Genomic DNA, 56,131 nt, shown 5'->3' with positions numbered 1-56,131 from the left:
CCATCGGGGTTGCGGTTTTTGGTGAAAGCCGGAAGGTCAGATGCGGGGGCAGTGTGTTGGATCGCCGCCCCCGCGATTCCCCACGCAAAACAAAGGAAAACGCGGGAAATGAGTGGTAGTCTCGAAACGCGATTGGCTGAGATTGAGAACAATATTGCGGCTTTAGAAGGAGCCGAACCGACCTCGCGTCCGATTGGCGAAGCACCGATTACGCTGCTGCAAGTGAAGCGTGAAACCGACCTTCTTTGGCAAAGCGTCAGAGGGATTCAGGAGGACATCGGCGAAATCAAATCCGCGCTGGCCAAGCTGCAGCGTTGATCAGGTTGCGAGCTTTGGATCTCGCCAGCGATCCAAAGCCTTCTCCTCGGCGAGCTGCTCACGTTCAGCCTGTTCGCGCGCAGCGTTTTCAGCGCAGATCCTAGCGCCCTCGATATGCCGCTCCATACCGCGAGAAACAGCCAGAGCCGTGATCAGGCGCTGATAGCTGAGCTTTTGCTCAGGTGTTGTGGTCAGGGAGAAGCGATGCCAGCACAGGTCGATGTTCGGGCTACCAAGGCCGCCGCCCAATCCTGCCTGAGACTGAGCAAAGCGCTCTGCTTCCGCGACTGAAAGCGGTGCAGCGATTTCAGGAATGGTGTCAGGGCTGTCATACATCATCCGGACGCACATGCGCATCGCGAGCGTATCGGTCTCGCAAGACGCACGTGGCGGTGCTGCAGCGTGATTGCTATGGTCCGTATCCGCCATGGTGCGGGGCCTCCATCGGGGTTTCGATGGAGGGATAATTGTTTGTCATTTGGCAATCGTCAAGCTATAAAATTGCCAAATGACAAATTCCCTGCGATGGTTCGGCGACGAATCACGGGATGTTAACTAAGCTTTGCCGGGATCACGCCCCATTCGCGACCACCGGAGCGCGAAGCATTTGCCTATTTTCAGGATGGGTGGAGAAGAAATGAGGGAACGCATTGCACAGAAAATACTCCGGCTATCTCCGGGTAAATTCGAGCGACTGAGGCAGACCCTCAGTCGTGTGGCTTCGGCTGGGCCGTCGCAAGAAGACCGTCTATGTACGCTTCAAGCTTGCCTAGAAGAACTGGATCTAGATCCTGAACGCGAGCAATGACTTGTGCCCTGTGATCAAGATCATCACGCTCGCCACCTTCTAAGAGAAAGCGTGGCGACACATTAAAATAGGCGCTGATTTTTACGATGTCGTCGCTTCTGGGCTTAGACTTGGGCCGCCGAAACCACGGATAAATCCTGTGGTAGGGAGTATGTGTTGCCTCGGCCAGAGCGCGCAAATCAATGCCCCGCTCCTCCATAAGCACCTTCAGTCTTTGCGCAAATGGGCTGAGTTCCATGTCTCGCAATCTACAATTTTGCGTTGCCGTTTGGCAAATTGCCATTTGCCACTTGACAACTGTTTGTCATTTGGCAAATCCATAGAGCATGGACCCGCACGATTTCATCGCCAAGATCGACGCTTACTGTAGCGAAACCGGGCTGCAGCCGTCGACGGTTTGCTCTCGGGCGGTTGGCAATCCTCGGCTTTACGACCGCATCAAAGCGCGTCTCGTAAAGTTGGGCGAGGAAGACCAGCTGCTTAGCGCGTGGATCGAGCAGAACCCGCCAAAGAGGCCAGCTCCGCTCACTATGTCCCAACCCAAGGATCCCGCCCATGACAACGCCTGACTTTGTCCCGCTGCTTGGAGCCCGTTGCGTCAAGGTTTCAGAGCCTGATCGGGGCCTTAAAGAGCAGCTGACTGGCGGTGATGGGATTGAAGTTCGGCCGGTTGATGATCGATTTATCGCCTTAACTCCCGTTTTCCGTAGTATTCGAGGGTCAAAATCATGACCAGTGTTCGCCGCCTGGCAGCGGTTCCGCAAGCTCACCCTGCCCCACGCGTCAGTCAAATGTCCCATACCAATGGATTTGACCGGCGCCGCGGTTGCAATCGGGGGCGCAGCCTGGAAGCGCGGCGGCGCAATCAGGTGCCGCCGGTGATCGCCTTCACCCGTCACGATATGGCGGTGTTCTGGGCGGGGCTGATGGCGCGGCAATGCGGCACCCGCGAACGCTGCGCGGTGATGTTCGATGTCACCTTTCAGACCGCCTGCAACTGGTTTGATGGGTTCTCTTGCCCGACCGGCGACAAGGTCATGCAGGCGATGCGCTGGTGGCCGGAGGAATTCGATCATGAGTAATGCACTTCACCTCGACCGTGCTTTGAAGCTGGAAGCCCGTGCTATGGCGCTTCTCTCGCACGCGCGGCGGCTGTTCCTGCTGGCGGTTGCCCTCCTCTGCCTCGCTTTCGCCAGCCTTATAGCCGTCACCATCGGCCTCTGATCCATCCCCGGCCTGCCAGCCGTGATCCGCCCGCCCCGTGGCGCGCCCGCAAGGGTGAAGGCGTTCGCGCCACGGGGAAACTTGCACCCGCCATGGAGGCTCAAATGGATTTGAATAATCTTTCCCGCGAAGAACTACATCGCCTTCAGGGTGAATTGCGGACCCTGCAGAGCGAGCTCGGAACCGTCGCCACGGCGGCGGAAGTATTGGCAGAAGGCGATTTCGAGCCAGAGATCAGCCTCGGAACTGAGGGGACCATCATTCGCACCCGGCCCGTCGCCGGACTGAACTGCGACCTGCTCCTGATCGATCAGGACAAGGGCGCTGATGTTGAGATTGAGCCTGAAGCCGTGCTGCCTGTCGCGGCCGAGGTCTTCTCTGCGCCGGCACCGCTGGCAAAAGCGCAACCGAATGCATCTGCTGCACCTTTGCCGCCCGTTACCTTGCGCATAGGGTCACTGGATGACGCTGAGCGTCGCGAAATCCTGCGCCTGCATGGTCTGGGCGAGAGCAACAGCCTTATCGCAATGAAGCTTTCGCGTCGGGTCCAGACGGTTGGCCTGTTCCTGGAATCGATCAAGCGCAAGGCGGCCAAGGCGCCGCAGGAAACGAAACAACCGGGCCAGCCCGCGCCGTCTGAGGGACAGGGCGCACAGGACCCCGGCGAGGCTGCGACCGATGAAGTCGCGCCCGCCCCATCTGCGCTGGTGGCTGGCGGTGCAGATATCGAGATCCTGGGCGGAGATCAGGGAGGACTGCAGCGGGATCGTCTCGCGGAGCATGATCCTGTGCAGGCGGAAGGGGGTGGGCGGCTGGGGAGCGCATCCCTCCCTTCCGCCGAAGCGCCGCCCGGGCTTAACGAGTTGGGGCGGCAGATCTGGGTCTTTCTTTCGCGGCTCAGTTTTCCGCGTGGTTGGGATATCGAGCTGGATCTCGATATGATCGAAGCATTCGGCAGGGGTGAAAAGTCCCCTGAGATTGCACTGGATCTGGGCGTTGATACCAAGGCTGTGGTCGATCGCCATCGCCAACTGACCGCCATGATCCGGGATGATCGCGGGCAGATCCAGATCGACGGGATGGCGACCTTTGTCAGGGTTCTGCGCGAATTCGTCAAATTTAAGCGCAAGGGCGGTGCTGGCTGATGACCCTGCCTGCCATTGCACGGGCCGCGCTTTCGGTCGGCCGGATCGACTGGGGCGCGGTGATGATGCCCAAGGGCCGCTGGTCCGCATTGGTCGAAACCGACACGGCGCCCGCCCGGGTGGCGCAATATGCGTCTGGCCAGATCTATCTTGCTGCGCCTTATCCTCTGGCCGTGCGCGGGCGGCAGGCTGAATGGAAACCGGCGCTTTCTGAGCGCATCGCTTTGCTGGCCGCCCGCGAGATCCTTCGCCTGATGCAGTTGGGCGTCTCGGCCGTCTGTCCGGTTCAGATGCGGGCGGGGATGTGCATTGCCTCGCCACTGGTCGATGAGCCGCCCCCTGCCCTCGATCCGCACGTCTGGCAGGATTGGGCCATCCCCATGCTGGCGGTCAGCCGCATGGTGGTTGTGCCGGATATTCCCGGCTGGTCGGTCTGCCCCGAGGTCTGGGCCACCGCCGTCTGGGCGCTGAACCGCAACATTCCGCTTCATATCTATGCGGGTGAGCCATGACCCGTGATCGTGATGACCGGCTGGCCGAAGCCAAGGCCAAAGACATTGGCGATATTGCGCAACAGCTGGAGATCTGCGGCTTGCTGCCCTGGCCGCCGCGCCACGGCATGGAATCCGTCGGCCCCTGCCCGAAATGCGGCGGGCGTGATCGCTTTTCGATCAATCAGCGCGATGGCGTGTTCAACTGCCGGCGGTGTGAGGGCCGGGGCGATGTGATCAGCCTTGTCAGGTTCGTGCGCGATTGCAGCATGCCTGCAGCCATTGACTGGCTGATCGGCCCTGAGGCGGAAATTTCAGAGATTGAGCGCAATGCGCGCCGCAAGGCCAGCGATGAGAACCGCCGGCGGAATGAGGATCGTGCCGATCGGGAACGCCAGCGAGAGATAAAGGCCGCCGGCGCTTTGTGGCGCGAGGTCGCAAAAAATGACCATTCCGCCCTGCGCGGCTACCTTGATGCCCGTGGGATCACCGCAGATCTTCTGCCCGAAATCCCTGCGGTGCTGCGCTATCACCCCGCCCTGCCCTATATGGTGCGCGCAGAGCGAGGCTTTCGGGAAGTGCATCGGGGCCCGGCAATGCTTGCGGTTGTCCAGCAGCCCAGTGGGCGGGGCATCGGCTGCCATCGCACCTGGTTCGACCCCGCCTCGCCTCAGGGGAAGATTGCGCTGCGCGACCCGGAAACAGACGCTGATCTGCCGCGCAAGAAAATGCGTGGATCCAAGCGCGGCGCCGCGATCCGCCTGCATACGCCTGACCATGACTGGCACCAGCTGGTGATGGGCGAAGGGATCGAGACCACGCTAACCGCGATGTGCGCCGGCATGTGGCCGGAAGCTGCTTTCTGGGCCGGGATCGACCTCGGCAACATTTCCGGTCGGCGGCAGAGCGGCAAAGGCCTGAAATATGCGGGCCTGCCGGATCTCGCAGATGCTGAAGCGTTCATTCCGCCGCCCTGGGTGCGTGAGCTGATCCTGATCGAGGATGGCGACAGCGATCCGCGCGATACCCGCGCCAAGCTTCAGGCTGGTGCCAGGCGCGCCATGGCGAAGATCCCCGGATTGCGGGCCTGCATCGTCGCCTGCCCGCCTGGGCGGGATCTTAATGATTTGCTCCAGGAAGGAGGCATCGATCATGTCGAGTGATATCACGCCCCCCCCCACGCCCGAGGGCGACTATCACCACGATGCACTGCATCTAACCATCGAGGAGGCTCATCACGTCGCACGTAATCTCATCTCTTGCTTCGCTTCTGATGACGCGCCCGAGGGCGACCTGATCAGCAGGACGCGCGATGCGGTGCAAGCCGGATACGACGCCTGGGCAGAAAAGCCGCACAACGCAAAGTGGGTGCGAAAGATCGACGGAACCCCGATCCCGAATGACCTTGTGGTGTGCATTCAGTCTGCGGTGTGCGCCTCTCTCCCCGCCCCTCAGGCACAGGGGGAGGAAGGGGCGGTGACCGCGCCGGAACTCTGGGCTGCATGCGAGACCTGCCGGCAGTCTGGTGAGGAGGAATGCCTTCACCGCACCGAAGATCTGGCCTTTGACGGCGAGGCTTGGGTTTGCCGGGAATGCTGGAATCCCGACGACGAAGATGGCTTTGACCGTGCTCCGCTGATGAAGGTCGGCCATCCCGCCACCCCCGCGCCGGTCAAAGCCGGGGTGGATCTTGAATCTCTGTCTCGCGATGCTGCGCGTTATCGGTGGTTGCGCGACCGTGATCTGGCCACGATCAGCAATGGTGGCGTTTTCGCAGGGATGACGCCTGACAATGTGGTTCTTTCGGGCGAGGATCTCGATTCCGCCATTGATGTCGTCCGCCTTTGGAACCGTCTCACCCCACCGCCTGCGTCGGCTGACGGGGAGGTTTCCTGACATGGCGAAGCGGAAGACGAAAGTAGATTACAACCCCGACGACTGGGCGAAGCTGCTTGAAAGGAACAGGGTGAACCGCGCCCGGGACCCGGAAAGATTGAAGCGGCAAAATGAAGTGAGGCGGATAAGGGCATTTCATCTGCGAGAAGCGGTGCGGTCAAATCCCGAGAAGCTGGAGAGGTTGAGGCAATATCACCGGCAATACTACCACAAGAGAATTTCCACCGAAGCAGGGCTGATAAAGGTGATCGCTGCCCGGCGTAAGGCTGAGGAAAAGCGGAAGACCGCACGGGCCAGCATCGCCAGATATCAAGTCAGGTCGCCGCAGATTCCGCAAAATCTTGCGCTTCGTAATACCCTCTATAAGCAGATCTGGGCGCTGATACCCGCCAACGACAGCCGCGATGATATTGCCAGCGAGGCGATGATTGCCCTCCTGACCGGAGAGGCCGCCACCCCTGCCGAAGCGGTCAAGATTGGGCGCAAAGCCCATTACCGGGTGTTTTCGCAATTCGGTACGGTTTCCATGGATGCGGTCATGCCTTCCGGCTTCACCCTTCACGATGTCCTGTCTGTCGAGAGCATAGCCTGCTGACAGCATGCTCGGGAAAACCACCGTCAGCATCGATCGCGCCGCCGGCACGGCAACCATGTGCACGGGCGGCTGGGATCAAACGTTCAAGGGCGACGATTTGGTCAAAAAGCTCCGATTTTACCGCCGCCTTTGGTCCCGAAAGCCGAACGGCAGAGGCGGCAGTACCTACGATGAGAAAACTCCCGGCCCTTGGGCCGGGCACTACGAGGATAGTATCCGCGCCCTTGAAAGCGCGGTCAGGGAGTGGATGGCATGAGCCAGGAGCTTAAACCGGGTCTCGCGCGGGTTCGCGAAGTGATGAGCCAAGCCGAGGATGTCGACATGCCCGAGGGGTTGGAAGTGCCCTCTGAGCATGATCATGATGCCCCGATCGGCGATGAAGATCTCGGCTATGATGATCGGGCAACAGATCCCCCGCACCCCCCTGATGATGAATCTGCCCCGCCGCCAGAAAAGGAATGCGCCGAACTGCCGCTCAATGACCATGGCAACGGCCAGCGGTTCGTTCGGTATTTTGGCGACATGGTGCGGTGGGTTCCGACATTGGGCTGGCATGTCTGGAGCGGGACGCATTTTCAGCTCGATCAGCACAATATCAGGGTCCGCTATCTTGCACAGCAGCTGGGCGAAAGGATCGCGAAAGAGATCCCATGGCTGACGCTCGAGGATTGGCAAATGGAAGCAATCGGACGGGAGCGGGATCTGCGCGAGGAACTGAAGGCGCTTTCCGAGACCCTGGACGATGATGGCAAGCCTTCCGAAGAGACCCGCTCAAAGATGGCCGATATCGATAAGAAACTGGGCGCTATCAACAGCATCAAGAAAGTGCTGGGCGACAAGCGCAAGGCTCATCGAAACTTCGCCCGCACGGCCGGCAATACCAGCCGCATCGATGCGGCCCTGAAAGAGGCGGCGCCGCACATCTCGTTGACCCATACCGAACTGGATTCGGACGCTATGGCAGTGAACTGTCTTTCTGGGACGCTCCGGTTTGAGATCGTTTCCGATCCGGATGCAGGTATGTCGAAAGTCGCGACTGTGCGGCTCGATCCTCATAGCCAGGATGACAAGATCTCGAAGGTGATCATGGCGAGCTATAATCCAGAGCGGCCTTTCAGCCCTAGAACGGATTGCCCAAAATTCATGGCATTCCTTAATCGGGTTCAGCCGGCCGCAGAAATGCGTGGCTATCTCCAGCGCTGGCTTGGTCTCTCGATCAGCGGACTTTCCGTCCAAGCGCTCATGTTCTGGTATGGTGCCGGCGCAAATGGGAAATCTGTCCTGATCGAGCTGATCGCCAAAATCATGGGCGAGTATGCCGCAGAGATCCGCATCGAAACCCTGACGGGCAAAAACAGTCAGTCTGGCGCACAGGCCACGCCCGATCTTGTCTATCTGGTCGGGGCCCGGCTTGCCCGGGCTGGCGAGCCGCGTGAGGGAGAACCGCTGCAAGACAGCCTGGTCAAGTCGATCACGTCAGGTGAACCCATCATGGTGCGGCCGAACTACGGGGCGTTCTTCCGTCTTTACCCGTATTTCAAGCTGACGATGTCAGGGAACCATAAGCCAGACATTCGATCGACAGATGACGGGATCTGGCGGCGGATCAAGCTGGTGCCGTGGGAAGTGCAGATCCCCGAGCGTGAGCGTGATGATACGCTTCTCGACAAGCTCTGGGAAGAGCGCGACGGAATCCTGAAATGGCTGGTCCAGGGCTTGCTTGATTACCTCGAGGGCGGCCTTCAGGAACCTGACGCGGTGCGCAATGCGACCGAAGAATACCGGGATGACAGCGACCCGGTGGGTTCGTTCCTGAGCAGCTGCTGCTTCTGCACAGGTGACGACAAAAACCGCATTCCCTCACGCGAGCTGACCATGGCGTTTCACTACTGGATGGCGCGTCGGGGCGAAACCAAATGGGGCGATAAGCGCGTCCAGATGCGATTGCGGGAGAAGGTCGACCGCAAGTGGAAGAGCCCAAGAGATGGCCTCGGCTTCGGCGTGGTGAAGTCCTCGGGCGTGCCGACATATGTCGGGATCCGCTTCGATGACGATTTCGGGCCGCGCTTCAAGGACTGTCCGAAGGATACGGAGGGCCGCCCTGTAGGCGCTGGCCAGGACTATTGACCCTTTTCCCCGCACCCCATTTCGGCAGCATCAGGGGCGATAGGGAAGATAACGACCCTGTCAGGGAGCAACGTTCCAAAGACGGGGTGCGGGGGATTTCCAACGAAAGCAGACGGTTGGCGAGTTCTTAGGGAGGTCAGGGAGGATAGGGAGCAGTTTCCGCGCTGCGTATATGCGAGGCCATAAACTGCGGGGTCTGGGGTGATGAAGATGGGTGTGAAGTTAGGTGTGTTGGGTATCTGCTCCCTGTCCTCCCTCACCTCCCTGCCCTTCCATCAACTCACTGATTTCTAATCATAATGCTGAATTTAGGCATGGTTCCACTTCCTCCCTGACAATCTCACTTTCTCCCTGTCCTCCCTGATCAACTCAACGAAAAACTAGGTTTAGAAAAAATGGGAAATGAGGCACTAAATATGGATATCGGTTTAGAGATGGCCGTTGATGGGCTGGTGAAAGAAGGTCTGGCGCGGCAGGCCAGTGCGCTGCAAAGCGTGGCGGCAATGCTTCGGATCGCCCTGCCCGGCTCGACCGAAATCGCCCGCCTGAGGGCGCTGCGCTCCCGTGCGGTTCCTCCGGCCAGTTGTGGTGAGGATATGCCGGTCGCGCCAGCTCGCGGCCCGGTGGTGGCGTTCCAGCCTAAGCAGCCCGTTCTCATGGATGACGGGCGCCATGAGGTGCACGCCGGATGGCTCGGGCGGGATGCGGGCCGCGCCTCGGATGCCTTCGACCGGATGGCAGACCAGTCGCGTCGCGCCGGCGGTGTTGACCCATTCCTGCCCTTCCACAAGCTGACGGCCCGCACCTATGCTGCGCTGGTCGAGCGTCACTCCTGCGTCGGCCTCAAGGGGCGCTCCTTTGAGACGATGATGGGCGGCCGGTCAGGCGGTGGCGGCGATGGTGTGATGGATCTGATCCTTGATGAAGGCGCAACCATCGACGCGATGCGCCGCGCTGCTGGCGACGGATGGGCGCTGGAGGTACGCAGGCAGGGCAAGCGCCGCCGCGTTCCGCTCACGGTGCTGGATCTGGTTGATCGCGTCTGCCTGCAAGACAAGACCATTGGCGAGGTGCTGAGGGCCTGCGGGTGGTCAGAGAAGGGTGAGACGCGAGCATGGGCGCAGGACGCCCTCTGCGGCGCGCTGGAAAGAATGTCGAAGCGGGTGCAATTAGAGGCTTGACCTCTTAAGTCCGCCGGATGTAGCTTCAGCGCCATGATCTACAAGAGCGCCCGGAGGCCACCGCCTCTCGGGCGTTTCTTATTGTCAAGGTTTTCTCTTCACACTGACTGACAGGCTGATTTCAACCAGCGTGCCAATGATGCAAGCGGCGAGGATAAGACTAACTCCCGCGCCCGCATTCCATACCTTCTCAAGCAACGCGCCGGGCTGAGCGAGGGAATACCCGGTAAAGAGAACGCCGATCAAAAGTGAGATGGCAGCAAAAAAACCTGCGATGTGGGTGAAAAACAATTCGGTTCTCCTGAGTTTATAATGACGAGACTATCGCATCGCTCTGGATTTTATCTCAAGGGGGGGCGCAGGAGATTATGGATTTCCGTCTCGAGCGCGGGTCGGTCGATGATCTGATCCGCAACCTGTCCGGTGTCGGACAGAAGCAAGTCCCGTTCGCCGCTGCGGTGGCGGTGAACAAGACGGCCCGCGAGGTGATCTCGCATATCAAAGAGCGGATGGAGGTGGTCTTTGACCGCCCGACGCCGTTCACGAAGAACGCCTTCGAGCTTCGGCCCGCCGCGACAAAGACCAATGCCGAGGCGACCGTTGCCGAGAAGTCGATGCAGGGCCGCAGGCATTATCTGAAAGTCCAGGAGGCCGGCGGGCCTCGGGAACAAACCGGGCTGGAAAAGTTGCTGTCGCTCAAGGCGGCATGGTCTGGTGTGATCCAGTCGGTGATCCCGGCGACAGGCTCGCCCTTCGAGGCGGCACGGCTTGACCGATACGGGAACTGGTCTAGCGGTGAGCGCAACCAGCTGCTGTCCGGTCTGGGTGCGCAGCGCGAAGCATCCACCAATACGACCGACAAGTCGCGGAAGCGGTCAAAGACCCGGGCGACGTACTTCGTGCCGAAGCATGGCCTTGCTCCGGGTGTGTATCGCCGCAAGGCCAAGGGTGACATTCCGGTTCGGGTGCTGAAGTTCTCGGACAAGGTGCCGCAGTATCAGAAGCGTCTCGGGTTCAAAGAGGGCGTAGAGGCGATCTTCGCGCAGCGGATCGGGGTCAACTTCGCCGATGCGCTGGCAAAGGCCCTCTCGACCGCCCGGTGATCGGGGCGGGTCCTTCCGGGGCAAGATCCTCACGCGGGTAATTCGCACCCCGATCTTCGCGGATTTTTTTATCTTTCCTGTTCGTGAGAATGGGTTGTTGTTGGGGTTTGCCATGGAAAGGAACGACATAGATGTCGCGCTGATCCCGGTGGATCTGAGCGACGAATTGCGCGAGATGCTTGACCGGTTTCCGCTGCCTACCGGGGTGGCGGATGCCGATATGAACCAGGAGGAACTGGCCTCCGCTCTGAGCCAGTCCGTCAACACCATCGCCAAGTGGATCCGGGAAGATATGCCAGTGGCGCGCCCGGGGCGAAACGGCCAGCCCTACATCCTCCGCCTTTCGCATTGCTATGCCTGGATGCGCTGGCGCGATGCTCTACGCGATGAGCGGACGGCGCATAACAAGGCACAGGCGGCAGCGATGCAGGCTGAGTTGCTCGGCCTGAAGCTTGACGATCCCAATGCGCAGATGTCACCCAAGCAGCGCCGGGAAATGGCCGAGGCCGATCTGGTCTGGAACAAGGCGCAGCGCGAACGCCGCCAGCTGGCACCGATCGATGATGTGCGCGAGCTGATGGAGGGCATGCTGTCGATCATCCGCGATGGCATCGAGGCCATGCCGGATCGCTTGGAGCGGGAATTGCAGCTGCGCCCCGAGCAGGTGACAGCAGCCATCCGGGTCGGGCGCGATGTCCTCGACGCCTTGGCGGTTCGTATCGCGGCTGAACATCTGCCTGACCTCGATGCCGGTGAGGTGCTTGGCGCCGAGGTTGCAACCAGCTGAGGTCCTGAAATGTCGATCATGGATCACGGCTTCGAGCCGTTGCCGCCTTATGCCGATCCCCGGGAAGCATTGCGCCAGGCATTGCCTGCGCTGCGCCCGGCTGAGGAGATTACGGTCACCGCTGCGGCTGAGAAATACATGCGGGTCAACGTGGCAGGGCAATGGCTGCCGTTTCGCCGCGATGTGACGCCCTACATGGTCGAGCCGACCGATATGATCGCCTCGCGCGAGTATCGCAGCCTCGCCTTCTGTGGGCCGTCGCAGTCGGGCAAAACACAGATGCTCCAATCGGCCTCGGCCTATGCGATTGCGGCAAACCCGGGTCGGGTGGCGCTGTTCCAGATGACGCGGGATTCGGCGGCGCTGTTCGAGCGCGAGAAGCTCGCACCGATGATCAACAATTCTCCCGCCTTGCGCGACAGGGTCGCCAAGGGGCGTGGCTCGGATACCATCTTTCAGAAGCTGTTTGTCGGCGGCACCCACCTGACGCTGGACTGGCCCACGGTCACAAAGCTCAGCTCTGCCACCATCCGCCTGGTGCTGGGCACGGATTATGATCACTTCCCAAAGTCTATTGGCGGTGAAGGTGACGCGCATTCGATGATGCGCGCGCGGACGCGAACCTTCATGTCGCGCGGCATGGTGGTGGTCGAGAGCAGCCCGGGCGCGCCGCTGACGGATGAGAACTGGCGCCCGGAAACACCGCATGCCGCGCCGCCGGTCGAATACGGGGTGCTGGCGCTCTATCCGCAAGGGACGCGCGGGCGCTGGTACTGGTCCTGCCCACATTGCGCGGATGAGTTTGAGCCGACCTTTGCCCGGCTGGATTATCCCAAGGGCCTCGATCCCGCCGAAGCGGCTGCCAAAGCGCGGATGCAATGCCCGCATTGCGGCGCTTTGATCGGGCATGAGCATAAGGCGGCGCTGAACGCAGCCGGGCGCTGGCTTCACGAAAGCAGCGAGCTGGATCCAGAAACCGGCCAGCCTCTGCTGGTACCGATCGACAGCGGCAGGGTGCGCCGCACGGATATGCTGAGCTACTGGCTTGATGGGGCGGCAGCGGCGTTTTCGACGTGGTCAGAGCTGGTCGAGCAGTATGAGAACGCCATTCGCGCCTTTGAGGCGACCGGCGATGAGGAAAAGCTGAAAACGGCGATGAATACCGGTCAGGCGCAGCCCTATAAGCCGCGCTCGGCGAATGATGCGGTGATGCTGACCCTGCAGGGCCTGAAGGACAAGGCGCAGGGCAACACGACGCCGAAGGGGATCGCGCCGGACTGGACGCGCTACATCACGGTGCAGGTCGATGTGCAGTCAACTCGCTTCCCGGTTGGTGTCGTCGCCTGGGGCAAGGACGGGCGGCACGCACTGATTGATCGCTTCGATCTCTTCACCCCGCCGGGTGAAGATGATCGGGCTTTGCGCCCCTTTGAGGTCGCGGGCGATTGGGCGGTTCTGGAAGCTCTGTCCACTCGATCCTGGCCGGTTCTCGGCACGGGCGGCGAGATGCGGGCGCTTGCCATTGCGGTCGATATGCATGGCGGTGGCTCGACCACGGAAAACGCCTATCGCTTCTATCGCGGGCGCCGCAATGCCGGTGAGGGCCACCTGTGGTTTCTGACCCGTGGCGAGGGTGGGCTGACCGGGCAGAAGGCGACAGACCGGGTTTGGCTGAAAGCCCCGGAGCGGGTGAGCCAAGGGGCAAAGCGCCGCCGCGCGGCCAAAGATATCGAGATCCTGCACATGGCGACGGATCGCCTGAAGGACGCGGTTTCCGCCTCGCTGCACAATACCGAGGGCGGGGTGAACCTTTGCGAGCTCGCAGAATGGATCCCGGATGACGTGCTCATCGAGCTGACTGCCGAGATCCGGGGGCTCGGGGGCTGGGAAAAGCGGGCCGGCATGGTCCGCAATGAGGCTCTCGATCACCTTGTTCAGGCCCGCGCGCTGCACATCATCAAGGGGTGCGAGCGGATCAATTGGGACGTCGCGCCCTATTGGGCCATCTGGGGCGAGAAAAACCCCCATGTCATTTTACCGAAGGCTTCGTCGCGGTCAGAGGCTGAACCTGTCGAGAGACCCGATCCGCCATCTGGCAGGCGGGTTGACCCCATCCGCAGTGCGCCCGGTCGGGGCGGCTGGATCCCAAACCGGAGTAAATGGCTTTGAGCAAATACACCGCTGCTGATCTGGCCCATATCAAAGGGATGATCGCGAAGGGCGTCACCTCGGTCGAAGTGGCGGGCGAGAAATACAACTTCCGCAGCCTCGATGAGATGCAGCGCACCGCCGCCATGATCGAGGAGGAGGTCAATCCCTCCTCCCGCCGCCGCTCGGGCTTCTACCTGCCCACTTTTTCCAGGGGCTGAACCTTGAACATTCTGGATCGTGTGATCGAGGCGTTCTCGCCTCGGATGGCGGCTGCGCGCGAGCGTGACCGCACGGTGGCGATGCATTACCGGGCCTCGCGCCTCGGGCATCGTAATGAGGGCATCCGCGCCAGCGGGGCAGACGCGGACCTCGCCTCGCGCGACCGGCGCAAGATTTCGTTCTATGCGCGCGACATGATCCGTAACACCCCGATGGCCTCGCGGATTCAGGATGTGATTGCGGGCCATGTGGTGGGTGACGGCATCCTGCCGAAGCTTCACCTTTCCAGCGCCGTGCCTGCCACGGTCGCCAAACGCCTGAAGGCGCGCTCGCTGGAGGTGATCGAGCAGCATTGCGACAGCGTCGATATCGACCGCAACGGCCTTCTGAACCTCTATGGCCTGCAGGCGCTCGCCATGAACACGATTGTCGATTCCGGCGAGGTTCTGATCCGCCGCCACCGCCGCCTCGACAAAGCCCAGACCATCCCCCTCGAGATCGAGATCCTCGAGCCGGACTATATCGACGAAAGCCGCTACGGCGTCACGCCCGACGGCAATGAGGTGCGCGAAGGCATCGAATACGACAGCAACGGGGATCGGGTCGCCTATTGGCTCTATATGCAGCACCCGGGCGGCGAGTGGCGGCCGGGCCGCAACCCGATGCAGACCGAGCGGGTCGATGCTGCCGATATTCTGCACGTCTTTCGCCTCGACCGCCCCGGCCAGACGCGTGGTATCAGCTGGCTGACCAAGATCGCAGAGAAGCTGCTGAACGCTGACGATGCGGAAAATGCGCATCTGATGCGCCAGAAGATCGCGGCCTGTTTCGTCGCCTTCCACCACATGGATATGAACGGGAAAGAGCGCCCTGAGCTCGGCGGCACGATGCAGCCTGGGGCGATCATGCAGGTGGGCGTGGGCGAAGAGATCACGATTGCTGACCCGCCTCAGGTCGGGGACTGGTCAGAATTCCAAAAGAGCGTTTATCGCGCTGCCGCCATGGGGGTGGGGCTGACCTATGAGGCGCTGACCGGCGATCTTTCCGGGGTGAACTTCAGTTCTGCCCGCATCGGCCGCCTGGAGATGTCGCGCAATATCTCGCGCTGGCAGTGGCTCATGCTGGTGCCGCAAATGCTCAACCCGCTCGGGCGCTGGATCATTGAGGCCTGGGCAGAGGCCGAGGTGCCGGAGTTCTTTGAAATCCCGGGTGCCGCCCGGTTCATTTGGGTTCCGCCGCATCAGGTCATCGTCGATCCTGCACGCGAGTTTCAGGCGCTGCGCGAGGCGGTGCGTTCGGGCTTCATGTCGCGGCAAGGTGTCATCCGCACGCTTGGCGTGGATCCGGAGCGCCTGATCGAAGAGCAGCTGCAGGACAAGGAAATCGCTGACCGCCTCGGCCTGCCATTCGACAGCGACCCGCGCGCCGATGTCTCGCGCCAGAGCTCGAGCTTCACCGAAACCGACAAGGAATATCGCAATGAATGAAATCTTCCTCACCGGCACGGTGGGGCAGTCCTTCTGGGATGAGGAATGCTTTACCATCAAATCCGTCCGGGAGGCCCTTATGGGGCTGTCAGGGCCCCTGACGGTCCACCTGAATTCCGGCGGCGGCATCGCGCATGAAGGCCAGGCGATCCACAATGCCCTGAAGAATTACGACGGCGAGGTCACCATCATCATCGATGGTATCGCCGCTTCGGCCGCATCGCTGATCGCGATGGCCGGCGACCGGATCGTCATGCCGCTTGGCGCTATCATGATGATCCACGATCCGGCCCGCTGCTTTGTCGAGGGGCGCGGCACCGAAGAGGATCACCTTCAGGAAGCAAAGGCGCTCGGCGTGATCGCCACCGCCTATGCAGCGGTCTACGCCGCCCGCGCCGGGATCAGCGTCGAGGACGCCCGCGCGATCATGAAGGCCGAGACCTATTATGACGGCGCGGCGGCGGTCGAGGCCGGGTTCGCGACAGAGGCTGATGACGCGACAGAGGCCGTCGCGGCGGCGCTGTTCGACTACCGCCTCTATCCCAAAGCCTCCGCAGGCCTGCGCGCCATCGGCGGGATGCTGAAGAAGAAGCCGAAGAGGGAAGCTGTTCTGGCCGCCCTCTCCGGGGAGAGAGCCTCTAAATCCAACCCGAAAGGAACAATCATGCCCGGCAAGACCCGCATGGAAGATCAGGACGACGAAACCACGGCGGACCTGGATGAAGACCTGACCTCAGAAGAAGAGGAGGAAACCACCTCGACCGAGGATGATGAGACCACCGGCAGCGAGGATGACGACGATACGACCGCCGAAGGGGGGGAAGGCTCGGAAGAGGATGAGGACAACCCGAACGCCTCGGCCATCTTCCGTTTCGCGGCATCGCGCAAGGTCGGCGCCGATATCGCCATGTCCTGGGTCAAGCGCGGGCTGACTGTGGCGCAGGCGACCAAAGAGTTCAAAGCCAAATATGGGGATACCACGATGACGAAGCCCCGCCAGGGTCTCAGCCGCGCGCGCATTTTGCGCGATGAACGCGACACGCGCCGTAAGATGATATCCGAGGCGATCTCGGGCCAGATCACCCGCGCACCGCAGGTCTCAGCCGGCGCGCGCCAGTTCATGGATATGTCGCTGGTCGAGATTGCGGCGATGTCGATCGGCTATAATGGCCGGATCCGCAATACTGGCGACAAGATGCAGGTGTTCATGGACGCCTCGCATTCGACATCCGACTTTCCGGCCATCTTCCAGAACGCGCTGAACAAGGTGCTGCTCGACCGCTACAGCGATTACGAGCCCACCTATCGGCTGATCTCGAAGAAGAAGAACTTCCGCGACTTCCGGCCGATGCCGCTGATCCGCGCCGGTGATTTCCCGACCCTGCTGCCTGTCGGCGAAACAGGCGAGATCAAATGGGGGACCTTCGGCGAGGGGTCAGAGGTTGCACTGCTGGGCAGCTATGCTCGTGGTCTGACCATCAGCCGTCAGATGCTGGTCAACGATGAACTCGGCGCCATCGATGAGGTGCTGTCGAGCTATGGTGAGAGCATCGTCCATTTCGAAGAGCGGACCTTCTACAAATTCGCCCTTCGCGCAGAACTCTCGGATGGCGCGCCGATCTTTGATGCAACCCATGGCAACCTTGCGGCAGCCGGTGCCGCGATCAATACCACGTCGCTCTCCGCTGGCCGCGCGGCGATGCGCAAGCAGAAGTCGATCGACAAACAGACCCTGAACCTGTCGCCGTCGATCCTGCTGGTCGGCCCGGATCAGGAAACGGCGGCCGAGATGATCCTCGCCCAGATCACTCCGACCGCAGCGGATGCAGTGAACCCGTTCTCGGGCCGCATGAAGCCCGTCGTTGCCTCCGAGATCACGGGCAAGGAATGGTATCTGCTGTCTGAGCGGGCGCCTTGCTGGGTCCATGGCTTCCTGGAGGGTGCCGAAGCGCCGCGCGTCCGCACGGAAGAGCCGTTCGGCACCCAGGGCTTCTCGATGACCGTCGAACACGACTTCGGCCTCGGCGCGGCTGATTTCCGGGGAGGCTACAAGAACCCCGGCGAGTAACGCCATCCGTCCAATCCTTTGATCAAAGCCGTCCTCCCGGGCGGCTTTGGACTTTTTTCTTATCCATCAACGGAGATCTCCGATGAAAAGCTTCCTTCAAAAGGGCACGTCCCTTTCTCTTGTCGCTCTCGCTGCGGTGGCGAGCGGCGGCCTCGTGGTCCAAGGCGTGATCGCCGGAGTGGCCGGGACCGATGCCCTCGATGGCGATGATGTCGAGGTGCATGTCGTGGGCTGCTACAGCCTGCCCAAGGTTGCGGCGCAGGCATGGTCGGCGGGTGATGCGATCTACGTCGACCCCGACGATTTGGTTTGCTCCAATGCGCCCGAGGACGGCTTCATCCTGATCGGCGCGGCCATTGCTTCCGCCTCCAATCCCTCGGGCTTTGGCGAAGTTCGCCTCAACGGATCCTTCCCGGCGGCTCCTTACGAGGCCTGATGCGGTATGACCCGCATCTTTGACGGCCTTGCCGGCATGGCGTCCTCGATCATGGGGGCGCCAGTCAGGTTTCTGCCAGTCGGGCGCGACGCGATCGACACCATCACCATATTCCGGCGCAGCCCGGTCGAGGTGCTGGGCGATGACGGCCGGGCGATCCTGCTCGATACGCCCTGGTGGCGGGTCAATAAGGCAGAACTCGACCCGATGCCGAAAACCGGTGACCGGATCGAGCCGGGTGACGGGCACATCTATGAGATCACCAGTCGACATTCCAGCGGCTCGCCCGCGCGCGACGCTTTCGTGATCTATGCGCTGGAAAGGGTGCTGTGATGACGCATTACCGGTCTCGCTACCGCGCAGTCATTCAGGCCGCGCTCACGGCATCGCCAAGGTTTGCGGATTTCACGGTCCGGTCGGCCTGGGCGCAGAACATCTCGGCCGAGGATCTTCCGGTTTTTGGCATCGCAACGCCAGTTGAAAGCAAGAACCGCGACAGCCTCGACACCTCAGAGCGTGAGACAACCGTCCATATCGTGTTCAAGCGGCTCGGCCTCGATGACATCGAGGATATCCTCGACGAAGACAGCGCGGCTGCTGAGACCGCGATCCTTGATGCCCTGCAGGCATCGGGAATTCAGGGCGACCTCGCCCAGACAGAGATCCGCCTTGATGGTGCTGGCGAGCAGCGGGCCGGGTCTCTGACGATGACATTCCGGCTCATGGCCTTTCTGGTCGAGCCGCTCACCCCCTGAACAGGAGAGACAGAAATGGCCGCATCCAGTGGCGTTACGCTCGGCTATGGCACCCGCGTCCGGATTGGTCGCGGCACAACGCCGGTTGAATGGACTATCATCAAGGGCGCCGAGGAGGTGCAGTTTCCGGATCAGACGCCCACAGACGTGGATGTAACCTGGCTTGAAAGCCCGGGCGCGACCGAAGAGTCGATCCGGGGGCTCAAGACTGTCGCCACTTTCACCTTGCCCATGCAATACGCGCCCGGTGGTGAAACCGATCTGTTGCTGTCCGATCTGGAACAGCAGGGCAGTGATGAGGATTTCCTCCTCGAAATCACCCCGTCCGGTGGCGCGACCCATACCTGGGTGGCATATGTGAACACCTACCGGATGACTTCCGCGACCGCCAAAGACAAGAAAATGGCAGAGGCGGTGTTCAAGGTGAAGGCCAAGGTCTCTGTCGCACCTCCGGCAGCGCCGGCAAACGAAACCCTTCCGGCGATTTCCGGCACGGCGCGCGTCGGGCAAGTGCTGACTGCCTGGCCCGGGATATGGAACCCGACTGGCAATCTGGCCTATCAGTGGCAGGTCAACAGCGGTGGCTGGACCAATATCGCCGGCGCGACCGGCCAGACCTATACGCCGATTGTCGGTCAGGTCGGTAATCCGTTGCGGGTGATTGTCACCGCGACCAATGGCACCGGTTCGACCTCGGCCACCTCGGCGCCCACCGCGAACGTGGTTGCGGCCTGATCATGGGCAACCCCTTCCGTGGTGAGGTCTCTGTCGGAGGCGGGGCGCATCGCCTCGTCTGCGATTTCAATGCGCTTTGCGAAATCGAGGCGCATTTCGGCGGTGAGATCGATGATGGCCTGGACCGCATCGATAGCGGCGATCTCGGACTGCAGGATCAGCGCGCAGTGGTCGCAGCCTTGCTGCGCCATCACGCCCCCACGGTCACCTTGCGGGATGCAGGCGCGGTGATAGCTGATCACTACACCGAAATTCACGCCGCTGTGCGCCGCGCGATCACGTTGGCGATGCCGGAGGCTGACCCCGGAAAAAAGCTGCAGGCCCTCGAGAGCGAGGAGGGCTCAGGGTGGCAGAGCTTCTCGAGGCCCATGTCAAAGCCGGGCTGGCTCCACAGGATTTTTGGTCTCTGACGCCTCGCGAATGGGCCGTCCGCATGGATGGCGCCGCGGCCCGGCAGGAAGCTCAGCGGGGGTTGCTCGCGGTCTCGGCCTGGGTTGGCGCGAACACCGACAAGGCCGGGCTTGAACGCTACATCGAAAGCGGCAATGCCGAACCGCACCCCCCCGAGGCGCTGGAGCGTATGCTCATGAGTGCATCGGCCGGAATGGTCACCATGACCATGGATCAATACCTTAATCTCAGGAGGCCGAATTGAGCGCATCGAAAACGGTGGGGCGGCTGAAGGCCATTCTTGGCCTTGAAAAAGCAGGCTTCTCGCGCGGGCTGCGTGAGGGTGAGACCGATTTGAAGCGCTTCGAGGGGGCGGCGGCATCGGTGGGGCGGCGCTTGAAAGCTGCCCTAGGGCTTTCGATCGCGGGGATCGGGTTTCAGCAGCTTGCTTCCCGGGCGCGGCAGGCTGTGCGCTCCATCGCGGAACTCGGGGATGAGGCGAAGCGATCGGGCATGTCGCTCAAGAGCTTTCAGGAATGGAAGTATGTCGCGGAACAGAACCGCATCGGCATCGATGCTGTTGTTGATGGGTTCAAAGAGCTCAATCTGCGCGCAGACGAGTTTATCACCACCGGCGGCGGATCGGCGGCAGACGCGTTTCAGCGCATCGGCTTCACCGCAGCGGACCTGAAAGCCAAGCTCAAGGATCCCTCGGCATTGATGCTGGAAATCATCGGACGCCTGGAGGGGATTGATAAGGCTGCGCAGATCCGGATCCTAGATGAGTTGCTGGGCGGAGCTGGGGGAGAACAGTTCTTGCAGCTCCTGGGGCAAGGCGAGGCTGGCATGCGCAAGCTCATCGGTCGGGCACATGAAGTTGGTGCGGTGATGTCGGATCAGATGATCGCGAAAGCGGATGAACTGGACCGGAAGTTCAACGCACTGTCGGAAGCGATGGAAAACTGGGCTAAGAAATCGGTTATAGCAGCCGCTGATGCAATCGAGGAATTCACCAATAGCAATAAGTCCATGCTTATGGAACTTATGGAGTCGATGGACCGGGCAAAGGTATTCCTGGGCGATGATCTGGTTAATGCTTTGTTGGCGAGTGAAACCGCTATCGAAGGCAACAAGAAGACAATCGCCGATCTCTATGAGGTTGTTTGGGAGCTTACTAATTCAGCAGATGAACTGGAGACAGCTTTCATTGATGCTGCTGATGCGGCCTTTGCCCTTGGAAATGCAGATGTTGCGCAAGCTCTGATTGACGCATCAGTGGCATCGGATGCCTTGGTATCTTCTTTCAAGCAAGGCAAGATTAATTCCTCCGAATTGGCTGATGGACTGCTCAAGGTTCGAAAAAATGCAGACGATGCGTTGAGCAAACTTTCGGATGTCGACGCATTGAAAATGAGCGGGGTCATTTCAGAGATAAACCGGCTCAGCGGTGCGATGGGGGTGGCGGCACGTCTCGCAAAGTCACTGATGGGATGGCTTGCCAGTGTTACTGGCATCAGCGTTTCCGGAGCTTCGGGTGGGGACAGCGGCCACAACGCGCCCGTTCTAAGTGAATATGCGCCGACCTCGGGCCGTGCAACGAAGCGCCCCGAATTGCCCGGGGTCGACAGCTACGGTGACTGGCTGGATGCACAGACGACTGGCGGTGGTAAGGGCGGCGGCGGTGGGCGAACGCCGGATGATTACGCCAAAGCCATCGCCTCGATAAAGGCAGAGACCGCAGCCTTGCAGGCTGAGGCGGTTGCTTTCGCCTATGTCGCAAGCTCAGGAGTTCGCTATGCGGACGCCGTCGAATATGCCCGCAAGCGTGCCGAGTTGCTGGCGGCCGCGCAGAAGCAAGGCAAAGAGGTTACGCCTGAGTTGATGGCCCAAATCGACGCGCTGGCACTTGCCTATGTCAATGCGGGCGATGCGGCGGAAAAAGCCTCGAAGCAGCTTCAGCAGGTCGAAGCCAATTCCAAAACCGGGGCCAATGCCATCGGAAACATCTTTGGCGCTGTCCTGGAGGGGTCGGGTGCGGCCAAACGGGCGGTCGCTCAGCTCATTCTCGAAATCGCCAAAGCTCAGATGATGTCGGCGGCGATGGGCATGTTTGGCGGCAGCGGTTTCGCACGTTTCATTGGCGGCCTCATGAATGTCGGGGCGAACGCGGGTGGCACAAATAACTGGCGGGGCGGTCTGACCCGGATCAACGAACTGGGTGGCGAGATCATGAACCTGCCTGAGGGGACGCAGATCATCCCGGCAGATGTCAGCAAGCGAATTGCCGATCGTGCGGGGCAGTCGGGCAGCCCCGGACATCTGTCGATCGGCTTTGATCGCAGCACCGGCGATCTGACCGCCACGATGCGTGATGTTGCCGGACAGGTGGTGCAGCAAGAGCGCGCAAGCATTGTCGGACAGTCGGTCGCTGCGACTGTCCGGACCTCGCGCCAGTCGAAGTCGGTTCTGGGGCAGCGCTGATGTCGATCGATGTTTTCGCCTGGCCACCGGTCGGGGTGAAGGGGCGCAGCTGGAAGGTTGAAGAGCCCGTTGCTGCGCTGCGCTCTGCCCTGACGGGACGGGACCAGATGCAGGCGAGCCAGCGCCCGCGCCGATGGGTGTCACTGGATGTTTCGGCGCTGGCCCGGGGACGGATCGGCGGCGGCTATATGGAGATGCTGGGGCGGCTCCTGAAAGGCGGCGTCAATGCGGTCAGGCTCACAAGCTGGTCGCCGAACTGGCACCTCGACGCAGATCCCGGCCATGGCTTCAACTGGTACTCGCTGCCGATGACCGCGACCGCGATCACTTCGTCAGGCTTCCCGGCCTGGCGGATCTCTGGCCTGCCGTCCTTTCTGCAAGTGATCCGGCCCGGCGAGCGGTTCGCGGTCAATGGCACGGTGTTTCAGTCGCTGAACAATGCCCAGGCAGATGCGTCGGGCGTGGCCGTGATCCGCGTGATGAATGCCGTCAGCGGCTCGGGCGTGGTGGATTTCGAGGCGCAGGAAAGCGCGGTGTTCCGCCCGCAGGGCATCCCGACCGGTGATCAGCCCATCGGTGCCGACTGGTCCTATAGCTGGACCTTCCGCGAGGTCTTTGCCGATGAAGTCGGCGGTTTTACGGAGCGCAATCCATGGATCTGATGCGCGTCATCCATCCTGAGACGCTGGCCGCATTGTCAGGCCCCTCGTTCCATCCGGTGGTGCTGGTCTGGCTCGACTGGCCGGATGCCACCATGTTCGCCCATAGCGGCACCGGGCCGATCACCTGGGATGGGCATGTCTGGCAAGGGGTCGGCAAGTTCGGCCAGGTCGACCTGCCGGAAGAAAGCACTTCCGGGATGCCGGTAGATCTGTCTTTGTCGCTGGTCTGCAATCTGGAAGAGCTGGCGGATTATGCCGATGCGCAGATCCGGCAGCGCCCCGGGGCGATCTGGCTGGGCGTCACCACGGAACCGGGCGGCAATGTGCTGATCGGCGAGCCGGTCGAGCTGGGGCGCGGCACCATGGATACTCTGGTGCTGTCGGTCACGGTTGAAGGGGATGATGGGGCGACCATGATCCTTTACCGCCTGACGGTCGGACTGACCACCGGGCCGGGCTATCGCACGGCGGCGGCGATCTCGCACAGTCATGAGGATCAGTCGCGGTCCTACCCTGACGACACGGCGGGCAAGAAACTGGTGCTGGCTCGTGCCCGCGCCGAAAAGACGCGCTGGCCCGAGCCGTGACCCCGGAAACAGTGCTGGAGACGGTGGAAGCGGTCATGCTGCGGCCCTTCGAATGGGGGCCGTGCGATTGCAGCTCTGCCGCTTGTGATGTGTTTCTGCGGCTTTGGGGCATCGACCCAATGGCCACTGTCCGAGCGCATTATGCCGACAAGCGTGGCGCCGCGATCCTGATCTCTCAAATGGGCGGGTTCCGGGCGATGGCCCACGGGCTTGCCGCCCGCTCTGGGCTGGCAGAGGGCCATGTGACCGGGGGCATCGCGCTTTCCAAGGATCACCGCTCGCTGCTGATCTGCATCACTCCCGGCCAGTGGGCCGGCAAGACAAGGGGTGGCTTCGCAATCCAGCGATCCGCCGCATGGGGTTGGCATGCGTAAACTCTTTCTGGCGACCACCGCGATCATCGGTGTCCTGACGGCGGGTCCGGCTGGTGCAGATCCGATTTTCACAGTGGTCGCACTGATGGCACAGCCCGGTGTGACGCTGGGTGCCGCGATGGCAGCGGTGTTTGGATCGGCAGGAATGGCTGCGATCCAACTCGGCCTTTCGGTGCTGCTGAGCGCGGCGGCAGCGGCCCTCGCTGGCAAGCCAAATCAACAGATCCAGCGCAGCGAACTGACCGCACCAGAAGCTCTGCCCCCATTTCGCTATATCTATGGCACTGGATGGGCACCCGGAACGCCGGTCGCTTGGCATGTGTCGGGGCGCGGGCTTTATATCTGCTGGCTGCTCAACTCGCGGCCCTCGGCGCTCACTGCCCATACAGTGCTTTTGGACAAGCGGCCGGTACCGGCGGTCGGTAATCCCTTCGACTTTTCCGGGCCCGGAGCCAGCGGTACCGGCGACACCTTCGGGAATGGGCATTTCACCTATTGGATCGGGCGCGGCGATCAGACCTCTTGCCCGGATTATATCGTGGCCACGACCGGCGGCGCCTTCCTCGCAACCGATGCCTGGCAGGGCCGCACTGTGCTTTGGGCCATTGTGGATAGCGGCAATCCCGATCAGCGCAGCTGGCGCTGGCCGGCGCCCACGCCGGAGCTGAATGTCGAGGGCGACTGGTCGCTGATCTGGGATCCGCGCGACGACAGCTATTCGGCCAGCAGCAATCAGGCGCTGGTCACGCTGGATGCGCTGATGAACAACCCGATCCGCCCCTATCTGCCGGACTATCTCCGGCTCGATACCTTTGCCTGGGCGGCAGATGTTGCGGATCAGCGGGTCGCGGTGAAGGCAGGAGGCACCATCCCGCGCTACCGTGCCGATGGGGTTCTGGTCTGGTCCAACGGGTCAGAGCTTGAGGACCAGCTCCAGCCGCTTCTGGCGGCCGGGGCTTCGCGCCTTGTGCGGATCGGCGGTCAGCTGGGGATTGTTCCGGCAGTGGCGCGGCCAGCGGTTCACACCATCCGGGATTTCACAGACGGGCAAGAGATCAGCCTGACCAGCCTTCAACCCGGCGACAGCATTTCCAGCGAAGCGGTGGCTTCCTACGCGGCGGCGGATCGCGCCTATGAACTGGCCGAGGCGCCGGTATTCATCGTGCCCGGGGCGGCGGAAGCCGATGGCGGCCTGCCGCGCCGGCTCGATCTGCGACTCGACTTTGTGAACGATCACCGGCAGGCGCAGCGCCTGGCCAAGATCGCGGTGATGCAGTCGCGCATGCAGCGCTCGATTTCCTGTGAACTGTTCCCGGATGCCTTCGTGCTGGTCGCCGGATCGGTGGCTGAGGTCGATCTGCCGGCGCCGTTTTCGCGCTGGAATGGGCTCTATGACGTGTCGCAGATCAGCCCGGCTGCAGGCCTCAACGATGACAGTAGCATCACCCTGCGCCTGCCAGTGGTTCTGCAGCAGACCTCGGCAGAGATTTTCGCCTGGGACGCGGCCACCGAAGAGCAGGTTGTCGAGGGCGCGGCGCTGGATCCATGGGTTGCCACGCTGCAGCCGCCCGAAGGGGTGGCGCTGGTGAGCGGTGGCGATGCAGCCGATATCACCGAGGCGGGCGCCATCACCCCGCGCGTGATGTTGTCCTGGTCGCGCCCCGGCAGTTCCTCGCTGCTGCGCTATGAATGGCAGTACATGACTGAGATCTGGCGCCATCCGGGCGGCGGCGAACATGGAGCCCCTGGCGCATGGGTCTGGCCGGGCCAATGGACCTCGGGCGGCACTGTCGGGCCAGAGGATGGGTCTGAGGCGAGGATCCCGGTCTATGTCGTGCCGGTGACCCTTGGGCGCCAATACCGCGCCCGCGTGCGGGGCATCGGGGTTTACGGCGAGAGTGATTGGGTTGAGGTCGGACCGGTCATCGCAACTGCGCCCACGCGCGTTGTCGCGGTCCCGGCGATCCTGATGGCTATCGGCGGCATCGGGCGCGTGGATCTGACCTTGCGGCAGGCCAATGACGCAAACGCCGTCCGGGTCGAACTTGCCGCAAACAGCGTCAACCTGATCGGCAGCGCGGCAATCATCGCCGATATCCCGCTCGGCGCCAATGTGACGGTCGCCAGCTCTGAGGGCAGCCTTAGTTCCGGCGTCACCCGCTATTACTGGCTGCGCGCCCGCGACAGCCTTGGAAATGCATCGGCCTGGTCGGCCGTCGCATCTGCAACCACCACCTGACAATTTGAGGGCCTGACATGGCTGTACTTCGCACCCGGGTCACCGGGCCTGTAATGTTGCCCGATGGGTCGCCCGCGCCAAACGGCTGCAAAGTGATCTTCCGCCTGCGGTCCTGGGATCGTCAGGGAGGCTCTCTCATCATGAAGGGACCGGAAGAAGCCGTGGTTGTCGGGGGTATTATTGATAAAACCCTGAACAGGACCTCGGCCAGCGAACGCGGCACGCTTTACGATGTGATCTACACCTATCCAAACGCTGCCGCCCGTGGGCAGTGGCTGGAAGAGCCGCTGGGCTCGATCTCGCTCACTGGCCCCGGCCCGGTGGCCCTTGCCGAGCTGCTGATGCTGCCGACCCCGGAACCGACTGCCCACGATGCGGTGGCGCAGGCGCTTGGGGCTGCGGCCTCGGCTGGCGTGGATGCTGGCCGTGCGGAAGAGGCCCGGGCTGGCGTCGAGGTGATCCGGGATGAGGTTGTTGACCTCGCGCAGTTCCCGCTGGCCAAAGGCTACATGACGCGCGCTGCGGCTGTGTCAGCGACCGATGATCTTGGCCTCTACGGCGCCATGCAGACCACGGGTTACGCGGTTGCGGGGGATGGGGGTGGCGCGTCCTACCTGCGGCACGGCTCCATCACTCCGGGCGGGATCACCACGGGCGGGGGCTTTTGGCGGCTGCTGACTGAGCAGGGCATTGTTCCGGCTCAGGTCGGGGCCAAAGGGGATGGGGTCGCGAATGACAGCGCGGCCTTTGCGACGCTTGAGGCCCTTGTCAGCGGTCAGGTGATCAACCTGATGGGGCGGACGCATGTGGTCACCGCGATCCCCGCCGGCAACAAATACATCAACGGCTTCTTCTCGGTCGGCGGTCTGACCCGCTCAACCCTGGTGCTGGGTGAGCTGGACGACGCCCCTGCGGCTGTCTGGCGCTTCGGCGGGCAGATCGCGCAACTGGCCCGCGCGCTTGGAGACCCCTTCCGCCAGTACATCAAAATCAGCCTTCTGGGCGACAGCATCACCTGGGGCCAGACGCTTCCCGAGAATGGCGCGGACGCCCCGCGCGATGCGACTGGTTCGGATGCCAGGAACCTTTACAACACGGCCTCCTGGGCCAATGAGCTTAAACGCTGGATCGGCAAGCAGTATGCGAACGGGGCCGCGCCGGTTCTGTCGAATTGGCCCGCCAGCCCCTCGGGCGAAAGCATCGCGACCTTCTCGCGCACGGATGGGGTGTTCCCGGCCGGGCCGAAATTCACTGTCACCATCACCGGGGGCAGCTTTACGCAGCAGACCCTTTACAACGCCGCCTATCCCTATGGCGCACAGCACCGGTTCACGGACGGATCTGGCGGGGGCAGCTCGGGCAAATATGCCTTCAAGATGACGGGCAAAGAGTTCACGTTCTTCTTTGATGCACTGGCCTCCGGCTGTCTTGATTATACGGTCTGGGTCAATGGGGTGCAGCTTGGCGGCGTCTATTCGACCACGCTGGGCGAGGATGGTAATACCGCGCGCACCCGCCGCCACCACGCCTTGCCCGCCTATACCGTCGATGCCGAAATTGAAATACGCACGGTGAACAATGCCGGGGCCGGGGCGACACAGTCGCTTTATACCTATGCCATCGAGTTCCGCCGCCAGATCGTGATTTCCAATCAGGGGATCAACGGCACGTCCTTCATGACCTATCGCAACAACATGCTGACCTCGGGCGGCTTCGGCGATGGTCTGGCGGTTGATGCCGAGGACGGGTTTATCTTCATCCAGCTTGGCACCAATGACCGCGGCAAGCGCCCGGACCTGTCCTATACGCTGTCCGAGGCGCGCGGACATGCGCAGGCGCTGATCGACACGGTGAAAACCCTCTCGCCCACTGCCAAACTGATCATGATGTGCGCCAATCGCCCGACGCTGGACGGGCCGCCGGACTTCAAATGCACGATGGGGGATATCCGGCAGATGTTGCTGGAGACGGCGCAGGATAACACGCTGGATCTGATCGACAACTTCGCTCCCTTCGTGCGCGCGGATGCCGGCAAGTTTCTCGCGGATGGGCTGCATCCCAATCGCCTCGGTCACGGGCTGATGGCGCGCAATATCATCAACGCCATCCGGGGCATGTGATCCTTCCGAAAATCCGACCTGACGCAAACCCGCCTCGCGCGGGCTTTTTATGGAGTCCACAATGTCCGATCCTTTCGGCTCTCACGCGGTTGGCCGCACCGCGCCCGGCATGCGCCACCGCACGATCACACCCAGCGATACGGTTGATCTGGCCGTATCCGGCGAGCGGCCCCGTGTGATCATCTGCACTGCCGCCGGCAATGTCTCCATCCGCGATGATGCGGGCACGGTGATCACCTATGCCCTTAGTGCTGGCCAGATCCTGCTTTTTTCACCCTGCAGGGTGATGGCGACCGGCACCACGGGTACTGTCGTGGGGTGGTGGTGATGCTGGGCCTCGGGCTTTCGCTGTGGTCCGTTGCTCTTGGGGCGTCCTGGACCCCCGCCGCACTCTTCGGTGCCGGGCAAGCCGGGCATTGGGCTGAATACAATCCTGCGCTTGGGCTCTTATTCCAGGACGCCGCTGGCACCATTCCGGCAACCCTTCCTGACCAGCCCGTGGGGCTTGCAAAGCGCCTCACCGGATCGGTCGATGCGTCGCAGGCCACAGCGCTGTCACGCCCGACGCTGGCGCGCCATCCGAAGGGCGGGAGAACCAATGTTGCCTCGTCGTCAAGAGACCTTTCCCGATGGCTACAAGCTAGCGGTGCAGTGAGTGTGGGAGATGTAGTAACAGCCTCTACTGCAAACCAAGCCGCCAATATCCGAGTGAATGTATCTGTAACAGAGTTGGTTATAACCGCCGATGTTTCCGCACTAACACCGGAGGCCGTATCCGGTGAGTTCGTTTGTATCGGAGCGTTCGCGGAGGGCGGTGCGTTCGTCAGAGCGCAGGTCAACATTGTCACTGGTGTTGCCACAACAACGGGTAACGCGCAGGTAGTTGAGAACATTGATCTAGGGTCAGGAGAGCGCCGCATCACCGTGCGCTGCTTCGGGAATGCTTACACTTCCGCCGCCCTAGTCGCCGGGCAATACAACAATAATTTCCCCGCTGGCAGGTCTTTCCGCTTTCGGGGCGCTTGTATCAATATTGGTGGCGTGAAACTTCCATTCCAGGATGTGGTTAGTGCCAACGACATCACCGAAGCCGGTAAGCCCGACATCTGGCACCTCTGGAATGACGGTGGCGACAGCCTCAACGCGGCCCCGCTTCCGGCCGGAACCTATGGGCTCGCTCATGTCGATGTGCTGGGCGGCGTGACCATCACCACCATAGCTTCAGACGGCACCACGCCGATCAACCTGCTGCGCGCCGAGCGTCAGGCCCAGGTGATCCTGCGCCAGGGGGCGTTTACCGCCGCCGAAGAAGCGCAGATCCGCAGCTATTGGGGAGGGCTCTATGTCTGAGATCCGCATCACCATCGCTTGCCCGGTCGCGCATCTCGCCGATGCCGGGCAGTTTTCGCGTGCCACTGGTTACGGGCCTGAGGATGAGCAGACCTTCACCATAGCGCCCGAATACCAGGACACGGCCGGCAACCGCTACCGCGTGGCCTCGGGCCTTGTCGCGGGCGTCTATCTGACGAATGCGGTCTCGCCGCTGACCGAACCTGCCTGGGGCGCCGACATGGCCGCCGCCGACCGCGCGCAGGCGCTGATCGCGGTCTGGCAGCCGCCGGAAGATCCGGAAGCCATCCCGGAGCCATTTGCCGCACCTGACCGCATCGCGGCGGTGATTGGGGATGATCCGCAGGCCGCGCTGGTGGTACTGGGCGTGGTGGCGTCTACGTAGGAAAGCCCCAAACCTTACGGGAGGTTTTTGGCATCGATCTGAGCAAGCCAACGAATATACGCCAGTCCCTCACTTATTAGAAGGATTGCAAGTTCTTCTTCGGGTTGATCCGGCTTCTCGGTCCCCTCAGCGTGCCTGTAGTTGTGGGCTGCATCAATCCATTCGCCAAAGCCATTAACTAGCTTGATAGTGGTGCGCGTAACTGTGGGACGGTCGGCGTATGTTTTTTGTACCAACGCCTCAAGGTTGGCCTTGGCTGTCTTTGAATCGAGCTTTGGTGCCTTAGTGAACATCACCTTGTAAAGATTCTCGCACGCATCAAATGTGGCCCTGATTGCCGCAATGTAATTCTTTGGGTTGGATATCAGTGCGGGCTCCATTGAGAGTATTTTCTCAAGCGTTCCCGTGTGTCGAGTTCCGGTCAATGACGACAATGTGGAGCTAAGAGATGAGCTGAACTCTGCGTCAATAAGGGGGTGAAAACCTCCCTTGTTATCAATCTCATATGCTACATTTTCTTCAGACAGGATTATCCGAACGGAATCAACAAGCTCTTTTGCGATTGACTTTTCAATTCCTGATAGGGCGCGATAACATAGAGTAATGGAGTTGAATTGACGATCAATCTTTAGGCGCTTAAGGTAATCTTTCCAACTCAGGTGGTCGTAAAATTCGACACCAATGTTTTCTGATATGAAATCCCTTATAGCACTGGAATTGTGCGCCCTTTGGGGTGAGTACCTGTCCCTGCCTGGCGAACCTACCAGTCTATCCATTACTAGTGAAATTCGACCTATGGCGAATTCATCCGGCGCCCGTGGTGTGCCTCGGTCACCATAGATCAAAGAGAATAGCTTTCCTTCAGGCCTATTAGTCATAATCGCATCCAGTTTAGAATCATGCAATTTTGACCTAATGTTTCCACGGCAGTCAACCGGGGGCAGCTCTGCACCCAAGGCGCGCGTGGCACTACTAATCCCCTGCATCCTTTAGCCCGTCGCGGCGACAGCTACACGCCCAGGAGGCGCAATGACCCGAACCATGGACATCCTGCTACAGCACGGGAGGGCGCTGGAATGGCTCACCAGCTCGATCCTGCTGGGCTTTGCCGTCACCCTGATGATGCCGGGGGAGACGCTGAGAGAGATCCCGGCCTTCTCAGTGCTGGCCGGCGCCGGCCTTACCGATGCGATGATGGCGGGTCTGCTCGGTATGATCGCGGCGGGCAGGATGGCCGGGCTTTACATCAACGGGGCGTGGCGCCGTTCACCGCGCCTGAGGCAGATCGGTTCGCTTATGTCTGCGCCCATGTTCGGGGCGCTCGGGGCTGCGCCTCTGGCCGCGTTCTGGCTGGGCCATGCCCATGTGCTTTCCACCGGGGCCATGACTTATCTGCTGCTGGCCTGTGCTGACATCCTCGCTGCTTACAGGTCCTCTGCCGATGCCGCTGCTGCCCCCAAATACTGACCCCGAACAGATCGGCGTTGTCGTCGGCGCCGCCATTGCCTTCCTCGTCGGCGCACTGGTCGCGTGGATCAAGGGGGCCAGAAAATCGCCGGTCGAGGTCGGGTCCGCCCCGCCGCCGGTTGATCAGACCGCCTATGTGCTGGCCGAGGTGCGCCAGCTGGCGAAGAGCGGTGAGGCAAACCATTCAGCCGTCATGAAGCGCCTGCATGAGCAAGATGAACGGCTGCATGAGATCTATACTGATACGCAGGTGATCAGGGATCGGGGGCGGGGGTGATCTGATAATGCTGATCCCGCCATTGCCCATTATCGAGGTGATGCCGCCCGCTAAGGTATGGCGGTGCACTCAACAGCCAGCATGAACCAACAAGAAGAGGTAAACAAGGCAATGAAGTCGCGCCCCTCGCGTCTGCGAAGGAGCACAAACATGCCCGCCGAGCCGCAACATCATACTAAACGGTAGATGGTCTAGAAAATGATGCAAATCCCTTCTACGGTGGTGATTCTTCGGGGAACCCGCTCCGATTCTTCTGTCTCTTAATTCCGAGAGAAAACCATTACAAAGAGGGAAAAACTTTGAGTGAAATTGATATAAATGCAATAGCGGCGGACGCATCAGTACGACTTGTTAAAGATGCTTGCGCAAGCGCACTTAATGGAGCGTCCGACGTACTACGATCTCTTAGGGCAAGATTTTTCACTGATTTCGAGGACCATATCCTCTCAATACACGAAAACCTCTCCAAGGTTAAAATAATAACCGGTGGAGATCGTCCAATTAACTTCACAAGTATATATACGCCTTCTAATTTTACATGCGCAGGTACGTCCTATAAAGACGACGATGTGATGGCCTCAGTGGTTGCTGGAAAGCGGTGCGTCCTTTCGGGTCACGGAGGCGCAGGAAAAAGCTTCATGATGAGGCACGTATGGTTGGAAGTAGTTAAGCGAAAATCGGGGAAAGTTCCCGTTTTGGTTGAGCTCAGAAGACTTAACTCTTTATCCTCTTATGATATGACCAGCTTTATAAGGGCAGCCATTTTTGGCAGCTTGGATCTTGACGAAACCGTATTTAGAAAATTTTGCGAGAAAGGTCTATTTGTATTTCTTTTCGATGGCTTCGATGAGGTGTCCCGCTCGAAGAGAGAAGAGCTCGAAGCGCAAATATTGCTAATGTCCCGATCGTTCCCAAAATGCGGTTTTGTTGTATCTGGCCGACCAGATGATCGATTTTCCGCTTGGGTAGAGTTTTATGTATTTAAGGCAGATCCATTTGATTACGACCAGTTCAAGCAACTAATAGATAAGGTCCCATTCGAACAGGCGTCAAAAAAAGCGTTTCAGAAAATTGCCAACGAGAGGTTTTTCATAAAGCACAAAAGCTTTTTGTCAAACCCGCTGCTTTCACTAATGATGCTCCTTACATTCAGGGACAACGCAGAAATCCCCACAAGACTCAGCTCCTTCTACGAGAATTGCTTTTCAACTTTGTATGGCAGACATGATGCGCTCAAGGAGGCTTTCAGTCGGCAGAAGTCGCTTGACCAGCTGAGATTTAAGAGGGTTTTCTCCGCATTCTCTCTCCTTACTTATCTTGAAATCAAACCAAGCCTAAATGGGGATGAATTCATATCATCCATTGAAAAGTCAAAAAGTATCGCCAATATTTCTGTCTCCGTCGAGGATATCCGACACGACCTATTGGAGTCTGTTAACTTAATAGTTAAAGAAGGAGACACTTACTCCTATATTCACAGGTCATTTCAAGAATACTTTGCGGCTCATTGCGTCGTAAATGTGTTAACGTCTGGACAGGCAGAAATTATCGACAAGTTCGCCCGAAGAAGTGGAGACCAAACACTTAGACTGACGCACGAACTACACCCAATGCTGGTCGAAGATCAGTTGATAATTCCACTATTTAGGAAACTGAAGTCAGCAGGTAATCTCCCCAGAAGATCAATAAAGACTAGTAAATTCAATGCCGCATATCGCGCGGGCCTAAACTTTAAAATTCTTGTCAGATACTCAAAGGGAAGACGTAAAGGCGAAATAAACCATTATGTCTACGGCTTCGGTGTAGACTGGGTGAGCGGATACGACGTTCTCTCGCGGGCGGCTTTGGTTGCAAAATATGATACAGACGTAAAAGTCGGAACATTACACAGGGATCTAATTGATGACGTGGTAATGAAGATGATTAATGCAATGAATCCGGATCCATCTATCAGTTCCAAAGACTTATCATCTCTGGATGAGTCCATGAACATAAGCGTAAATTTTACCCCAGATAGTTTTGTCGTCTCGCCTTCGGACGATAGTGACAATGAAGTGATTTCAGAAAAACGGCACGCCGAGCTGATTAAAAAATGCCGATCTGCCGTGCAAGCGATTGCTGCAGACCTCGATGATTTCTTGACGCGAAACAACAAAGAAATATTTGCGAGTTGTGAGGGAATATTGAGAGGGCGCGACGAGCACAACAGAATTCTTTTCAGCGCAATAAACTGATAAGGTATACCATTTATCTTATCGAGAAATAGAGGATACCACCCAGGCGCAACTCACGAGCAGAAAGTAATGACGTAAAATATCAGCGAAGCTCTCCTCTAATCATGCGCCTCATCGCATCGTCGTGAATTCGCCAACTACCACTGATTTTCATAGATCTGCGGCGAATTACACTTAGAGAAAAGCGGCATATCAACTTCGCCCCGCCATCCAGCGGGGCTTTTTCACATCCACCCATAAGGAGATCGACATGATCCAGTTCCTGACCGGGCTTCTGGCCCGGATCGGTACGCTTTTCCGTGCGCGCCCGAAATTCTCTGCCACCGGCGGCCTCACCGCCATGCTGGCCGCAGCCGCGATCTTCGTCGCACACTGGGAGGGCGAACGGACAAAAGCCTATCTCGACCGCATCGCTGTCCCGGCCGTCTGGACCGTCTGTTACGGCGAGACCAAGGGAGTGAAGCAAGGGGACAGCTACACCCCGAAGCAATGCCTCGGCATGCTGACCGCCTCGCTCGCCGGGTATTATGCCCAGCTGGTCAAATGCGTCCCTACGCTCTCGCAGCAGCCTCAGGGCGTCCAGGTCGCGCTGACCAGCTGGACATACAATGTCGGCGCCGGCGCGGCCTGCAGCTCCACCTTGGCAAAGCGAGCCAATGCCGGGGATTGGGTGGCCGCCTGCAACGAGCTTCCGAAATGGAACAAGGCCGGCGGCAAGGTGGTCAGAGGCCTGACCAACCGGCGGGCCGATGAGCAGCGCCTTTGCCTCGCCTCTCTGAAAGGAGCCTGACATGCGCCCGATCTTCATTCTCTGGACCCGGAGCTTCTGGCTCGGGATCCTGCCTTCGCTGGTGATCGCGCTGGATATCGTGGTGAGCGTGGTAGCGGCCGTCGCCTCAGATCCCGGCCTTGTGCCGCCGGTGGCCACGCTGATCGGCTGGCTGTGCGGTGGTGACCCGGTGGTGATCGAGGGGTGGATGCTCCGGAGCGCCCCATTGCTGGCGCTGGTGATCGCGCAGCAGCGGGCCGGATCGGCGCGGCCCTATACCTCCAACCCGAGGGCACGTCCGTGATCCGCGCAATTCTCGCCGCGCTCTGGAAGCCCGTCGCCTTGCTGCTGGCCCTGCTGGCAGTGTGGTGGCGGGGCCGGGCGAGCGCAAAGCAACAGACCGCGCTGGAGGCCGCAGAGGCCTATGCGCGCACCCGGAAAGGAATGGATGATGCGCCTGATATCGGCAATGACCCTGACGCTGCTCGCCGCTGGCTGCGCGAGCGGGACGCCAACCAGCGGTGACGCAATCTGTGATGGGTCGAGGGCGGCGCGGGCCGATCATGCGGCCGCCTTGGCGGTGTCACCGGATGACCGGGCGGTGGTCAGCGGGGCCCGGCTGATCGCGCTGATCGATGCGGGGTGTCGCTGATTTTGTGATTTGCAGAATCGGCAAATGTTCCGCAAATGTTCCTGCATGTTCGCTCACCATCTCCACCTGACTTGCCGATGCGGTCACTACCGCAAGATCCTCGCTCAGGATGTCCCTGATGCATGGCAGCAGGATCGGCTGAACATCCGGCCTGAGGTATTCGACCGGATGCTTTGCCTCGTCTGCGGTAAGCGCGGGCGCCCACAGTCGACCATCATTGACCCCGTTCATACCGGGCCAGCCGGCGATGGCTGGCTGCGCAAAAGCCAATCACAGGATCAGTGAGATCACGATGATCATCATCTACACTTCGCCGGGCTGTGGCCCGTGCGTTGCGACGAAACGTGCCCTGGATTACCGGCTATGGTGAATGGAGCGCGGCTGATCGGCGCGGGGTGCGGATAATTCTCGGTTGGGAGAAACCTTGTAACCCATTGATTGGTATAGAGGCGGAATTGACGCGGTTGGGAAAAGTATCTATTTAATCCAACGCAACGCAGCCGCCTCCAAAACCGTAGGTCGCGGGTTCGAACCCTGCTGCCCCTGCCAATAGAACCAAAGAGTTAGTGGTTCGACTCTCCGACATCCATGACCACTTGGTAGTTTAGTCGGGAACACTTGCCGCGAATCCCCCACGTAAAAGCCACCGGCCTTAGACCGAGGACTTCGCAATCCAGACGCCTGCGGTGATCAGTCTGCTCAGAGCCTGGAACGGACAGAGCGCAGCCCGGGGATGGCGCGGATCATGTCGCCCATCCAAAGCTCCGGACCAGCGCACAGGCCCCTTCGGTTATGGCCCCGATCAGGATGGCGAGATCCGGTTCAGGCGCCCGGGCGTCGCGATGCTCGAGCAACCCATAGATCACCAGTGCCCGGGCGAGATAGCGCGCGATAACCCGAGCGCGCGATCTGCGCGCTGATAGTTCTCGCGCCAGATGAGCTGGAAACAGCCCCGGCCATAGCCCGCCTTGCTGGCTTGGTCGACTGTGCCGTATTTCCTGCACTTGCCGCGCCCATATTCCCGGATCGGCTGCGCGGTCTGCGCCGTGTCGTGGTAAGCCGTCGCGAGAATACAGACGCGGAAGCTGCGCGGCAGGGTCTTGGCGGCGGCAAGGACGGCGTTCACGCCATCCACCTGCGCCTGTTTCAGGCTGCCGCCAAACAGCGGTCGGATCGCGACAAAGAGTGCCTCGGTCATGGCGATCTCCATGATGGGAAAAGCCCGGCGCGGCGGCCGGCGGGATACAGGCAAAATTACCTACGCAATCTCGCCGTCTATCGTCGCGGCGGCGTTGCAGCTATCAAGGCCACATAGTGAGTAACCGATTGTAATCTTGTTGTTTAATCAGTTGGCGGCATTACCCGCACGTTGCGTAAATAGTTGTGTCATTGAGATTTTACGAGTTAAGCGGAATTAACCGCTGAAGCCCGTCGGTGCGAGAGCCCGTCGGGCTTTCGTATTTTTGCCGTGCGGACGCGCCCGCCATGCAGAAACGGCCACACAGGTTCCGGATCCAAACTTCCGGTTTTCGCCATGTTTTTCGGTGCACCCGTTACCTTTACCTTTCGCTGTCAATGTCCTGTCAGCGATCACGGCTCACCCCGCCCCCACCAGAGCGGGGGTGGGATATCACGGTCTCGGCTGCAATTTCTCCAGCTGCGCCCGCTGATCACCCGTTCCGGCTGGCCCATGTCGGCGCCGAGCGCATTCCCCGCGATGGCCATGCCAACAGCGGTCGGGATTTCCCAGATCAGGTCACAGGGCCTGATCGGCCGGCGCCGGGCCCGGACTTTGCCCGCGTGATACATCGCGCGACCCGAGAACACGGCCAGCAGCGCGGTCGCAGCCCCGCCGATGAATTGGTTGATGGTTGCAATCAGGCCGGGACCGGGCGGGGATCGCGCAGTGGGATGTCGTTCAAAAGCGCCTCCTGCGCGTCAGAGCATTGCGGCGATCACGGTCGCCCGTCAGCGCGATATCCGGTGATGAGGGTCACCACCAGGTTCTCTGGCGAGTGATATCCCTCATATTCCTGACTGTTCTGGGGCCCTACGAGCGGAAATCCTGTTCCCGAGCAGCCGGAAGTCGGTCCGAAACGTGGCGCAAATGAACATGACACCGCCGATTTCCAGCACTCTCTTCTGCGCCCGGTTCTTCCCTGCATCTTCAACCAGTCCGCAAAGCACATCGTTGCCATCGATGCGGAAGTGACAATAGTCATGATTGTCGGGGAGAACGTAAACCATTTCAGATACGATCAAATTCTAAATCCGCGAGAGCAGATCAGGCCAACGCAGTTGTCGGTTGTTGGCGAGGCCGCCGGTAAGGATCAGCGCATCCACGGCTTCCAACGCCCGCCCAGGAGACGGTAACTTTTCCCTGGTGCGCGGCTCATGCACTTTCGGCCTCCGGTCTCCCTGCGATTCCGCTCAGAAAATCGGGCGCGGGCGGGTGACCTGAGCCAGGACGAAAACCGCAGGCCTGGCGGATTGACGCCGCTTTGTCCCGGCCACCCCCGGCATAGACGGAACCGGACTACATCTTTCACGTTCCTCTCAGGATGCGGCACCCGATCCCCTGCCGCCTCATCAGTTTGTATTCAATCGCCTGCACAGGCGCTTTCGGGAGGGACGTTCATGAACAGCATCATCTATCTGGTAGGCCTTGTGGTCGTGGTTCTGGCGATCCTGTCTTTTCTTGGCCTGCGCTGAGGAGGGGCCGGAATGGAACGTACAGAAACCATGACATCCGCTGCGGCACCGCGCCGCGACGTCACAGGCTCCTACATAGACTGGGCTGCCATTCTCGGCGGCACGGTGGTTGCAGCCGCGATCGGCGGGCTTTTCACCGCCTTTGGCGCTGCTTTGGGTCTGTCAACGATCTCGGCCGAGCCCGGCGAAGGATCTCTCAATCTCTGGCTGGTCGTCACGGCCATCTGGCTCGTGATCTCGCTGGTCGTAAGCTATCTGGCCGGCGGCTATATCGCGGGCCGGATGCGGCGGCGGGTCGATGACGCAACCGCCGATGAGGTGTCGGCACGCGACGGCATCAATGGCCTCGTCGTCTGGGGTCTGGGAATGCTGGTCACGACCTGGATTGCCGCAGGTGCCATCAGCGGCGCCGCTTCGGCGGTCGGGACGGCTGCGACGGCTGCCGGATCGGCAGTGGGCGGTGTGGTCCAGGGCGCAGGAGCGGTTGCAGGAGGCGCGATCCAGGGCGTCACCCAGGCTGTGGGTGCAGCTATGCCCGACGATGCCGATGAAGGGCTGATGGATTACATAAACAGCACCCTTATGCGCCCCGGGGTCGACGGCATTCGTCAGGGCGTGCAGCAGGCCGACGGCACCACCTCGCCCGGCACGCCATCGATGGATGACGCGGAGCTCGCACGGCAAAGCGGCGTAGTCCTGGGCAATGTGATGCGGACAGGCGAGATCTCGGACGGTGATCGTGCCTTCCTGATCGCCGCCGTCGCGCGTCGTACCGGACAAACCGAGGCCGAGGTTGAGGCCCGCGTGGATCAGGCCGTAACGGCGGTCCAGGAGGCACGCTCGAAAGCAGAGGCCGCCGTCGCGGAGGCGCGCGCCGAGGCCGGGCGTCTGGCCAAAGAGGCGGAAGAGGCCGCCATCGCCGCAGCCGAGACCGCACGTAAAAGCGCGATCCTGACCGCCTTCCTGCTGACCGCCGCCGCATTGGTGGCCGGTGCCGCCGCCGTCGCCGGCGCGGTACGTGGGGGCCGTCATCGCGACGAGAACCGCATCTGGGGCGGGTTCAGCTACCGCATCTGATCGGCAGAAGACCGGCCCGGGGCGCGTCTGAATGGCGTGCCCCGATAAACCGCAGAGGAACGACGCGGTAATGAGGCGCCCCACCCAGGTGACCGAGACGGCACCACGGGCCTCTGACGTCACTGCCCGGCGCCACACTTTCCCACCTTTGAAAGGCAGGACAGATGGCACGCAAATCCTATGACACGGCCACCGGAAATTCCGGAGAGACACAGCAGCGCGGCGGCGAGGCTCTCACGACGAATCATGGCATTCCGGTTTCCGACAACCAGAACTCGCTGCGCGCGGGTGCCCGGGGGCCGACGCTTCTCGAAGATTTCCTGCTGCGCGAGAAGATCTTCCATTTCGACCATGAACGCATCCCCGAGCGCATCGTTCATGCCCGAGGCTCGGCCGCGCATGGGGTCTTCACCTGCACCGATCCGATCCCGGACTTCAGCCGCGCCAGCCTGTTTGCAGAGAAAGGCAAGGAAACGCCGGTCTTCGCACGGTTCTCCACGGTCGCGGGCGGGGCCGGATCGGTCGATACGCCGCGCGATGTGCGGGGCTTTGCGGTCAAATTCTATACCGATCAGGGCAACTGGGATCTGGTCGGCAACAATATCCCGGTCTTCTTCATACAGGACGCGATCAAGTTTCCGGACCTGATCCATTCGGTGAAGATGGAGGCCGACAAGGGCTATCCGCAGGCGGCTTCGGCGCATGATACCTTCTGGGATTTCATCTCGCTGATGCCCGAAAGCCTGCATACGGTGATCTGGGCGATGTCTGACCGCGCCATTCCGCGCAGCCTGCGGATGATGGAGGGCTTCGGCGTTCACACCTTCAAACTGGTGAATGCCCAAAGCGAGGTGCGTTTCGTCAAGTTCCACTGGCGCCCGGTTCTGGGCACCCAGTCGCTGATCTGGGACGAAAGCGCGAAACTCCAGGGCGCCGACAATGACTATCACCGCCGCGACCTTTATGAGGCGATTGCGGCAGGCGATTTCCCCGAATGGGATTTCGCGGTGCAGGTCTTCGATCAGACCCTGGCTGACAGCCTGCCCTATGACGTGCTCGACCCCACAAAGATCATCCCCGAAGAGGTGGTGCCGCTGCGCGTGATCGGCCGCATGACCCTGAACCGCAACCCCGACAACCATTTCGCCGAGACGGAACAGGCGGCCTTCCTGCCTTCGAACATTGTGCCGGGGATCGAATTCAGCGATGATCCGCTGCTGCAGGGGCGGCTGTTCTCTTATCTCGACACGCAGAAATCACGGCTGGGCACGACGAATTTTCACCAGATCCCGGTGAATGCGCCGAAATGCCCCTATGCCAATATGATGCGCGACGGGCTGATGCAGACCGCCGTGCCGCAGGGCCGCGCGAATTACGAGCCGAACAGCCTCGATCAGGCCGGCGAGAACCCAGGTCCGCGCGCCGGCGCTGCGGGTTTTGTCACCGCCCCGCAGGAGGTTGCGGGTGAAAAGCTGCGGATCCGCGCCGAGAGCTTTGGCGATCATTACAGCCAGCCGCGTATGTATTGGCGCTCGATGACGGAAAATGAACAGGCGCATATCGCCTCGGCCTTCGTCTTCGAACTGTCGAAGGTGGGGCTTGGCCATGTACGCGCGCGGATTCTGTCGCATCTGCGGGTGATCGACGAAGATCTCGGCACGCGCGTGGCGGACGGGCTGGGGATCGGGCTGCCAGAGCCTGCCAGACCCTTCCACGCGCCGCTGGATCTTGATCCTTCGGACGCGCTGTCGATCCAGAAAAACTGGAACGAGACGCTGAAGGGCCGCAAGATCGGCCTTCTGATCGCCGAAGGGTCGGACAAGGAGGGCATCGACAAACTGACCAGGGCCATCGAGGCCGAAGGCGGCACGGTCTTTACCATTGCGCCGAAGGTCGGCCCGCTGAAGCTCAAAGGCGGCAGCATCACCCCGGACGGCCAGCTTGCAGGCAGCCCATCGGTGCTGTTCGATGCCATCGCCATGATCCTGATGCCCGATCAGGCAGAAAAGCTGGCGAAAGACAGCGCTGCCATCGGCTTTGTGATGGATGCTTTCACCCATCTCAAAGCCATCGGCCATTGCAAGGGTTCGGCGGTGATCCTGACCCGCGCCGGGATCAAGGACGGCGCGGGCATCGGCCCGTGGGAGGATCTGCCCGACACCGCAAAGCGCCGTTACTGGGCGCGCGAGGCGGGGCTGCGTGATCTTGCATGACTGGCAGGGCCATGACGCCGAGGGCGGAGAAGATCGTCTGTCCCACCAATGCGGGTCTTTATTGCGCGCCGGGGATTTCTACATCGCCCCCCTCCGCCCAGCCGCCGCGCGCGCTGGCGCCCCATGGCCATTCCGACCCTGCAAGGCGCCACAATGATCCGGACCACTTCCTGTTGCAGGTCACGCGGGACGAGGCCTGGCGCGGGCGCATCGGTGACATGCTGGCGCGCAATCCCCATATCGAGCTGCGCGCGCTGCCTCGCGTCGCGCCAATGGCGGCGCTCCTGTTGCCGGAGATGGGCAGCCTCCGGTGCCCCGCCGCGCGAGGGTGCGGTCAGCCTGCGCCATATGGCAGCCGGCGGGCCCGACATTGGCGATCCGGCCTATGAGCCACTGGCGGCGGACGGTATCGCGCTTGCCTGTTCGGCGAGGGTCGTCGTCCTGCCCGTTCCGGGGCGCGGCAGGCAGGACCGGCGAAAGACGCGGTACATCCGGGGCAACAGCTGAAGGACGGCGCATCATGGCAAAGCACAAGGCGAAGACCCGCAAGGATGATCTGCGGACCGGCACACCCTTCTGGGTGAAGACGCCGCATTCGACGGTTGCGGCACAGGCAGACCTGACCCGTGACCGTTTCGACGTGATCGTGGTCGGGGCGGGCATCTCGGGCGCGCTGGTTGCCGAGGCGCTGACAAAAGCCGGGAAATCGGTGCTGATCCTGGACCGGCGGCCACCGGTGCGCGGCTCCACCCCGGCCTCCACGGCGATGATCCAGCATGAAATCGACGTGCCGCTGACGCGGCTGCGCCGGAAGATCGGCAAGGATCATGCCGACCGGGCCTTGCTGCGGTCGGTCCGCGCGGTTGACGATCTGATCACGCTGGCCGGAGAGCTGAAGCTTGACTGCCAGATGCGCGCCAAGCCCGCGCTTTATCTGGCGGGCAATGATCTGGGCGCAAGAGCGCTGTCGAATGAGGCAAAGGCACGCGCAGAGATCGGCATCCGCGCCGAATACCTCAGACGCGCCGATCTGATGGAGCGCTATGGCATCGACCGCCCTGCGGCGATCTGGTCCGATGCCTCGGCCTCGGCCAATCCGGCCCAGCTGACGGCGGGGCTTTTGCAGGTGGCCCTGTCGCGCAAGGCCCAGATCGTCTCGCCGGTCGAGATCACCGATATTGCGGAACTGCCCGGCGGTATCGCGCTGGCAACACGGGCGGGCGAGGTTCTGGTGGCCGGCCATGCGGTGTTCTGCACCGGCTATGAATACCTGCCGCAGATGAAGACGAAATCGCATCATGTCACCTCGACCTGGGCACTGGCCTCTGCGCCGCTCAGCTCCCTGCCCGGCTGGATGCGCGACACCATCGTCTGGGAGGCTGCCGATCCGTATCTCTATTTCCGCACCGATGAGGCCGGGCGCGTGATCGCGGGCGGCGAGGATGAAGATGCATGCGACGCCAATGCCGATCCGAAGAAGCTGGCGAAAAAGGCAAAGATCATTGCGAAGAAGCTACGCGATCTGACCGGGGTGAAGATCGGCAGGCCGGCCTGTACCTGGTCGGCGCCGTTCAGTGTCACCGAGGACGGGCTGCCGATCATCGACCGGGTGACGGGGTTCGAGCGCGCCTTTGCGGTTATGGGGTTTGGCGGCAATGGCATCACTTTTTCGGTCATCGGAGCGCAGATCGTCGCCGCCGCTATTGCCGGCACGCCCGATCCCGATGCCGGGATCTTCCGCTATCGCTGATCCAGCCTCAGACGGCGAATGCGGCTTTGCATCCGCTCTTACCCCTCGAAGATCCCGCAATTGGCGGATCGCCCGGGGATCTCGCGAGGCAAGCCGATACCTCTGGGAACCCGACGGGCGCCAATGCGTTTCCGGAAAAGCCGCCCTGTCTGGAACACCCCCCCCTGGGCGTCGCGGCACCAGTCCAACAGGAGAGACGAATGGACAATGAAAGCATCGGCTGGATCGCAGCCATCATCATCGGTGGCCTCGCCGGCTGGATCGCATCGGGTTTCATGAAATCCGATACCGGGATTTTCGCAAATGTGCTGCTCGGCATCGTCGGGGCCGCAATCGCAAGGTTCCTCTTTGGCCTGCTGGGCGTCTCTTTCGGGGGCTGGCTTGGCTATCTGGTTGCCGGCGCCGTGGGGGCCTGCATTCTGATCTGGGGCGCGCGCGCGGTCCGGCGCTGACCTGAAAAGGCCGGCCCGGATATGACCGGGCCGCCCTGCGCAGGATCACTTCTGCTTCTTGCCCGCCTCGTTCACGGCCATCACCGCAAGCGCGGTGAGACGTGCATTGGCGGCCTTTTCCTCATCGAGGATGGAACTGAGCAGGGTATGGGCCTCGTCATGGCCCAGCACCTTCGCCCATTCCCGCAAGGTCCCGTAGCGGGCAATCTCGTAATGCTCGATGGCCTGGGCCGCACCGATCAGCGCCACATCCAGCGCATGGCCCTCGGCCTCTGCGATCAGCCCGTCTGTCTCTTTCAACAGCCCGGCCATGGCATCGCATTTCTCGCCGGCGGCCTTTTGTCCGATGGATTTGAACACCTTGTCCAGCGTGGCGATATGGCCTTTCGTGTCGGCAAGGTGATCGTCGAAGGCGCGCTTCAACTCGGCATTATTCACCGATTTTGAAACTTTCGGCAGCGCCTTGAGCAAAGCGGTCTCGGCCCAGTAGATATCCTGCAACGTATGCTCAAAGGCATCCTGAAGCGTTTTCATGGGGTTCTCCCTATGTGAAGCCGCCCGCCCTGCCCGGGCGGACGGCAGCCATTTCCCAGGCGATCAGTGGCGATGCTCCGGCAGGGCCTTCAGCTCGTCCTTGGTCCAGCGGGTCACTGCATGGACGGCATTGCTCTCGTCACGCATGAAATCGAGGTCACGCGCCGGGACAGCGACCGGCTTGGCGCCGATACCAAGGAAGCCGCCGACATCGACGATGATCTGCGCCCCGGCACCCTGGCCATGCACTTCAGAAACATGGCCGATCTTCTCGTCGCCGGGGCCATAGATGGTAGCCCCGTTCAGCACGGCCTCGGTCAGTTCCGTGTCGTTCAGGCGGATATGTCTGGTATGGTCCATGGTATTCTCTCCTTTTACGCAAAACACTCGTGCAGAGGTAACATCTCCTCCGGATCAAGGTTCCGGACAGGTCACCGGCAACGGCGGGTCTTTGCCACGGATGATCAGACATGCCCCTGTCGCGGCTCTGCCTGTCGGAACCTGTCTCGCCCGCAGGCGTTCATCCTGCCTCAAGTGAGGAGTATGAATGTGCTTATCAGGTTGGGTTACGAGATCGAGATCACCTGCGATCAGCCGACAGAGGTGATCGCGCTGCTGGATCCACATCCGGATTTCGCCGGGAGCATCATCAGAACCAGCGGGCTGCAGGTTTCACGCTCTGTCCCCAACCGGACCTATGCCGACCCCTATGGCAATTCCTGTCTGCGACTGACAGCACCCGCCGGTGCCCTGCGCCTGTCACGCGACAGCCTGGTCGAGGTGGACGGCCGGCCGGACCACTGGGATGAGACGGCACGGGAATGCCCGCTCAGCGCCTTGCCAGACGAGGTGCTTGGTCATCTCCTGGCCAGCCGCTACTGTGAGACCGATCTCATGATGGCAAAGGCCTGGGAGTTGTTCGGCAATGTGGCGCCGGGCTGGACGCGGGTGCGGGCGATCTTTGACCATGTGAACCGGCACCTCACTTTCGGATATGAGCATGCGCGCGCCACCCGTACCGCCTCGGAGGCCTGGCAGGAGCGGGTCGGTGTCTGCCGTGATTTTGCGCATCTCGCGATCACGCTCTGCCGCTGCATGAATATCCCGGCACGCTACGCCAATGGCTATCTCGGCGATATCGGTGTGCCGGACAATCCGGCGCCGATGGATTTTAACGCCTGGTGCGAGGTCTGGCTGGAGGATCGCTGGTTCACCCTCGACGCCCGCCATAACGAACCCCGCATCGGACGGGTGGTGATTGCGCGCGGCCGGGACGCGACCGATATCCCGCTGATCCATTCTTTCGGCCCGCATCTGCTGACCAGGTTCAGGGTCTGGACCGAAGAAGCACAGGAAACGGTAGCCCGATAGCCCCAGGAGTTGCAGACGCCTTGCCCGGAAATTTCGGAAGCAAGGCGGACAGGATCCCGGGAGCGGAATTCACAGACGAGTTCAGGCGCGATGAGGCGCAAGGCTGACAGTTATGCTGCCGCGACCAGCGCGACTTTCTGCCTGACCATCAGGGCCGGGCTGATCTTGCACCGCATCTGGGAGACCCGACCTCAGGCCGATACCACCATCTTCCGGGTCATCAATAGCTGCTTTACCCCGCGCCGCCGGCCTTTTGCCCTGACAGGCAAAAGCCCCCTGGCGTTCAGACGCCAGGGGGCCCAATTCAGCGACAGGCCGGAACACTTACGTGACAGCTCCGGCACCGCCGAGATCGAAAGCGTGGCATGCCCCCAATTTGGCTAGGGGAACATCAGGACAATGCCCTTCTGATGCGGCCATTTTTTAACACCAGCGCGGTGTGGTCGCTCAGCTTTTGATTTTCGAACCGCTAGGATCATACCAGGGACCGAACTGTACCCGTGCCGGATAGCGCTTCATTGCCACCTCGACCTCCCAGGTGCCTGTCTCAAGCCATTCCCGTTTGACGCCCTCGGGATGCGACACATAGGCGAGGCCTAGCGAGGCGCCGACACGGTGACCGTAAGCCCCCGACATCACCGATCCGACCAGTTCCCCGTTGCGGGTCAACGGCTCGTAATGGAAGAGCATCGGCGCGTCGGCACCGCCTTCCAGCTGAACCTGTACGAGGCGACGGCGTACGGTGCCTTCGGCCTTTTGCGCCAGCAGCGCATCGCGACCGATGAAGCCACCTTCCTTCTCCAGCGCCACAGCAAAGCCGAGACCGCCGTTATAGGGCGTGTCTTCTTCACCGATGTCATGGCCCCAGTGCCGGTAGCCCTTTTCCATCCTGAGCGAGTTCAGCGCGAAATAGCCGGCGGGTTTCAGCCCGAGATCCTTGCCGGCTTCCGCCAGCACCTCCCAGACATGGCCTGCGAATTCCGCATCGATCAGCAGCTCAAAGCCAAGTTCACCAACAAAGGTCAGGCGGCTTGCGCGCACCCTTGCATAGCCAAGATCGATCTCGCGCGAGGTGCCGAAGGGGAAACCGTCGTTCGAGAAGTCATCGGGCGAGATCCGCGTGAGCAGTTCGCGCGATTTCGGTCCCATCACTGCCAGCATCGGCGTGGCCGAGGTGATGTCGCTGATATGGACGCGTGCACCTTCGGGCAGATTGCGGCGGAACCAGCTGATGTCGCGGCGCTGCGATACTGCCACCGTGATCACAAGGAACTCGGTTTCAGAGACACGGATCACCGTCACATCGGCCTCGATCCCGCCCCGCGGGTTCAGCCATTGGGTATAGACGATCTTGCCGGCCTCGACATCGCAGTTTCCGGCGCAGATCTGGTTCAGCGCTGACAGCGCATCCGGCCCTTCGACACGGTATTTCACGAAGCAGCTATAGTCGAAGACCGAGACATTCTCGGCTGTATTGCGGCATTCTGCGGCGACATTCGGGAACCAGCTGGGCTGGTGGTAGGAATAGTCGATATTCGCGAGTTCCTCGGGCGTGCCGAAGAAGCCGGGCCGTTCCCAACCTGCCAGCTCGGTCATGAAGGCGCCCGCTTCCAGCATCCGGTCATGGAAGGGAGAGCGCCGCACGCCCCGCGCGGTTTCAAACTGCTTGCCCGGCCAGTGCATGTCGAAAAGCGTGCCGATGGTCTCGACAGAGCGGTCTTCGAGATACTTGCGGTTGCGCTGGAATTTCTGCGTCCGGCGCACATCGACATCGATCAGCTCAACCGGCGGATGACCATCGGCGATCCAGGAGGCCATCGATTTGCCGACCCCGCCCGAGGACAGAATGCCGATCGAGTTGAAGCCGGTGGCCGAAAACAGCCCGCTGATCTCGGCGGTCTCGCCGAGGTGATAGCGGTTGTCGGGCGTAAAGGCTTCCGGGCCGTTGAAGAACAGCTGGATCCCGGTCTTTTGCAGCACCGGCACCCGTTCCATCGCCATTTCAAGATAGGGCGAGATATGTTCGATATCTTCGGGAATCGCGTCGAAGCAGAAGCTTTCCGCGATACCTTTCTGACCCCAGGGTTTGGCGCCCGGCTCGAAAAAGCCGACCAGCAGCTTGCCGGCGTCTTCTTTGTAATAGCTCCACTCATCGGCCATGAACATGACCGGCAGATCGCGCTTGAGCTCGGGGATTGCCTCGGTCACGACATAGAAATGCTCGGCCGCATGCAATGGCAGGGTGACACCGATATCTGCGGCCAGATCGCGCGACCACATACCGCCGGTAATCACCACCTTCGAGGCGGCGATCGGGCCGAATTCGGTCATCACGCCAGAGGCGCGGCCGTTCTCGTGCAGAATTCTGGTGACGGTGACGCCTTCAAGGATCTTGGCGCCACCCATCCTTGCACCTTTGGCATAGGCCATGGTCACATCGGCGGGGTTCACCTGGCCGTCATCGGGGAACCAGAATCCGCCGACCAGACCTTCGGTCGAGATCGGGTCCCAGCGTTCCTTTACGGCTTCGGGTGTCAGCGCCTCGACCGGCAGCCCGAAGTTGCGTCCCATCGAAGCGCCGCGCGCCAGCTCTTCATAGCGCGCATGGGTTTTTGCCAGACGCAGAGACCCATTGCGCTTGAATCCGGTGGCCTGACCGGTTTCCTCTTCCAGCCGGCCAAACAGCTCGCCGGTATATTGCGCCAGCTCGGTCATCCGCTGCGACGCGCGCAGCTGCGTCACCAGCCCGGCAGCATGCCAGGTGGTGCCGCAGGTGAGCTGTTTACGCTCCAGCAACACCACGTCGGTGATGCCAAGCTTCGTCAGGTGATAGGCGATCGAACAGCCGGCAATACCGCCGCCAATGATGACGACCTCTGCCTTCGATGGGATATGCATGCCAAGTCTCAGCGGTTGGTGTGGATATAGTCGGCCATCAGCGAGAGCATCTCGAACATGACGACCATGGCATTCTGCGCGGTGATCTTGTTCGGGTTGTCCTTGGTCGGGATCAGGCAGACCACGTCACCACCGACCACATTCAGACCGCGGAGGCCCTGGAGCATACGGACGGCCTCGCCGATGCGGATGCCGGGATAGCCCGGCTCCAGGTTCGAGGCCCCGGGCGCGTCGCAGGGGTCGAGGCTGTCCAGATCGAAGGTGATGTAAACCGGGGTATCGCCGATCCGCTCACGCAGGATCTCGACCACGCCTTTCCAGCCGATTTCCTCAACCTCATCCATGCCGACGATCCGGTAGCCCAGTTCGTCCGAAGTGTTCAGCGAGCCGGCGGTTCCGACATTCGCGCGGATGCCGATTTGGGTCGATTTGGAGGCGTCGACATGGCCTTCCTCGACCAGATAAGCGCCCCAATGCGCCGCCGAGCGCTTATTGCCCAGCCAGTGCGGCAGATGCATCAGCGTGTCGGTATGGCTGTCAAAATGCACCAGCGCGACCTTTTGCCCCCCGGTCAGCGAGGAATGCGCGCCGGCGCAGGCCTTGACCAGCGGTCCGGTGATCGAGTGATCGCCACCCATGGCGACAACGCGGGTGCCGGCTTTCTCGAACTGCGCGGCATAGGCCTCGATATGCTCAACCGAGACGTCATTGTTCATCGCTTCGGGCAGCGGCGTGTCACCGGCATCATTGATGGTGACGAGATCCCAGGGCGTGATCCCAAAGCGGCCATGGCTGCGGCGATAAAGGGCCGAGATATTCCTGACCGCGCGCGGCCCGAGATGCTGGTCACGCTCGGTCGAGCCATTGCCGGAACTGTGCGGCACGCCGATCAGGGCGATATCGGCCGCAGCGGGATCTTCGTTCCAGTCGCAGCGGAAGAAGGTCGGGATACCATGCCAGTACCAGCGGCCCACATCCTTTTTGGCCTGTTCGATGTCGAAATCAGCCATGTCATTCTCCTTGGGGTATTAAGCATTGCCGGGAGCGCGCGGCCCCTGCCAGTCAATCTGACGGTCAATGCGAGATCTGTGAGAGGAAGGCGCGCGCGCGATCCGATTTCGGCGTGGCGAAGAACTCTTCGGGCGGGGCCACTTCGATGATGCGTCCGGCATCCATAAAGACAACGCGGTCCGCGACCTTGCGGGCAAACGCCATCTCATGGGTGACGCAGATCATGGTCATGCCTTCGGCCGCCAGCTCGCCCATCACATCCAGCACTTCGCCGACCATTTCCGGGTCAAGCGCCGATGTCGGCTCGTCAAACAGCATGACCTTCGGCTTCATGCAAAGCGCCCGCGCGATGGCGACCCGCTGCTGCTGGCCGCCCGAGAGCTGGATCGGATATTTCCAGGCCTGATCCAGGATATGGACCCGGGCGAGGTATTCCTCTGCCATCTTCCGCGCCTCGCGGTCGCTCACCCCGCTGGCGAGCTTTGGTGCGAGGATGCAGTTTTCCAGCACGGTGAGATGCGGGAAAAGATTGAAATTCTGGAACACCATGCCTGCAGTCCGCCGGACCTTCAGCACATCTTTTGGTGCCCCCACCTCCAGCCCATCAAGCCGGATTTCGCCGCTGTCATGCGGCTCAAGATGGTTCACGCAACGGATCAGCGTGGATTTCCCTGACCCCGACGGGCCGCAGATCACCACCTTCTCACCCTGGGCGATATCAAGGCTGACATCTTTCAGCGCATGAAAGGCGCCGTAGTTCTTATTGACGTTTTTCAGGCTGATCATTTCTTACCACCCCCTGCTGCGGCGGGTTTCGGCCAGCACGGCGGCCTCGGTGCGGCTTGACCAGCGGAAGCGGCGCTCGACCAGTTTCTGCAGCCCCATCAGGCAATAGACCATGACCAGATACCAGGTCAGCGCCACAGCGTAATATTCCGAGAACTGGAAGGTCCGGGCGACATTGATCTGGGTGACGGTCATCAGCTCCTGGAGCGAGATGATCGAGGCCAGCGAGGTCAGCTTCAGCAGCGTGATGAATTCGTTCATCGTCGGCGGCAGAGCCACCCGCAGCGCCTGAGGCATCATGATATAGCGGTAGATATGCGATTTCTTCAGGCCGATGGCCTGGCCCGCCGCCATCTGCCCGTTATCCACTGCCGAAAGCGCAGATCGGTTGATCTCGACCTGATAGGCCGATTCATTCAGCGAAAGCGCAATCCATGCTGCAAGGAAGGGCGTGAACCATTCCTCACGAAAAATCGGGAAGATCTGCGGCAGGGCGTTCCAGACGAACAGCAATTGCAGCAGTGTCGGAACTGCCCGGAAAAAACCGACATAGGCGGTGATCAGTTTGCGCAGAATTGAGGGTGGTCCGTTAAGGACCACCGCCAGGGGCAGCGCGATCAGGATCGCGGTCATATGCGCAGCAACCGTCAACCCGAGGGTCAGCAACGCGCCGCGCAGGAAGGGCCATGAAAACAGGGCCTCCCAAAAGGTTGAAACATCAAAACTCATGGTAGCCCTGTCAGTATATTACTCGCCGATGCCGTTGAGCTGCGAGGGCGAGAGGTTCCATTTTTCGACGATCTTCAGCAGCTCGCCATTCTCAACCAGAGCCTTCACCGCCTCGCCGGTTTTCGCCGTTTCGGCGTCATCCTTGCGCAGATAGACCGAGAAAGGCTCGAAAACGGCGGCGGGCATGGTGAAGACCACATCGAACTTGCCGGGATCTTCCAGCTCGCGGAAGGCGATCTCGGTATCCTGGGTCACGACATAGGCGGCACGCCCGACCAGCAGCTGCTGGATCGCATCGCTTTGTTTGGGATATTGCTGGATTTTGGTCGGAGCAAGGCCCGCAGCTTCCAGCTCGGCATTCAGCGCTTCCATCCGGCCGGGATATGAGGTTCCCGATTGCACCGCGACGGTTTTGCCCGCCAGTTCGGCAATATCAGAGACGGCAGGCGCCCCTTTGCCGGCGATCAGCACGGTGGATGTGTCAAGATAGGGCACGGCGTTGAAGGTCTTCAGGCGGTCTTCACGCAGCACAGTGCCGGAAATCACCGCGTCGCAGCGCCCTGCCTCGAGGCTGGGCAGGAGGCCCGCGAAATCCATGCTGACAAAGCTGACGGCAACGCCCCAATGCGCAGCCAGCGCACGCGCAACATCAATATCAACGCCGCTCGGCTCTTTGTCGGCAGCATTCGCCATGTATTCCATTGGCGGGAACGTCGGGTCAACGCAGACCGAGAAGCCGTCTGCCGCAAAATCCGGCACGCTCTGGGCGGCAAGGGGCGACGCGGCGGCGACGATCACCGCTGCCAGTGTCGCTTTGCCCGGAATCATACATCTGCTGAGGCGGGTATTCATGAAATTGCTCCCTGTACTGTTTTTACAGAACGTGAAGCTGTTCGGCGATCTCGTCAATAACAATTTCGCAAATACCGAACTTTGTTCTTCATAAGCGTAAAAAAATGATCAGGCCGGGGGCGGAGTCATGATGAATACGGCAATCGTGGGCAGCAAAGACGAGGGGTTACGAAAGCTGTGCAGGCGCCGGGGATCAAAGCTGATCGAATCTCCGGGGTGAAGAATCGTCTCCTCACCCTCGATGTTCAGGGCAAGATCGCCACTTATGACCAGAACCAGCTCCTCCTCGGAACGCAGCGCATAAAGTTGATCACCTGCGGTTCCCCCCGGTGCGATTTCCGACCAGATCGCTTGCATCTTTACCCCGTGGCTGGGGGTGAGAAGATGATCGGACACACCGATTCCGCCGAATTTGATCGGCTGGCGCGCCTCGGCCCGCACCAGAACATTCGGCGAAGGCGCAAAAAGATCACCTACCGGCAGGCTCAGCGCATCGCAAAGGCTGACAAGCGAAGCAACCGAGGGCGAAGTCTTGTCGCGCTCGATGTCGCTGAGAAACCCTTTGGCGAGACCGGTCTTTTGCGAAACGTCGTTCAGGGTGAGATCCAGCGCCCGTCGACGGGCGCGCAGGATCGCGCCGAACTGATGTGCATCCCGCCGGGCAGAGCTCTCCGTATCGTCCGATTCGGCTTCTTCTCGCACAATGGGATCTCTGGCCATAGGGGAGACGCTCCTTGGGAATTTCGCTGACAACGAACAGGTGTCGACCCAAATTCCCGCAACTGCAAGCCCTGCCGGTCAGGAAAAACGACGGGAAGCACCATCTTCCCTCCCGGGCGACGGGGCGTCAGTTCCGCTTCACCGGCCTCCAGCCGCAAGAAGCATGATGCCCATCAGGCCGGCCATCAGATCGATCAGCCACCTGCAAGCTTCTTTTGTCTTGCATAGAAGAAGGTGTACCCTGGTCGGGTGGCGCGGGGCGCCCATGTCTTATCTGCCGCATCCTGGCACTCGAATGGCCCGAAGAATCCAGTTTCCGAACTTTCAGTGTTTCTCGAAATCTGCGGCCATCACGCCCTCAGCAGCCGCATATCGCGGATGAAGGATTCCAGCGTTTGCAGGTGAGGCTGAACTGATCCGGGGAACTTCTCGATTATCGGCTTGGGCACGACAAGCGTTACCTTTGCTTCAACCATCTCTTTGAACTGGGCTTCCGAGATCCCTTCCTGCAATGTCAGCAGGTGCTTGTGTTCCACACGATTGGCCTCATTCAGAATCTGGCGCCAACGGTCTTTCATTGTGGTCTTCACCGCCAGCATCCGCAGCTTCTCCGCCGGAAAATGCGTATCTTTGTAGGCCGCTTCTGACGGGAACAGAAAATCCGGTGATTTCCCCGGTTCAGATTCGGGCTGGTGCGAGAAGTCGATCCCCTCAACGAGCTTCTCTTCTAAAAAGATCTCACGGGCATGGAGTTCGAGTGACCGGCCGGCGCGCGACTTCCGGCGCTGGAGAATGGTCTGCGCGCGGGAAACGAACCCGTCAATATCCGTGAAGCCCTTTTTGATAAGCGGCAGCTCAACAGCTTCCTCAACGCTGCGGAATATTTCATATTCACAGGCACGCCGTTTCATGAGGCGCAGATCGGGCATCAGGCTGCCATGGGACTGAAGCCCGGCCGCCCTGGCGATGATCTCGGTTCCGCTGGGGAATTTCGAAAGCCATGCAGCAGGAATCTCGGCTGGCGTCAGCCAGCAACTGGCACGGACGGAGGCAGTTGTCGAGAAAAGGTCGCCCTGGATCACGCCGCCAACCGGTTGGATGAATGCTTTGCCAGGCTCGACGGGACCGATGCGATCCTCGACCAGATCTTCCTCAGGTTCATGGCGGCATACCCAGATGTGACACTTTGGCCCCGCTTCCTGACCAAGGGCAAATGCGAATATGGTCAGCGCGCCGGTATTTTCAGGGTCGAGCAGTGCAGATTCAGAGCCACCCCAATTCGTAAGCCGGGTTTCGTCGCGCCCGTTCCTCTGCTGCTTGTACCGTTTTGAATTGTAGTAGAATGCGCGGATCTGGCGGTAATCGGCATGGCTGTCGATGTAGACGTCGAACCAGGCGGTCGGATTTTCGACGTCAACCCGACCGAGAGCGGGCAAGACGTCGAACAGTAAGTTTTTGGGAATATAGGGACCGGCCTGGTGCGTTTTGTTGGCAAGCGTGTCATTGCCGCTCAGTCGTTTGACATACCATGTGTAATGCGGCCCACTGTATTCGTTGAGCCAGTCTCCCAGGTCCATCATCTGCCGCGCCCCCCGCATCTCGCACCTGACCGCTGCTCCGCTGCGCCACGCAGCCATCCGCCCCCGGGTCTCTTCCGGTCCAATGCCCCCGGTGCCCGAAACGCGCATTCCCAGATCTCCGGACGACATACACCAGCCTCGGCGCACAAAACACTGACACGTACATCTCTTGTCCAATGCGTGGCGATTTTGACTTCCTGGAAATCCTGCATGGCGCTGGCATCTTGGTAAGAGAGCAGTCATGCCCGCACCAGAAACAACCATGACTAAAATTGGCAGCGCGGTATCTTGGAAGGCACGGATCGGGCTTGCCCGATATTTCCTTTTGATGCAGCCAGCAGCGCAAGCAGAGCGCGTGAAGACCTGATCGTACAGCTATTTGATTCCTGGTATTTTTGCCTCTGATTCCGGACATCATCCGGTGACGGGTTCCAATCCCAGACGCCGGCGTCGGCGTCGGCGTCGGCGTCGGCGTCGGCGTCGGCGTCGGATGCGCCGAAGGCCGTTTCCATCGCATCGCGCAAGGTGAGGAAATAGCCCGGCACGAAATGCGCGCCTGCTTCCTCGTACCCAGACTTGCGTCCGGCATCGACCGGTTCAAAGGCCGGATCTGGAAACTTGCTGTCGGGATAGTTCGCAGCCTCGGAGCGCTGTACCTCGACGAGGATCTGCCAGCCGGAGCCGAGACAGCGCACAGCGTTATTGATCCGACCGGCAACGGCGGCCAGTTCGGCGGCGAAAGCAAAATCCAGATCCGGCCCGCGAGAATTGCGGTCTTCTGGTAACTGCCGTCCTTCTTCAGCACAAAACCGGGACCAACCAGGGCTGCCCATTGCAGATAGTCGGAAAGTCGAGCGGAGGTCCGGCAATATTCGGTGAGGTTCATAATGCTCGCGCCCTCACACCGACAGATGACCGGGGATGCGCAAATGTCTGCGCCCGACCTCTACAAAGAGCGGATCGCGTTTGGTCGCCCATTCCGCGAGGAGGTGTCCGACCGACCGGATGGCGTCGGACGCGCCGAAGGCCGCTTCCATCGCGCCGCGCAGCGTGGCTGCGGCGATGTGCTGACTGCGTTCGAGATGAGGCATCAACACCCCGCCGCAGCGAAGATAAGCATGTTCGGCTTTTCCCGTTTGATCCGCCGCCTTGGTTTGATCAGCAGGTTCAGCTGCAGCTCGCAATAGATCCGGCGGACGCGCTTGTGGTTCCAGGCATGGCCGCGAACATTGCGCAGATACGAGACAAGCACAGGCCGAAACCCCAAGTCCGGTGCGCCCTGGTCAGGCCTTCGAGAAGATCGGCGATGGTCTCGTTCTCGGCACAGCGCTTCGGGCTGTAGCGAAAGCAGGTCTCGCTAACCCCGAATGTGCGGCAGGCCAGCGCAATGCAGCCCCCCTTCGTCGCCACCGCCCTCGCGGCCAACTCGCGGCGTTGAGCTGGCCGCGTCACTTTTTCCCAAGGCTTCCTTGAGCAGGTCAGCCTGCATGCTCAGATCTGCAAATGCGCTTCAGGCGCCGGTTCTCATCCTCCAGAGCCTTCATCTGGCTCATCATGGACGCATCCATGCCGCCATACTTCGCCCGCCATTTGTAGAAGCTCGCGCTGCTGATCCCATGCTCTCGGCACAGCTCCGGCACCGCAACGCCGCCCTCGGCCTGGCGCAGCACCGCCATGATCTGCGGTTCGCTAAATCGGGTTTTCCTCATTCGAATCTCCTCAGCTCACGCTACGAGAAAATTCTACGAGCACAGCCCCGTAACCATGGGGAGGATTACCCGACGACAAGCCATTTATCACGTCGATGTGACCCCGCCGATTTCCCGCTGTGGTTTCCGCGCGATTGCTTCCGATATGCTTCTGGAGCTCGGGATGCCCAAATGCATCAATTCTCCCGAAGGAGACTTAAGAGATTGAAATGTAACGGAATTTT

Annotated in this window: 60 protein-coding genes and 1 pseudogene; 42 read left to right on the top strand and 19 right to left on the bottom strand. The window is 60.9% G+C overall.

The genetic code is table 11. From position 1 onward, the window contains the following. Positions 1–108: 108 nt before the first annotated feature. Positions 109–318, top strand: a complete 210-nt coding sequence (locus tag M3484_RS20925; RefSeq protein ID WP_249499094.1) for a hypothetical protein — start codon at positions 109–111, stop codon at positions 316–318. Here the strand turns inward: M3484_RS20925 and M3484_RS20920 are convergent, their stop codons facing one another. Both M3484_RS20920 and M3484_RS20915 read right to left on the bottom strand, forming a co-directional pair. Then, positions 319–747, bottom strand: coding sequence for a hypothetical protein (locus M3484_RS20920; RefSeq protein ID WP_249499093.1), 429 nt, complete (start codon positions 745–747; stop codon positions 319–321). It abuts the gene before it with no gap. A 278-nt stretch (positions 748–1,025) separates the two neighbouring features. Continuing rightward, positions 1,026–1,364 (bottom strand): helix-turn-helix domain-containing protein, encoded by a 339-nt coding sequence (locus tag M3484_RS20915; RefSeq protein ID WP_249499092.1) that lies wholly within the window; start codon positions 1,362–1,364, stop codon positions 1,026–1,028. A gap of 553 nt (positions 1,365–1,917) precedes the next feature. Between M3484_RS20915 and M3484_RS20910 the strand changes: the two genes are divergently transcribed. From M3484_RS20910 to M3484_RS20870, 9 genes are all read left to right on the top strand, one after another. Then, a complete protein-coding gene (locus M3484_RS20910; RefSeq protein ID WP_249499091.1) occupies positions 1,918–2,208 on the top strand; it encodes a hypothetical protein in 291 nt (96 codons plus the stop codon). Then, complete coding sequence (locus M3484_RS20905) at positions 2,201–2,350, top strand: hypothetical protein (RefSeq protein ID WP_249499090.1); 150 nt, start codon at positions 2,201–2,203, stop codon at positions 2,348–2,350. The genes M3484_RS20910 and M3484_RS20905 overlap by 8 nt, the downstream gene beginning before the upstream one ends. Positions 2,351–2,454: 104 nt before the next feature. Then, on the top strand, positions 2,455–3,495 hold the full coding sequence (locus M3484_RS20900; RefSeq protein WP_249499089.1) for a hypothetical protein: 1,041 nt from the start codon (positions 2,455–2,457) through the stop codon (positions 3,493–3,495). Continuing rightward, positions 3,495–4,007 carry a DUF1937 family protein gene (locus M3484_RS20895; protein ID WP_249499088.1) on the top strand — a complete coding sequence of 171 codons (513 nt, stop codon included), beginning with the start codon at positions 3,495–3,497 and terminating at the stop codon, positions 4,005–4,007. The genes M3484_RS20900 and M3484_RS20895 overlap by 1 nt, the downstream gene beginning before the upstream one ends. After that, positions 4,004–5,149 (top strand): DUF7146 domain-containing protein, encoded by a 1,146-nt coding sequence (locus M3484_RS20890; RefSeq protein WP_249499087.1) that lies wholly within the window; start codon positions 4,004–4,006, stop codon positions 5,147–5,149. Before M3484_RS20895 ends, M3484_RS20890 begins: the two co-directional genes overlap by 4 nt. Then, positions 5,139–5,882 (top strand): hypothetical protein, encoded by a 744-nt coding sequence (locus tag M3484_RS20885; RefSeq protein ID WP_249499086.1) that lies wholly within the window; start codon positions 5,139–5,141, stop codon positions 5,880–5,882. Before M3484_RS20890 ends, M3484_RS20885 begins: the two co-directional genes overlap by 11 nt. A 1-nt stretch (position 5,883) precedes the next feature. Further along, positions 5,884–6,477 (top strand): hypothetical protein, encoded by a 594-nt coding sequence (locus M3484_RS20880; RefSeq protein ID WP_249499085.1) that lies wholly within the window; start codon positions 5,884–5,886, stop codon positions 6,475–6,477. A 252-nt stretch (positions 6,478–6,729) separates the two neighbouring features. Then, positions 6,730–8,604: a DNA primase family protein gene (locus M3484_RS20875; RefSeq protein WP_249499084.1), complete on the top strand. Its 1,875-nt coding sequence runs from the start codon at positions 6,730–6,732 to the stop codon at positions 8,602–8,604. Positions 8,605–9,020: 416 nt separating this feature from the next. Next, positions 9,021–9,785, top strand: coding sequence for a hypothetical protein (locus M3484_RS20870; RefSeq protein WP_249499083.1), 765 nt, complete (start codon positions 9,021–9,023; stop codon positions 9,783–9,785). An 84-nt stretch (positions 9,786–9,869) separates the two neighbouring features. Here M3484_RS20870 and M3484_RS20865 read toward each other — a convergent pair whose 3' ends face one another. Next, positions 9,870–10,076, bottom strand: a complete 207-nt coding sequence (locus tag M3484_RS20865) for a hypothetical protein (protein WP_249499082.1) — start codon at positions 10,074–10,076, stop codon at positions 9,870–9,872. Between the two features lie 77 nt (positions 10,077–10,153). Between M3484_RS20865 and M3484_RS20860 the strand changes: the two genes are divergently transcribed. The 10 genes from M3484_RS20860 to M3484_RS20815 all read left to right on the top strand — a co-directional run bounded on the left by M3484_RS20860 (position 10,154) and on the right by M3484_RS20815 (position 19,526). Then, positions 10,154–10,888 carry a hypothetical protein gene (locus M3484_RS20860; RefSeq protein ID WP_249499081.1) on the top strand — a complete coding sequence of 245 codons (735 nt, stop codon included), beginning with the start codon at positions 10,154–10,156 and terminating at the stop codon, positions 10,886–10,888. 112 nt (positions 10,889–11,000) lie between these two features. Continuing rightward, positions 11,001–11,675 carry a DUF1441 family protein gene (locus M3484_RS20855; protein ID WP_249499080.1) on the top strand — a complete coding sequence of 225 codons (675 nt, stop codon included), beginning with the start codon at positions 11,001–11,003 and terminating at the stop codon, positions 11,673–11,675. Positions 11,676–11,684: 9 nt separating this feature from the next. Further along, on the top strand, positions 11,685–13,844 hold the full coding sequence (locus M3484_RS20850; RefSeq protein WP_249499079.1) for a phage terminase large subunit family protein: 2,160 nt from the start codon (positions 11,685–11,687) through the stop codon (positions 13,842–13,844). Beyond that, positions 13,841–14,044: a phage head-tail joining protein gene (locus tag M3484_RS20845; RefSeq protein ID WP_249499078.1), complete on the top strand. Its 204-nt coding sequence runs from the start codon at positions 13,841–13,843 to the stop codon at positions 14,042–14,044. Before M3484_RS20850 ends, M3484_RS20845 begins: the two co-directional genes overlap by 4 nt. A 3-nt stretch (positions 14,045–14,047) precedes the next feature. Continuing rightward, positions 14,048–15,532, top strand: a complete 1,485-nt coding sequence (locus M3484_RS20840) for a phage portal protein (RefSeq protein WP_249499077.1) — start codon at positions 14,048–14,050, stop codon at positions 15,530–15,532. Continuing rightward, complete coding sequence (locus tag M3484_RS20835; RefSeq protein ID WP_249499076.1) at positions 15,525–17,600, top strand: head maturation protease, ClpP-related; 2,076 nt, start codon at positions 15,525–15,527, stop codon at positions 17,598–17,600. The genes M3484_RS20840 and M3484_RS20835 overlap by 8 nt, the downstream gene beginning before the upstream one ends. A gap of 82 nt (positions 17,601–17,682) precedes the next feature. After that, positions 17,683–18,036, top strand: a complete 354-nt coding sequence (locus tag M3484_RS20830) for a DUF2190 family protein (protein ID WP_249499075.1) — start codon at positions 17,683–17,685, stop codon at positions 18,034–18,036. 6 nt (positions 18,037–18,042) lie between these two features. Continuing rightward, the gene (locus tag M3484_RS20825) at positions 18,043–18,369 is read left to right on the top strand and encodes a head-tail joining protein (protein ID WP_249499074.1); all 327 of its coding nucleotides are present in this window, start codon (positions 18,043–18,045) and stop codon (positions 18,367–18,369) included. Continuing rightward, positions 18,369–18,791, top strand: a complete 423-nt coding sequence (locus tag M3484_RS20820; RefSeq protein WP_249499073.1) for a hypothetical protein — start codon at positions 18,369–18,371, stop codon at positions 18,789–18,791. Before M3484_RS20825 ends, M3484_RS20820 begins: the two co-directional genes overlap by 1 nt. A gap of 15 nt (positions 18,792–18,806) precedes the next feature. After that, positions 18,807–19,526 carry a phage tail tube protein gene (locus M3484_RS20815; RefSeq protein ID WP_249499072.1) on the top strand — a complete coding sequence of 240 codons (720 nt, stop codon included), beginning with the start codon at positions 18,807–18,809 and terminating at the stop codon, positions 19,524–19,526. Here the strand turns inward: M3484_RS20815 and M3484_RS20810 are convergent. Continuing rightward, positions 19,427–19,783 carry a hypothetical protein gene (locus M3484_RS20810; protein WP_249499071.1) on the bottom strand — a complete coding sequence of 119 codons (357 nt, stop codon included), beginning with the start codon at positions 19,781–19,783 and terminating at the stop codon, positions 19,427–19,429. The genes M3484_RS20815 and M3484_RS20810 overlap by 100 nt on opposite strands. A gap of 89 nt (positions 19,784–19,872) precedes the next feature. On the opposite strand from M3484_RS20810, the gene M3484_RS20805 reads away from it, so the two are divergent. The 10 genes from M3484_RS20805 (at position 19,873) to M3484_RS20760 (ending at position 30,114) form a co-directional block, all read left to right on the top strand. Next, positions 19,873–20,181 (top strand): phage tail assembly chaperone, encoded by a 309-nt coding sequence (locus tag M3484_RS20805; RefSeq protein WP_249499070.1) that lies wholly within the window; start codon positions 19,873–19,875, stop codon positions 20,179–20,181. Next, the gene (locus tag M3484_RS20800; protein ID WP_249499069.1) at positions 20,178–22,397 is read left to right on the top strand and encodes a hypothetical protein; all 2,220 of its coding nucleotides are present in this window, start codon (positions 20,178–20,180) and stop codon (positions 22,395–22,397) included. The genes M3484_RS20805 and M3484_RS20800 overlap by 4 nt, the downstream gene beginning before the upstream one ends. Then, positions 22,397–23,059 (top strand): hypothetical protein, encoded by a 663-nt coding sequence (locus M3484_RS20795; protein ID WP_249499068.1) that lies wholly within the window; start codon positions 22,397–22,399, stop codon positions 23,057–23,059. The genes M3484_RS20800 and M3484_RS20795 overlap by 1 nt, the downstream gene beginning before the upstream one ends. Then, the gene (locus M3484_RS20790) at positions 23,050–23,646 is read left to right on the top strand and encodes a hypothetical protein (RefSeq protein ID WP_249499067.1); all 597 of its coding nucleotides are present in this window, start codon (positions 23,050–23,052) and stop codon (positions 23,644–23,646) included. Before M3484_RS20795 ends, M3484_RS20790 begins: the two co-directional genes overlap by 10 nt. Then, positions 23,643–24,020 carry a DUF6950 family protein gene (locus M3484_RS20785; protein WP_249499066.1) on the top strand — a complete coding sequence of 126 codons (378 nt, stop codon included), beginning with the start codon at positions 23,643–23,645 and terminating at the stop codon, positions 24,018–24,020. Before M3484_RS20790 ends, M3484_RS20785 begins: the two co-directional genes overlap by 4 nt. Continuing rightward, positions 24,013–26,259 carry a phage tail protein gene (locus tag M3484_RS20780; protein ID WP_249499065.1) on the top strand — a complete coding sequence of 749 codons (2,247 nt, stop codon included), beginning with the start codon at positions 24,013–24,015 and terminating at the stop codon, positions 26,257–26,259. Before M3484_RS20785 ends, M3484_RS20780 begins: the two co-directional genes overlap by 8 nt. 140 nt (positions 26,260–26,399) lie before the next feature. Then, positions 26,400–28,379, top strand: a complete 1,980-nt coding sequence (locus M3484_RS20775; RefSeq protein WP_249499064.1) for an SGNH/GDSL hydrolase family protein — start codon at positions 26,400–26,402, stop codon at positions 28,377–28,379. Between the two features lie 61 nt (positions 28,380–28,440). After that, complete coding sequence (locus M3484_RS20770; RefSeq protein WP_249499063.1) at positions 28,441–28,707, top strand: spike base protein, RCAP_Rcc01079 family; 267 nt, start codon at positions 28,441–28,443, stop codon at positions 28,705–28,707. Further along, the gene (locus tag M3484_RS20765) at positions 28,707–29,729 is read left to right on the top strand and encodes a hypothetical protein (RefSeq protein WP_249499062.1); all 1,023 of its coding nucleotides are present in this window, start codon (positions 28,707–28,709) and stop codon (positions 29,727–29,729) included. Before M3484_RS20770 ends, M3484_RS20765 begins: the two co-directional genes overlap by 1 nt. Continuing rightward, positions 29,722–30,114 carry a hypothetical protein gene (locus tag M3484_RS20760; protein WP_249499061.1) on the top strand — a complete coding sequence of 131 codons (393 nt, stop codon included), beginning with the start codon at positions 29,722–29,724 and terminating at the stop codon, positions 30,112–30,114. The genes M3484_RS20765 and M3484_RS20760 overlap by 8 nt, the downstream gene beginning before the upstream one ends. 14 nt (positions 30,115–30,128) lie before the next feature. On the opposite strand, the gene M3484_RS20755 is transcribed toward M3484_RS20760, so the two are convergent. Continuing rightward, on the bottom strand, positions 30,129–30,992 hold the full coding sequence (locus tag M3484_RS20755; protein ID WP_249499060.1) for a hypothetical protein: 864 nt from the start codon (positions 30,990–30,992) through the stop codon (positions 30,129–30,131). Between the two features lie 151 nt (positions 30,993–31,143). Between M3484_RS20755 and M3484_RS20750 the strand changes: the two genes are divergently transcribed. From M3484_RS20750 to M3484_RS20725, 6 genes are all read left to right on the top strand, one after another. Then, positions 31,144–31,581 (top strand): hypothetical protein, encoded by a 438-nt coding sequence (locus M3484_RS20750; protein WP_249499059.1) that lies wholly within the window; start codon positions 31,144–31,146, stop codon positions 31,579–31,581. Beyond that, positions 31,556–31,858: a hypothetical protein gene (locus M3484_RS20745; protein ID WP_249499058.1), complete on the top strand. Its 303-nt coding sequence runs from the start codon at positions 31,556–31,558 to the stop codon at positions 31,856–31,858. Before M3484_RS20750 ends, M3484_RS20745 begins: the two co-directional genes overlap by 26 nt. A gap of 299 nt (positions 31,859–32,157) precedes the next feature. Continuing rightward, on the top strand, positions 32,158–34,092 hold the full coding sequence (locus M3484_RS20740) for an NACHT domain-containing protein (RefSeq protein ID WP_249499057.1): 1,935 nt from the start codon (positions 32,158–32,160) through the stop codon (positions 34,090–34,092). Positions 34,093–34,342: 250 nt separating this feature from the next. Continuing rightward, on the top strand, positions 34,343–34,882 hold the full coding sequence (locus tag M3484_RS20735; protein WP_249499056.1) for a lysozyme: 540 nt from the start codon (positions 34,343–34,345) through the stop codon (positions 34,880–34,882). 1 nt (position 34,883) lies between these two features. Beyond that, positions 34,884–35,165 carry a hypothetical protein gene (locus M3484_RS20730; protein WP_249499055.1) on the top strand — a complete coding sequence of 94 codons (282 nt, stop codon included), beginning with the start codon at positions 34,884–34,886 and terminating at the stop codon, positions 35,163–35,165. After that, on the top strand, positions 35,162–35,386 hold the full coding sequence (locus M3484_RS20725; protein WP_249499054.1) for a hypothetical protein: 225 nt from the start codon (positions 35,162–35,164) through the stop codon (positions 35,384–35,386). The genes M3484_RS20730 and M3484_RS20725 overlap by 4 nt, the downstream gene beginning before the upstream one ends. A 58-nt stretch (positions 35,387–35,444) precedes the next feature. Here the strand turns inward: M3484_RS20725 and M3484_RS20720 are convergent, their stop codons facing one another. Continuing rightward, complete coding sequence (locus M3484_RS20720; protein WP_249499053.1) at positions 35,445–35,783, bottom strand: hypothetical protein; 339 nt, start codon at positions 35,781–35,783, stop codon at positions 35,445–35,447. A 592-nt stretch (positions 35,784–36,375) separates the two neighbouring features. Next, positions 36,376–36,711 (bottom strand): hypothetical protein, encoded by a 336-nt coding sequence (locus tag M3484_RS20715; protein WP_249499052.1) that lies wholly within the window; start codon positions 36,709–36,711, stop codon positions 36,376–36,378. Positions 36,712–38,237: 1,526 nt separating this feature from the next. Between M3484_RS20715 and M3484_RS20710 the strand changes: the two genes are divergently transcribed. The 4 genes from M3484_RS20710 to M3484_RS20695 all read left to right on the top strand — a co-directional run bounded on the left by M3484_RS20710 (position 38,238) and on the right by M3484_RS20695 (position 43,717). Further along, on the top strand, positions 38,238–39,302 hold the full coding sequence (locus M3484_RS20710) for a hypothetical protein (RefSeq protein ID WP_249499051.1): 1,065 nt from the start codon (positions 38,238–38,240) through the stop codon (positions 39,300–39,302). 164 nt (positions 39,303–39,466) lie between these two features. Next, a complete protein-coding gene (locus M3484_RS20705) occupies positions 39,467–41,515 on the top strand; it encodes a catalase (RefSeq protein WP_249499050.1) in 2,049 nt (682 codons plus the stop codon). Positions 41,516–42,035: 520 nt separating this feature from the next. After that, positions 42,036–43,265: an NAD(P)/FAD-dependent oxidoreductase gene (locus M3484_RS20700; protein WP_249499049.1), complete on the top strand. Its 1,230-nt coding sequence runs from the start codon at positions 42,036–42,038 to the stop codon at positions 43,263–43,265. 200 nt (positions 43,266–43,465) lie between these two features. Next, positions 43,466–43,717, top strand: a complete 252-nt coding sequence (locus M3484_RS20695; RefSeq protein WP_249499048.1) for a GlsB/YeaQ/YmgE family stress response membrane protein — start codon at positions 43,466–43,468, stop codon at positions 43,715–43,717. A 45-nt stretch (positions 43,718–43,762) separates the two neighbouring features. On the opposite strand, the gene M3484_RS20690 is transcribed toward M3484_RS20695, so the two are convergent. Continuing rightward, positions 43,763–44,251, bottom strand: coding sequence for a YciE/YciF ferroxidase family protein (locus M3484_RS20690; RefSeq protein WP_249499047.1), 489 nt, complete (start codon positions 44,249–44,251; stop codon positions 43,763–43,765). Between the two features lie 63 nt (positions 44,252–44,314). Beyond that, the gene (locus tag M3484_RS20685; protein WP_092899056.1) at positions 44,315–44,611 is read right to left on the bottom strand and encodes a PRC-barrel domain-containing protein; all 297 of its coding nucleotides are present in this window, start codon (positions 44,609–44,611) and stop codon (positions 44,315–44,317) included. A gap of 189 nt (positions 44,612–44,800) precedes the next feature. Here M3484_RS20685 and M3484_RS23845 point away from each other — a divergent pair, with 189 nt between their 5' ends. Next, positions 44,801–45,622: a transglutaminase-like domain-containing protein gene (locus tag M3484_RS23845; protein ID WP_249499046.1), complete on the top strand. Its 822-nt coding sequence runs from the start codon at positions 44,801–44,803 to the stop codon at positions 45,620–45,622. 447 nt (positions 45,623–46,069) lie between these two features. On the opposite strand, the gene M3484_RS20670 is transcribed toward M3484_RS23845, so the two are convergent. The 9 genes from M3484_RS20670 to M3484_RS20635 all read right to left on the bottom strand — a co-directional run bounded on the left by M3484_RS20670 (position 46,070) and on the right by M3484_RS20635 (position 55,031). Further along, positions 46,070–48,520 (bottom strand): GcvT family protein, encoded by a 2,451-nt coding sequence (locus M3484_RS20670; RefSeq protein WP_249499045.1) that lies wholly within the window; start codon positions 48,518–48,520, stop codon positions 46,070–46,072. An 8-nt stretch (positions 48,521–48,528) separates the two neighbouring features. Next, positions 48,529–49,530, bottom strand: a complete 1,002-nt coding sequence (locus M3484_RS20665) for an arginase family protein (protein WP_092899062.1) — start codon at positions 49,528–49,530, stop codon at positions 48,529–48,531. A 64-nt stretch (positions 49,531–49,594) separates the two neighbouring features. Further along, positions 49,595–50,317 carry an amino acid ABC transporter ATP-binding protein gene (locus tag M3484_RS20660; protein ID WP_092899064.1) on the bottom strand — a complete coding sequence of 241 codons (723 nt, stop codon included), beginning with the start codon at positions 50,315–50,317 and terminating at the stop codon, positions 49,595–49,597. A gap of 3 nt (positions 50,318–50,320) precedes the next feature. Next, positions 50,321–51,046: an amino acid ABC transporter permease gene (locus M3484_RS20655; protein ID WP_216279358.1), complete on the bottom strand. Its 726-nt coding sequence runs from the start codon at positions 51,044–51,046 to the stop codon at positions 50,321–50,323. A gap of 18 nt (positions 51,047–51,064) precedes the next feature. Then, complete coding sequence (locus tag M3484_RS20650) at positions 51,065–51,898, bottom strand: transporter substrate-binding domain-containing protein (RefSeq protein ID WP_249499044.1); 834 nt, start codon at positions 51,896–51,898, stop codon at positions 51,065–51,067. A 108-nt stretch (positions 51,899–52,006) separates the two neighbouring features. Then, entirely contained in the window at positions 52,007–52,618 is a 612-nt protein-coding gene (locus M3484_RS20645; protein WP_092899066.1) for a cupin domain-containing protein, read from the bottom strand. Between the two features lie 350 nt (positions 52,619–52,968). Then, positions 52,969–54,195, bottom strand: coding sequence for a type II restriction endonuclease (locus tag M3484_RS20640; protein ID WP_502942495.1), 1,227 nt, complete (start codon positions 54,193–54,195; stop codon positions 52,969–52,971). Continuing rightward, positions 54,119–54,577 carry a hypothetical protein gene (locus M3484_RS24075; RefSeq protein ID WP_502942494.1) on the bottom strand — a complete coding sequence of 153 codons (459 nt, stop codon included), beginning with the start codon at positions 54,575–54,577 and terminating at the stop codon, positions 54,119–54,121. Before M3484_RS24075 ends, M3484_RS20640 begins: the two co-directional genes overlap by 77 nt. After that, complete coding sequence (locus M3484_RS20635; protein ID WP_249499042.1) at positions 54,465–55,031, bottom strand: hypothetical protein; 567 nt, start codon at positions 55,029–55,031, stop codon at positions 54,465–54,467. Before M3484_RS20635 ends, M3484_RS24075 begins: the two co-directional genes overlap by 113 nt. A 96-nt stretch (positions 55,032–55,127) precedes the next feature. Between M3484_RS20635 and M3484_RS24070 the strand changes: the two genes are divergently transcribed. Beyond that, positions 55,128–55,385: a hypothetical protein gene (locus M3484_RS24070; protein WP_249499104.1), complete on the top strand. Its 258-nt coding sequence runs from the start codon at positions 55,128–55,130 to the stop codon at positions 55,383–55,385. Here the strand turns inward: M3484_RS24070 and M3484_RS20625 are convergent. Further along, positions 55,313–55,907, bottom strand: a pseudogene (locus M3484_RS20625) (transposase); the annotation flags it as partial. The gene M3484_RS24070 and the pseudogene M3484_RS20625 sit on opposite strands and share 73 nt — an antisense overlap. Positions 55,908–56,131: the final 224 nt, after the last annotated feature.

The organism is Pseudomonas sp. GX19020 (assembly GCF_023371075.1).
In the GTDB taxonomy this organism is placed as follows: Bacteria; Pseudomonadota; Alphaproteobacteria; order Rhodobacterales; family Rhodobacteraceae; genus Pseudogemmobacter.
Note: the sequence above shows the minus strand (reverse complement) of the source record. Positions and strands in the feature narration are given on the sequence as shown.

Coding starts and splice junctions, on each gene's coding strand:
- M3484_RS20925 (WP_249499094.1), top strand. CDS start 109: ATGAGTGGTAGTCTCGAAACGCGATTGGCTGAGATTGAGAACAATATT.
- M3484_RS20920 (WP_249499093.1), bottom strand. CDS start 747: ATGGCGGATACGGACCATAGCAATCACGCTGCAGCACCGCCACGTGCG.
- M3484_RS20915 (WP_249499092.1), bottom strand. CDS start 1,364: ATGGAACTCAGCCCATTTGCGCAAAGACTGAAGGTGCTTATGGAGGAG.
- M3484_RS20910 (WP_249499091.1), top strand. CDS start 1,918: ATGTCCCATACCAATGGATTTGACCGGCGCCGCGGTTGCAATCGGGGG.
- M3484_RS20905 (WP_249499090.1), top strand. CDS start 2,201: ATGAGTAATGCACTTCACCTCGACCGTGCTTTGAAGCTGGAAGCCCGT.
- M3484_RS20900 (WP_249499089.1), top strand. CDS start 2,455: ATGGATTTGAATAATCTTTCCCGCGAAGAACTACATCGCCTTCAGGGT.
- M3484_RS20895 (WP_249499088.1), top strand. CDS start 3,495: ATGACCCTGCCTGCCATTGCACGGGCCGCGCTTTCGGTCGGCCGGATC.
- M3484_RS20890 (WP_249499087.1), top strand. CDS start 4,004: ATGACCCGTGATCGTGATGACCGGCTGGCCGAAGCCAAGGCCAAAGAC.
- M3484_RS20885 (WP_249499086.1), top strand. CDS start 5,139: ATGTCGAGTGATATCACGCCCCCCCCCACGCCCGAGGGCGACTATCAC.
- M3484_RS20880 (WP_249499085.1), top strand. CDS start 5,884: ATGGCGAAGCGGAAGACGAAAGTAGATTACAACCCCGACGACTGGGCG.
- M3484_RS20875 (WP_249499084.1), top strand. CDS start 6,730: ATGAGCCAGGAGCTTAAACCGGGTCTCGCGCGGGTTCGCGAAGTGATG.
- M3484_RS20870 (WP_249499083.1), top strand. CDS start 9,021: ATGGATATCGGTTTAGAGATGGCCGTTGATGGGCTGGTGAAAGAAGGT.
- M3484_RS20860 (WP_249499081.1), top strand. CDS start 10,154: ATGGATTTCCGTCTCGAGCGCGGGTCGGTCGATGATCTGATCCGCAAC.
- M3484_RS20855 (WP_249499080.1), top strand. CDS start 11,001: ATGGAAAGGAACGACATAGATGTCGCGCTGATCCCGGTGGATCTGAGC.
- M3484_RS20850 (WP_249499079.1), top strand. CDS start 11,685: ATGTCGATCATGGATCACGGCTTCGAGCCGTTGCCGCCTTATGCCGAT.
- M3484_RS20835 (WP_249499076.1), top strand. CDS start 15,525: ATGAATGAAATCTTCCTCACCGGCACGGTGGGGCAGTCCTTCTGGGAT.
- M3484_RS20830 (WP_249499075.1), top strand. CDS start 17,683: ATGAAAAGCTTCCTTCAAAAGGGCACGTCCCTTTCTCTTGTCGCTCTC.
- M3484_RS20825 (WP_249499074.1), top strand. CDS start 18,043: ATGACCCGCATCTTTGACGGCCTTGCCGGCATGGCGTCCTCGATCATG.
- M3484_RS20820 (WP_249499073.1), top strand. CDS start 18,369: ATGACGCATTACCGGTCTCGCTACCGCGCAGTCATTCAGGCCGCGCTC.
- M3484_RS20815 (WP_249499072.1), top strand. CDS start 18,807: ATGGCCGCATCCAGTGGCGTTACGCTCGGCTATGGCACCCGCGTCCGG.
- M3484_RS20795 (WP_249499068.1), top strand. CDS start 22,397: ATGTCGATCGATGTTTTCGCCTGGCCACCGGTCGGGGTGAAGGGGCGC.
- M3484_RS20790 (WP_249499067.1), top strand. CDS start 23,050: ATGGATCTGATGCGCGTCATCCATCCTGAGACGCTGGCCGCATTGTCA.
- M3484_RS20780 (WP_249499065.1), top strand. CDS start 24,013: ATGCGTAAACTCTTTCTGGCGACCACCGCGATCATCGGTGTCCTGACG.
- M3484_RS20775 (WP_249499064.1), top strand. CDS start 26,400: ATGAAGGGACCGGAAGAAGCCGTGGTTGTCGGGGGTATTATTGATAAA.
- M3484_RS20770 (WP_249499063.1), top strand. CDS start 28,441: ATGTCCGATCCTTTCGGCTCTCACGCGGTTGGCCGCACCGCGCCCGGC.
- M3484_RS20765 (WP_249499062.1), top strand. CDS start 28,707: ATGCTGGGCCTCGGGCTTTCGCTGTGGTCCGTTGCTCTTGGGGCGTCC.
- M3484_RS20760 (WP_249499061.1), top strand. CDS start 29,722: ATGTCTGAGATCCGCATCACCATCGCTTGCCCGGTCGCGCATCTCGCC.
- M3484_RS20755 (WP_249499060.1), bottom strand. CDS start 30,992: ATGACTAATAGGCCTGAAGGAAAGCTATTCTCTTTGATCTATGGTGAC.
- M3484_RS20750 (WP_249499059.1), top strand. CDS start 31,144: ATGACCCGAACCATGGACATCCTGCTACAGCACGGGAGGGCGCTGGAA.
- M3484_RS20745 (WP_249499058.1), top strand. CDS start 31,556: ATGCCGCTGCTGCCCCCAAATACTGACCCCGAACAGATCGGCGTTGTC.
- M3484_RS20735 (WP_249499056.1), top strand. CDS start 34,343: ATGATCCAGTTCCTGACCGGGCTTCTGGCCCGGATCGGTACGCTTTTC.
- M3484_RS20730 (WP_249499055.1), top strand. CDS start 34,884: ATGCGCCCGATCTTCATTCTCTGGACCCGGAGCTTCTGGCTCGGGATC.
- M3484_RS20715 (WP_249499052.1), bottom strand. CDS start 36,711: ATGACCGAGGCACTCTTTGTCGCGATCCGACCGCTGTTTGGCGGCAGC.
- M3484_RS20710 (WP_249499051.1), top strand. CDS start 38,238: ATGGAACGTACAGAAACCATGACATCCGCTGCGGCACCGCGCCGCGAC.
- M3484_RS20705 (WP_249499050.1), top strand. CDS start 39,467: ATGGCACGCAAATCCTATGACACGGCCACCGGAAATTCCGGAGAGACA.
- M3484_RS20700 (WP_249499049.1), top strand. CDS start 42,036: ATGGCAAAGCACAAGGCGAAGACCCGCAAGGATGATCTGCGGACCGGC.
- M3484_RS20695 (WP_249499048.1), top strand. CDS start 43,466: ATGGACAATGAAAGCATCGGCTGGATCGCAGCCATCATCATCGGTGGC.
- M3484_RS20690 (WP_249499047.1), bottom strand. CDS start 44,251: ATGAAAACGCTTCAGGATGCCTTTGAGCATACGTTGCAGGATATCTAC.
- M3484_RS20685 (WP_092899056.1), bottom strand. CDS start 44,611: ATGGACCATACCAGACATATCCGCCTGAACGACACGGAACTGACCGAG.
- M3484_RS20670 (WP_249499045.1), bottom strand. CDS start 48,520: ATGCATATCCCATCGAAGGCAGAGGTCGTCATCATTGGCGGCGGTATT.
- M3484_RS20665 (WP_092899062.1), bottom strand. CDS start 49,530: ATGGCTGATTTCGACATCGAACAGGCCAAAAAGGATGTGGGCCGCTGG.
- M3484_RS20660 (WP_092899064.1), bottom strand. CDS start 50,317: ATGATCAGCCTGAAAAACGTCAATAAGAACTACGGCGCCTTTCATGCG.
- M3484_RS20655 (WP_216279358.1), bottom strand. CDS start 51,046: ATGAGTTTTGATGTTTCAACCTTTTGGGAGGCCCTGTTTTCATGGCCC.
- M3484_RS20650 (WP_249499044.1), bottom strand. CDS start 51,898: ATGAATACCCGCCTCAGCAGATGTATGATTCCGGGCAAAGCGACACTG.
- M3484_RS20645 (WP_092899066.1), bottom strand. CDS start 52,618: ATGGCCAGAGATCCCATTGTGCGAGAAGAAGCCGAATCGGACGATACG.
- M3484_RS20640 (WP_502942495.1), bottom strand. CDS start 54,195: ATGGACCTGGGAGACTGGCTCAACGAATACAGTGGGCCGCATTACACA.
- M3484_RS20635 (WP_249499042.1), bottom strand. CDS start 55,031: ATGGGCAGCCCTGGTTGGTCCCGGTTTTGTGCTGAAGAAGGACGGCAG.
- M3484_RS24070 (WP_249499104.1), top strand. CDS start 55,128: ATGTCTGCGCCCGACCTCTACAAAGAGCGGATCGCGTTTGGTCGCCCA.